A 53,614-nucleotide genomic window follows, 5' to 3' on the forward strand; every position below is an offset into this window, starting at 1 on the left:
GTCGGCCTCCATCTGGAAGCCGCGCCGGCCGCGCGCGGTGACGGCCTGGACCAGCGTGGTGGCCTGGGGGCCGTCGCCCAGGTGGCAGATCGCCACGTCGGCCCCGGCCTCGGCGAAGGCCAGCGCGATGGCGCGGCCGATGCCGCGGCTGCCCCCGGTGACGTAGGCGATCTTCCCGTGCAGCGGGCCTTCGGTCATGCCAGCAATCTCCGCATTGTGCCGGCGAAGGATTCGCCGATCTCCAGCCGCGCGACATGGCGCCCGCCCTCGACCACCCGCTTCGCCCCGGCGACGACGGTGCGGATGGGATTGGCCTGGCCGGAAAACACCCAGGCATCCAGCAGGCTATCTCCGGTGCGGCCGACCAGCGAGGGGTGGTCGGCGTCCAATTCCACCAGGTCGCAGCGCAACCCGGGCGCGATCCCGCCCAGCGGCCGGCCGCTGGCCTGGGCGCCGCCGGCCAGCGCCGCATCCAGCAGCCGCCTTCCGGGATGCGGCGCGGCCTCGGTCGTCGCCACGGCGCGCTCGTGCAGCGCCAGGCGCTGGCTGGTCTCCAGCTGCCGCAGCTCGTCGCGCGCCGAGACGCCAACATGGCTGTCGGTGCCGATGCCGAGGCGCCCGCCGGCGTCCAGGTAGTCCCGCAGCGGGAAGGTGCCGTCGCCGAGCGAGGCCTCGGTCGAGGGGCAGAGCCCGGCGACCGCGCCGCTGGCGGCCAGCCCGGCGATCTCCCCGGCATCCATGTGGGTCGCATGGATCAGGCACCAGCGCGCATCCACCGGCGCGTGGTCCAGCAGCCAGCGCACCGGCCGGGCGCCGGTGGCGGCGAGGCATTCCGTCACCTCCTTGCCCTGTTCCGCCGCGTGGATGTGGATCGGGCCGGGCAGGGCGGGCAGGGCGTCCAGCATCGCCGGGGTCACCGCGCGCAGGCTGTGCGGCGCCATGCCGACCGCGCATTGCGGGTCGCCCGCGGTTGCCGCGCGGCACTCGTCCACGATGCGCAGGAAAGGGTCGAGGTCGTTGAGGAAGCGCCTTTGCCCCGGCACCGGATCGCGGCCGAAGATGCCGCCATGGCGGTAGAGGCTGGGCAGCAAGGTGAGCCCGATACCGGTCCGCCGCGCCGCCGCCAGGTGCCGCAGCGCCATCTCGGCGATGCTGTCGTAGGGCGTGCCATCCGGCTGGTGGTGCAAATAGTGGAACTCGGCGAGGCCGGTGAACCCCCATTCCAGCAGCTCGACCTGGAGCTGCGCCGCCACCGCCTCGGCATCCTCTGGCGTCAGCCGGCCGACGAAGCGGTACATGGTGTCGCGCCAGGACCAGAAGCTGTCCTGCCCGGCCGGGCTGCGGCGTTCCGCCCCGCCGGCCATGGCGCGCTGGAAGGCGTGGGAATGGAGGTTGGGCACGCCGGGGACGACCGCGCCGCGCAGGCGGTCGGCGGCGCCCGGCGCGGCGCCCGGGGTGACGGCGGCGATGGTCCCGGCGGCATCGGCCTCGATCAGGACGTCGGCGGCCCAGCCAGTGGGGAGGAGCGCGGCGCGGGCGTGAAACTGCGGCATGGCGAGAGGATGCCCGCGGCGTGGCGGGCAGGAAAGCTTGGGGAGGGAAAAGTATTCCCTCCCCAAACCCCACCGTTCCTTTTTCTGGGCTTGGCACCTGCCGCGCGGCGAGCGCTAGACTCCCAGAAATGGAGGAGGGTTGGACGCATGCGTCCAACGGGAGGATACTTCCTCCCCGGTTTTGCCTTACTCTTCCCCCTCCGCTGGCGCGAAGACCCGCAGCGCCGCCGGGCGCAGCCGGAACGCCGCCGGCGTATGCGTGGTCAGCTCGCCATCGGTGTTCACCGGCCGCGGCTTGCGGGTGCGCAACTCCAGCTCGGTGGTGCGGAAGGCGCGGACGTCCCGCCAGCTGCCATGGGTGCCGCGGCGCAGCCAAGGCAGCAGCGCCACCAGCCGCCACCAATGGGTGACCTCCAGGCTGTAGACATCCAGCAGGCCGTCATCGGGCCGGGCGTCCTCCGACACCGTCATCCCGCCGCCGTAGTGGCGGCCGTTGCCGACCGAGACCTGGATGGTCCTGACCCGCTCCACCCGGCCGTCATGCACCAGCGTCACGGTGAAGGGCCGCGCCCGCCGCAGCAGGCCAAGCGCGGCCACGCCGTAGCCCAGCTTGCCCCAGCGCTTCTTGGCTTCCGCCTTCAGCTCGGATGCGAGTTCGGCGCTGAAGCCGATGCTGGCGACGTTGAAGTAGCAATGCCCGTTGACCTCGCCGAGATCGACCGGCCGCGGCGCCGCGGTGGCGATGACCTGGGCCGCCGCGTCCAGCTCGAACGGGATGCCGAGGCTGCGGGCCAGGTCGTTGGCGGTGCCGAGCGGCAGGATGCCGAAGGGCAGCCCGGCCTTCAGCAGGCCGGGGATGGCGGCGTTCAGCGTCCCGTCGCCGCCGCCGATCACCACCCGGTCGAAGCCGCCGGCGGCCAGCCCGGTGGTGACGGAGTCGGCGCAGGACATGCCGTCCGGCGGATCGAAGGGATGCGCGTCGAGGCCTGCGCCGCGCAGCGCCGCGGCGGCGGCCTCGGCCTGCTCGGCGCCGCTGCGGGCCTTCCGGTTGACGATCAGCAGGGCGCGCCCGGCGGGCGGGGTGTCTGGTGCGATGGTCCCGGCTCCGGCCTGTTGCGGCGTTGCAACCGCCGAGCCTGCCGCGGGTTGCAACGAGATGGACGAGGTCGCGGCGCCGCTATCGAGGTTGTTGCAGCGGATCGGCCGCTTTGCCCTCGGGCAGGGCGCGGCGCTGGCCGCGCTCGCGGTGGTCGCCGCCGGGCTGCTCGGCTTCGCCGCGGTGATGCAGCTGGTGCAGGGCGGCAGCCACCGCTTCGACGAGGCGGTGTTGCTCGCGCTGCGCCGGCCCGACGCGCCGGACCAGCCGATCGGGCCGGCCTGGCTGTCGCTTTCGGCGCGGGAGATCACGGCGCTGGGCAGCATCCCCGTCCTGGCGCTGCTCGGGCTGCTGGCGCTGGGCTACCTGCTGCTGGACCGGCGCTGGCGGGCGGCGCTGCTGCTGCTGGTGTCGTTGCCGGGTGGGCTGCTGCTGAACAGCGCCCTCAAGCAGGGGTTCGATAGGCCACGCCCGGCGCTGGTGGCGCGGTTGATGGAGGTGCAGACCGCCTCCTTCCCCTCCGGCCATGCCATGCTCTCGGCGATCGGCTTCCTGACGCTGGGCGCGCTGCTGGCCAGCGGCGTGCGGCTGCGGCGGCACCGGGCCTATGTCCTCGGCGCGGCGGTGGCCTTGACCCTGCTGGTGGGGGCCAGCCGGGTCTGGCTCGGCGTGCACTGGCCGACCGACGTGCTGGCCGGCTGGTGCCTCGGCGCCGCCTGGGCGATGGGCTGCTGGCTGGTCCTGCGCGACTGGCGCCGTGGAAGCTGACTGACTCCGGGGCCGCGCCGTGGCTATCCTGCCGGCATGACCGACCGTTTCCGCAACGCGCCCGCCATCCGCGCCCCCCGGGGCCTGGAGAAGTCCGCCCGGCATTGGACGACGGAGGCGCCGCTCCGGATGCTGATGAACAACCTCGACGACGAGGTGGCGGAGAAGCCAGGCGAATTGGTGGTCTATGGCGGCATCGGCCGCGCCGCCCGCGACTGGGCCAGCTACGAGACCATCGTCGCGACGCTGCGGCGGCTGGAGGAGACCCAGACCCTGCTGGTGCAGTCCGGCAAGCCGGTCGGCGTCTTCGAGACCCACCCGGACGCGCCGCGGGTGCTGATCGCCAATTCCAACCTGGTGCCGCGCTGGGCGAGCTGGGAGCATTTCTCCGAGCTCGATCGGAAGGGGTTGATGATGTACGGCCAGATGACCGCGGGGTCCTGGATCTACATCGGCTCCCAGGGGATCGTGCAGGGCACCTACGAGACCTTCGCCGAGTGCGGGCGGCAGCATTTCGGCGGCGACCTGGCGGGGCGCTGGATCCTGACCGGCGGGCTGGGCGGCATGGGCGGGGCGCAGCCGCTGGCCGGGGTCTTCGCCGGCGCCTGCGTGCTGGCGGTGGAATGCCAGCCGTCCAGCATCGAGAAGCGGCTGGAGACGCGCTACCTCGACCACAAGACCGACGACCTCGACACCGCCCTTGGCATGATCCGCGCAGCCTGTGCCGAGAGGCGCGCCATCAGCGTCGGCCTGCTGGGCAATGCGGCGGAGGTCTTCCCCGAGCTCATCCGCCGCGGCGTCGTCCCCGACATCGTCACCGACCAGACCAGCGCGCATGACCCGGCCAACGGCTACCTGCCCGCCGGCTGGACGCTGTCCGAATGGGCGGCGAAGCGGGAGAGCGACCCGGCCGCGGTCGCCGCCGCGGCGAAGCGCAGCATGGTGGCGCAGGTCCAGGCGATGCTGGATTTCCAGGACCGCGGCGCGAAGGTGCTCGATTACGGCAACAACATCCGGCAGATGGCCAAGGAGGCAGGGCTGGCCGATGCCTTCGGCTTCCCCGGCTTCGTCCCGGCCTATATCCGCCCGCTGTTTTGCCGCGGCGTCGGCCCCTTCCGCTGGGCGGCGCTGTCCGGCGACCCGGAGGACATCTACCGCACCGATGCCCGCGTGCGGGAGCTGATCCCCGATGACGCCCACCTGCACCGCTGGCTCGACATGGCCCGGGCGCGGATCGCCTTCCAGGGATTGCCGGCGCGGATCTGCTGGGTCGGGCTCGGGGTGCGCGACAGGCTCGGCCTCGCCTTCAACGAGATGGTGGCGCAGGGCGAGATCGGCCCCATCGTCATCGGCCGCGACCACCTGGATTCCGGCAGCGTCGCCTCGCCGAACCGGGAGACGGAAGCGATGCGCGACGGCTCGGATGCCGTCTCCGACTGGCCGCTGCTGAATGCGCTGCTGAACACGGCCTCGGGCGCCACCTGGGTCTCGCTGCACCATGGCGGCGGGGTCGGTATGGGGTTCAGCCAGCATGCCGGCATGGTCATCGTCGCCGATGGGACCGAGGACGCGGCACGCCGCCTCAAGCGGGTATTGTGGAACGATCCGGCGACCGGCGTCATGCGCCACGCCGATGCGGGGTATGGGACGGCGATCGACTGCGCGCGGGAGCATGGGCTCGACTTGCCCATGTTGAAGGCATGATCACCCCCGGCAGCGCCGGCCTCTCCGCGCTGCGCGCCGTCATGGAAGGCGCGCCGCTGGCCTTGCCCGGGGACTGGCGTGCGCCGGTCGAGGCCTCGGCCGCGGCGCTCGCCGCGCGGATGGCGGGCGGCGAGGCGCTCTATGGCGTCAACACCGGCTTCGGCAAGCTGGCCAGCACCCGCATCCCGGATGCCCGGCTGGCGCAGCTCCAGCTCAACCTGGTCCGCAGCCATGCCGCCGGCACCGGGCCGCTGCTGCCGGGCCCCGTGGTCCGGCTGGTGCTGGCCCTGAAGGCGCTGTCGCTGGCGCGCGGCGCTTCCGGCGTGCGGCCCGTGGTGATCGAGGCGCTGCTGGCGCTGCTCGAGGCCGGGGCGACACCTGCCATCCCGGCGCGCGGCTCGGTCGGCGCCTCGGGCGACCTGGCGCCGCTGGCGCATCTCTCGCTGGTGCTGATCGGGGAGGGCGAGGCCTTCATCGGGGAGGACGTGATGCCCGGCGCCGGGGCGCTGGAGCGCGCCGGCATCGTGCCGCTGGTGCTCGGCCCGAAGGAGGGGCTGGCGCTGCTGAACGGCACCCAGGTCAGCACCGCGCTCGCCCTGGCCGCGCTGTTCGGCGCGGAGGACCTGCTGCGCACCGCCCTCCTCGCCGGGGCGATGAGCGTCGATGCCGCCCGCGGCAGCGACACCCCCTTCGATGCCCGCATCCACGCGCTGCGCGGCCAGCCCGGCCAGATCCGCGCCGCCGCGGCCCTGCGCGGCCTGCTCGCCGGCAGCGACATCCGCGACAGCCACCGGTTCGGCGACCCGCGGGTGCAGGATCCCTATTCCCTGCGCTGCCAGCCGCAGGTCGCCGGCGCCTGCCTCGACCTGATGGCGCATGCCGCCCAGGTGCTGGAACGCGAGGCCAATGCCGTCACCGACAATCCGCTGGTGATCGACGGCGATATCCTCTCGGGCGGCAATTTCCACGCCGAGCCGGTCGCCTTCGCCGCCGACGCGCTGGCCCTGGCACTGGCCGAACTCGGCGCCATCAGCGAACGCCGCATCGCCCTGCTGGTCGACCCGGCGCTGTCCGGCCTGCCGGCCTTCCTGGTGCGCGACGGCGGGCTGAATTCCGGCTTCATGCTGGCCCAGGTCACCGCCGCCGCCCTGGTGGCCGAGAACCGCGCCCTGGCGACGCCGCGCAGCGTGGACAGCCTGCCGACCAGCGCCAACCAGGAGGACCATGTCAGCATGGCCACCGGCGCCGCGCTGCGGCTGCACGACATGGCGGACAACCTGGCGGCGATCCTGGCGATCGAATTGCTGGCCGCCGCCCAGGGCCTCGAATTCCACCGACCCCTGCAATCCTCCACGGCCATCGAGCAGGCGCACGGGCTGGTGCGCGGCGTCGCCGGTCCCTGGGACACCGACCGCGTCATGGCGCCCGACATCGCCGCGGTGAAGGCGCTGGTCGAGCACGGCCGCTTCGCCGGCCTGGTGGATGTCGCCTGATGTTCGACCGCGTCTGGCTCAACGCCAACCTCGCCACCATGCAGGGCGAGGGGCTCGGCATCGTCGAGGATGGCGCCGTCGCCGCGACCGCCGGCCGCATCGCCTGGGTCGGCCCCCGCGCCGCGCTGCCCGGCCCGGCGCGGGAGACGGTGGATTGCGCCGGTGCCTGGATTCTTCCCGGGCTGATCGACTGCCACACCCACCTGGTCTTCGGCGGCGATCGCGCCGACGAGTTCGAGCGGCGCCTGGCCGGCGAGGACTATGCCGCGATCCTCAAGGCGGGCGGCGGCATCCTGTCCACCGTCCGGGCCACCCGCGCCGCGAGCGAGGACGCCCTGCTCGCCGCCGCCCTGCCGCGCGCCCGCACCCTGATGGCGGAAGGCGTCACCACGCTGGAGGTGAAGTCGGGCTACGGGCTCGACACCGCGGCCGAGCTGCGCCAGCTCCGCGTCGCCCGCCGGCTCGGCGCCGAGCTGCCGCTCTCGGTCGTCACCACCTTGCTCGCCGCGCATGCGGTGCCGCCGGAATTCGCCGGCCGCCGCGCCGACTACGCCCGGCTGGTGGCGGCGGAGACGGTGCCCGCCGCCATCGGCCTGGCGGATGCGGTGGACGTCTTCCACGACACCCTGGCATTCAACGACGAGGAAGCCGGCTGGGTGCTCGACGCCGCCCGCCGCCATGGCTTGCCCGCGAAGCTGCATGGCGACCAGCATGCCGATGCCGGCAGCGCCATGCTCGGCGCCCGGCACGGCGTGCTCTCGGTCGACCACCTGGAGCGCGCCAATGCCGCCGGCTTGGCCGCCATGGGCGCGGCCGGCACCGTCGCCGTGCTGCTGCCCGGCGCCTGCTACTTCCTGCGGGAGACCGCGCGGCCCGACATCGCCGCCATGCGCGCCGCCGGCGTCCGGATGGCGGTCGGCACCGACTTCAACCCCGGTTCCTCTCCCGCGCTTTCCCTGCTGCTGATGCTGAACATGGCCTGCACCCTGTTCCGCCTGACCGTCGCCGAATCGCTCCGCGGCGTGACGGTGAACGCCGCGGCGGCGCTGGGCCTGGCGGATCGTGGCCGGCTGGCGCCCGGCCGGCGCTGCGACCTGGCGCTGTACCGGATCGCCCGCCCGGCCGAGCTCTGCTACTGGGTCGGCGGCAATCCCTGCATCGGCCGCGTGGTCGAAGGACACTGATGACGACACCGACCACGGCCGAGATCCAGGCCATCATGCGGCGCGGCGTGCCGCTCGCCGCCGCGTGGGAGATCGAGGTGCTGGCGGCCGAATCCGGCACCGCATTGGTCCGCCTGCCGGCCAGGCCGGTGCTGCTGCGGCCCGGCAACACCGTCTCGGGCCCCGCCCTGATGGGGTTGGCCGACGTGGCGATGTGGGCGGCGCTGCTGTCCACCACCGAGGGGCGCGACGACAGCGTCACCAGCACCATGACGGTCAATTTCCTCCGCCCCGCCGGCAGCGGCGCCGTGCTGGCCGAGGCCCGGCTGGTGAAGCGGGGCCGCCGCCAGGTCTTCGGCGAGATCATTCTTCGCGCCGAGGGCTCGGACGAGATCGCCACCCATATCACGACCACCTGGACCGTGATCGCGCCGGCGCGCGGCTGACCGCGGCGATGCCCGGCTGCAACGCGACCGCCGGGCAATCCCCGGCGCCCCGCCGCCGAACCGTACCGGCGGCGCTGCGTTGCGGCCCGGCAACGCCGGGACCCTCCGCATGCGCCTCGCCGCCACCGCCCTCGTCCTAGCCCTGCTGACCGGCAGCGTCCGCGCCGCCGTCTTCGACGAGTTCCAGATTTTCGACGGCCGCATCGCCGAGCCGGGTGGCGTCGACCTCAACCTCCACCTCAATGCTGGCCGGCACGGCATCCGCGACGGGCAGGGGGCCCCGCGCAACGGTCTGCTGCTGACCACCGAGATCGGCTACGCCACCACCCCCTGGCACGAGGTCGCGGTCTATTTCCCAGTCGCCCGGGAATTCTCCGGCGACCTGTTCGGCGGCGGCTTCAAGCTGCGCAACAGCTTCGTCACCCCGGGGGCGGGCGACCGGCCGCTCGCGGCCGGGCTGGACATCGAGTTGCGGCGGCAATCCTTTCGCTTCTCCTCGGCCGATTGGGCGCTGACCCTGCGGCCGATCCTCGACCTGCGGACCGGGCCCTGGCAACTCATCCTCAACCCCGGGGTGGAGTTCCCGCTGGGCCGGGCCGGGCCGGTCTTCGCCCCGGCCATCCGCGGGGTGCGCCGGGTGGCCGAGACGGTCTGGCTAGGGCTCGAGCACTACATGGATTTCGGCCGGATCGACCGGCCCGAGGCGCCGCGCGGCCAGGCGCACCAGCTTTTCCTCACCACCGATATCCGGCTGGCCGAGAAACTGGCGGTGCAGTTCGGCGTCGGCCACGGGCTGACCCACGCGAGCGATCGCTGGGCCGGGAAATTCATGCTTCTGGTCGATTTCTGAACAGACCATGACCGGAGTCGCGCATCAAAATTCAGAACCGCGAAGGCTTCGAGAACGCGCTCGCGGGTCTGGCATATGTTTCATCACGAAATATTGTGGTCGAGCCGCTCCCGCTAAGGTGTTGCGAACTCCCGGTTAGCTCATCAAAGCGACTGTCGGCGCTCGCGACCCGCTTGCAGCGCCGCATCATCTCTGGACTTCTGCCTGGCATGGCCCAGGCAAAACGCATCCCCGACCTGGCCGCGCGTCGCGGCTACCACCACGGCAACCTGCGGGAGGCGTTGCTCGAAGGCGCCCGACAACTCGTTGCGGAACGTGGGCCGCAGGGCTTCACCCTGAGCGAGGCGGCACGGCGGGCCGGGGTCTCGCCCAGCGCTCCCTACCGCCACTTCAAGGACCGTGAGGAGGTGCTGGCGGAGCTCGGCCGGCGCGGCTTCGCGCTGTTCGCCCAGCGGCTGCAGGCCGCCGCCGGCGGGGCGCGGGACGCGGCCGAGGCGCTGCGCCGCATGGGCCCTGCCTACCTGGCCTTCGCCCGCGAGGAGCCTGGCTACTATGCCGCGATGTTCAGCTTCCAGCCGGAGGAGATGGCCGGCGAGCCGGAGAAGGGCAGCCCCTTCGAGGCGCTGACCGGCACGATCGGTGCGCTGCTGCCGGGCGGGGCGGGGCTTGCCGGGCGCAACCCGCGGCTGGTGGCCATGCAGGTCTGGGCGCTGTCGCACGGCGTGGCGATGCTGGAGCGGGTCGGGATGCCGGCGCCCGAGAGCGGCGCACCGCCGGCCGAGGCAGTGCTGGAGAAGGGCGTCACCGCGCTGCTCGGCCGCATGTGACGGAGGGCAGTCGGCTGCGGCCCATGCTGACGGCCATATTCGATGACCGCCGACATGACTCCCTGAGCTCCCAGGCGGCGGGCGGCCGCATCGTGGCCTTGGCTCGCCGCGCGCGGCGGGCGCCATCCGGCGCCCCGGCGGGCTTCGCCCACCCCAGGTCAGGCAATGCGGGCGTCGGTATCAGTCGAGGCTGGCGCCGGAGCGCCGGACGATCGCCGCCCAGCGGGCGATGTCGGCCTCGTGCACCCGGCGGAAGGCCTCGGGCGAGGGGTCGGCCGGCGGGGTGATGCCCTGGGTCTGCACCAGCCAGGCCTGGAAGTCCGGCGTGGCGAGAATCTTCGCCACCTCGGCCTGCATCCGCTGCTGGATGGCGGGCGGCAGGCCGGGCGGACCGAACAGGCCGTACCAGGTGCTGCTCTCGAAGCCTGGCAGGGCGCAGGCCTCGGCCACCGTCGCCACCCCCGGCAGGGCGGCGACCGGCCGCGGCACCGTCACGCCGAGCGCCAGCGCCTGGCCTTGCGTGACCGGCCCGATGGAGGGGCCGACCTGGTTGAAGAACAGGTCCACGTCGCCGCTGAGCAGCGCCTGGATCGCCCCCGGCTGGCCGCGATAGGGCACATGGGTCAGCGACAGCCCGGCGGCGGCGGCGAATTGCGCCGCGGCCAGGTGGGTGGAGGCGCCGTTGCCGGTCGAGGCATAGTTCAGCGCCCCCGGCCGGGCGCGGGCGGCCGCCAGCAGGTCGGCGCAGGTCCGGTATTGCGGGCGCTTGTCCGGGTTGACCAGCAGCACGTTCGGCACGTCGCCCAGCAGGGCGATGTGGCTGACATCCTTCAGCGGATCGAAGGGCAGGGACTTGTAGAGCGTCGCGTTGATCGCATGCGTCCCGGCGGTGCCGATCAGGAAGAGATATCCGTCGGGCCTGGCCTTGGCCACCGCCTCGGAGGCGATGTTGCCGCCGGCGCCGGTGCGGTTGTCCACCACCACCGGCTGACCGAGGGCGCGGCCCAGCGGTTCGGCCAACTTGCGGGCATAGATGTCGGTGCCGGCGCCGTTCGGAAAGCCGCCGAGGATGGTGACGGGGCGGTTGGGCCAGGCCTCCTGCGCCGCGGCCGGCAGGGCCAGCAGCAAGGCGAGCATCGTGGTCGCGCGGCGGAGCATCCCGGATCCCTTCCCGTTTCGCTGGCCAACCTAGCGGGTTAGGTTCGGCGGATGAACCGGCAAGACACCCCCGCGCCGCGCATCGCCCGCGGCGGCAAGGCGATCTATGGCGCCCCCTTGGGCATCCTGATGCTGGAAGCCCGCTTCCCGCGCATCCCCGGCGACATGGGCAATGCCGGCACCTGGCCCTTCCCGGTGCTGTACCGCGTGGTGCGCGGCGCCAGCCCGGACCGCGTGGTCCTGCAGGGGGCGCGCGGCCTGCTGCCGGATTTCATCGCCGCGGCGCAGGACCTGGTCGCGCAAGGCGCCGAGGCCATCACCACCAACTGCGGCTTCCTGGCGCTGTTCCAGCGGGAGCTCGCCGCGGCGGTCGGGGTGCCGGTCGCCACCTCCTCGCTGCTGCAGGTGCCCTGGGTCCAGGCGACCCTGCCGGCGGGTCGGCGGGTCGGCGTGCTCACGGTCAGCAAGGGCTCGCTGACCCCCGCGCACCTCGCCGCCGCCGGCGTGCCGGCGGATACGCCGATCATGGGCACCGAGGGCGGGCGGGAGTTCTTCCGCGTGCTGATCAAGGCCGAGGCGATCGACATGGACGTGGCGCTGGCCGAACAGGACATCCTGGAGGCCGGCCGTGCGCTGGTCGCGGCGCATCCCGGGATCGGCGCCATCGTGCTGGAATGCACCAACATGCCGCCCTATGCGGCGGCGCTGCAGGCGGCGCTCGGCCTGCCGGTCTTCGACGTCTATTCCATGATCACCTGGTTTCATGCGGGCCTGCGGCCCCGGCGCTTCGCGGAATAGCGAAGCGGGAGGGCAGCAGCGGCATGACCGAAACCTGCGGCGGCTCGGCCGCCGGCGGGCCGGCCGGGGCGACGCCGCAGGACGGGCGCAGCGCGCCGCAATCCCAGCGATGACCCGGCGGCCGGCCGGTCAGCATCCCGCCCGGCTCCCAGCGGCATTCGCAGAGCTTCTCGCCGAAGCAGGCGACGATACCCTCCCGCGCCGGGGCGCATTTCGGCGGCTCCTCCGCCCGGGCGGGGAGGACGAGGAGCAGGAGGAGTGGCAGCAGGCGCATGGGCGAAGCCTGCGCCGGCCGGGCTGAACGAAGCCTTCACGCCGCGTCCCGCGCGGCCCTATTTCTCCAGCAGCACCTCCACCCGCCGGTTCTGCAGTCGCCCGTCCGGGTTGTCGCGGCCGTTCAGGCTGTTCGGCGCCAAGGGCTCGCGCTCACCCCGGCCCTCGGCCTCGAGCCGCGGCAGGGCGGCGCCGCCCTGGCTGGCGAGCCAGGCCTGCACTGCCTCCGCCCGGCGCTGGGAGAGCGCATCATTCTGCGAATCGGCCCCGACCGAATCGGTATGCCCGACCACCAGCGCCGCGCTTGGCCGGCGCTGGCGGAGGATCTCCGCCACCCGGCCGAGCGCCTCGGCTGCCGTGGGCTTGAGGTCGGCCCGGTCGAACTCAAAGAGCAGGTCGCTCGACACGGTCAGGATCATGCCGCGCGGCGTCTGCCGCTCCGCCACCGGCAGGATGGCCTCGGCCCGGGCGGGGACCGGGGCGATGAGCGGCAAGGCGAGGCTCAGGGCAAGCACCCGGCGGATAGCGAGGCAGGGCATCGGGGGAACCTCCTTGGTCGGACTCCCCGCCGTAACGCACCGCCTCCCGGATCGGTGCGGCGCGTCGCCCGGGCGTGAGCCAGATCAAATCGGGGCTTCCTCGCTTCGACTAAATGCCGCAATGCAGCATCACAGTGCCAGGACCAGACAGCCGATGAATTCCTCCCCCCTGCAGGCCCCGCGGACCAAGGTGAAGGTCACTGCCATCCCCGGCGACGGCATCGGGCCCGAGGTGATGCGGGCCACCCAGACGGTGCTGGCCGCCGCCGGCGCCCAGGTGGAGTGGGAGGACGCCCTGGCCGGCGCCGAGGCCTTCAGGCGCGGCATCGCCGCCGGCGCGACGCGGGAAACGCTGGACAGCATCGCCCGCAACGGCGTGGCTTTGAAGGGGCCACTGGAGACCCCGGTCGGCTTCGGCGACAAGTCGGCCAACGTGACCTTGCGCAAGACCTTCGAGATGTACGGCAACATCCGCCCGGTACGCGAATTGCCGGGGATCCGCACGCCCTTCTCCGGCCGGGGGATCGACTTCGTCGTGGTCCGCGAGAATGTCGAGGACGTCTATGCCGGCATCGAGCACATGCAGACGCCCGGCGTCGCGCAGTGCCTGAAGATCATCACCGAGGTCGGCTGCGAGCGCATCGTCCGGCTGGCCGCGGCGGTGGCCGAGGCCGAGGGGCGGAAGAAGGTCACGGTCGCCACCAAGGCCAACATCATGAAGCTGACGGAGGGCATGCTGAAGCGTGCCGCCGAGCAGGTGATGCCGGAATTCCCGCACCTCCAGCACGAGCACATGATCGTCGACAACTGCGCCCACCAGATGGTCATCCGGCCGGAGCAGTTCGACGTCGCGGTGATGACCAACATGAACGGCGACATCCTGTCGGACCTCGCGGCCGGGCTGGTCGGTGGCCTCGGCGTCGCGCCCTCGGCCAATCTTGGCGACGAGGCGGCGATGTTCGAGGCGGTGCACGGCTCCGCCCCGCAGATCGCCGGCAAGGGCGTGGCCAATCCGACCGCGCTGCTGCTGTCGTCCCTGATGATGCTGCGGCATATCGGCGACTTCGCCACCGCGCGGCGGATCGAGCATGCGCTGTACGTGACGCTGGAGGAGGGCAAGGATCTCACCGGCGACATCGCCCGGGACGGGGAGGGGGCGCCGACCGCGGCCTATGTCGACCGCATCATCGCCAACCTGGACCGCGAGAGCACGCTGGTGCCGGAGCGCGAATACCGCCCGATCGGCATGAAGCGCTGGCCGCAGATCACCTGGTACCGCGCGGCGTCCACGCGCGAGCTGGTCGGGGTCGACGTCTTCGTCGAGAGCGAGCGTGACCCGCGGGCGATTTCCATCACCCTGCAGGCGGCGGCCGAGCACAGCGCCTTCGACCTGACGATGATCTCCTCCCGCGGGGCGCAGGTCTGGCCGGACATCGGCGGCCATACCTTCCTGGTCGACCATTTCCGCGCCCGCTTCATGTTCAAGAAGGCGCCGAACGGCAACGGCGTGGCGGAGATCACCGACCTGCTGCAGCGCATCGGCCGGCAGCACAACTGGATGCACCTGGAGAAGCTGCAGCGCTTCGACGGAGCGGACGCCTACAGCAAGGCATGACCAAGCGGGCGGCGCGCCGGGCGCACTGCCCGGCGCCGCCGCTCAATCGGGTTCGCGCTCGACCACCGCTAGGGTGTCCGGGTTCAGCTTCAGGTCGTATTCGCGGCCATCCGCGGCGCGGGCGTCGTCGATCTCCCAGACGCCGTGCTCGAACTCGATGTCGTCCCACCGCACGTAGCCGAGGCCGCGCAAGGCCGTCTCGATGCGCGCCCGCTCCTCGGCGGTGGGCGGCCGTCCGGCCCAGGCCGGCGGGGCGGCGAGAAGCGGCACGGCCGCCGCTGTGGCGAAGATCAGGCCCGTGAGGAAACTGAACGACCTTGGCATGGCGAGGAGACCTGTCCAGGAGTTTCGGGCGGGCACGGGTGCCCGTCCCGGAAACGCCCGGCCCGCCCGCCGGATGCAGCGGCCGTGGCGATCAGGCCTTGACCAGCGCGCAGCCGCCCTCGCTCAGCGGCCGGAAGGCCTGCTCCGCCGCCACCGTCCCCGCCAGCGTATAGACGTCGCCTGGGTACTTGTTCTCGCCCGGCTTCTTCACCTGCAGCAGGTAGCTCGGGTGGATCTTCCGCCCGTCCTCGCGGATCAGCCCCTTTCCGAAGGCGTCGTCGTCGGTCGGCATGCGCTTCATCTGCGCCACGACCTCCCGGCCCGACGCCTTGGCGCGTGCCACGCCGAGCGCCTTCACCGCCTTCAGGTAATGGGTGATGCCGGCGTAATTCCCGGCATGCACGTAGTTCGGGAAGACGCCGGCCGGCAGCTTCTGCTGCACCCGCTTGGTGAAGCCCCGCGTGCGGTCGTCGAGGTCCCACCAGAAGGTCTCGGCGATGTACATCCCTTGCATCGTCTCGAGCCCCGCGGCGATCACCCCGGTGATCGAGCCGATGATGGCGGCGTATTTCATCCCCGATCGGCCGAGGCCGAATTCCTGCGCCTGCTTGACGCAATTCACCAGGTCGTCGCCGGCCATCGCCAGGCCGAGCACCTTGGCCTTCGAGGCCTGCGCCTGCAGCAGGAAGGCGGAGAAATCCGTGGTCTGCGGGAAGGGGTAGCGCGCGGCGCCGACCACCTTGCCGCCGGCGGCCTCGACGAAGCGGGTGGTGTCGCGCTCGATCGCATGGCCGAAGGCGTAGTCGGCGGTGATGAAGTACCAGGTGCCGTTGCCCGCCCTGGTCAGCGCCGTGCCGGTGGTGTTGGACAGGCACCAGGTGTCGTAGGTCCAGTGGATGGTGTTGGGCGTGCAGGATTTCGCCGTCAGCTCCGAGGTGCCGGCCGAGGCGTTCATGTGCACCCGGTCCTTCTCGACGCAGACCGGGTTGATGCCGAGCGCGATGGCGCTGTTGCCGACATCGGTGACCACGTCGACGCCGCGCTGGTCGAACCACTGGCGCACGGTGTTGATGCCGACGTCCGGCTTGTTCTGGTGATCGGCGGCGATGATCTCGACCTTGATGTCGCGGTTCTGCGCGGTGAATTCCTCCACCGCCTGGCGGACGCAGGCGACCGAGGTTGGACCGGTCACGTCGCGATAGGGGCCGGAGAGGTCGGTCAGCACGCCGATGCGGATGGTATCGGCCGGCTGGGCCGAAGCGTTGCCGAAGGCGAAGGTGGCGGCGGTCGCACCAAGGGCGGCGCGGCGGGTCAGCAGCATGAACGGACTCCCCTGCGGCGGCGCTGATCGGCCGCTCTGCCGGCGGAGCCTAGCAGGCAAGCCGCGCTTGGCGAACCATCTCGGCACTGTCGTCATCGCCTGGAAATTAGTCGATGTGGCGTATATAAGGGCTGTTGCGTTGTAGTAAGTTCAGTATTGCCTGCGATCGAACCAGATCATAGCCTCTCCATGCTGCCTTCCGGAGAGCCCGCCGATGCCCGCATCCCTGTCCCGCCGTGCCGTGCTCGGCGGCCTCGCCGCCACGGCGGCGCTGCCCTTCGACCTTGCCCTGGCCCAGGGGACGCCCACCACCACCCTCCGCGTCGGCATGACGGCCGCCGCCGTGCCGCTGTCGAACGGCGTGCCGGACCAGGGGGCGGAGGGCCACCGCTTCATGGGCATCACGCTCTACGACCAGCTCGCCGGCTGGGACCTGACGACCTTCGACAAGCCGGTCGGCATCCGCCCCGGCCTGGCCACATCCTGGAAGGTCGACCCGGCCAATCCGAAGCGCTGGATCATCGCCATCCGCGAGGGGGTGAAGTTCCACGACGGCAAGCTGCTGACCGCCGAGGACGTCGCCTCCTCCTACGACCGGACGCTGAAGAACGACGCGCCGCACTACGACCCGCGCGCCGCGGCGCAGGCCCGCATCCGTATGCCAACCGTGGTCGCCTGGCGCGCCGAAGGGCCAGGCACCTTCATCCTCGAGACCAACCGGGTGGACAGCCTGGTGCCCTATGGCCTGACCTGGATCGGCATCACCCACCAGGGCGCCTGGGAGGCGGCGGGGAAGAGCTGGGACAATTACATGCTGAAGCCGGTCGGCACCGGGCCTTGGAAATGCGAGGCCTTCAGTGTCCGCGAGCGCGCCATCCTGGCCCGCAACCCCGACCACTGGGACGCGACCCGCATCCCCAAGGTCGGCAAGGTCATCCTGCTGCCGCTGCCGGAAGCCAATACCCGCGTCGCCGCGCTGCGCTCCGGCCAGGTCGACTTCATCGAGGCGCCGCCGCCGGATGCCATCCCCTCGCTCAAGGCAGCCGGCTTCCAGGTGGTGACCAACACCTATCCGCACAATTGGACCTGGCACCTGTCCATGATCGAGGGCTCGCCCTGGCGTGACCTGCGCATCCGCCAGGCGGCCAACCTGGCGGTGGACCGCGGCGGCATGGAGACCATGCTGGGCGGCATCATGGCGCCGGGCGCCGGCCTCGTGCCGCCGAAACACCCTTGGTACGGCATGCCGAAGGACCCGATCCGCTTCGACCCAGAGGCGGCGCGGAAGCTGATGGCGGCGGCCGGCTTCACCCCGCGCAACCCGCTGAAGACCAAGGTGGCGATCTCGCCCAGCGGGTCAGGCCAGATGCAGCCGCTGCCGATGAACGAGGCGGTGCAGCAGAACCTGAAGGAGGTCGGCATCGACGTGTCCTTCGAGGTCATCGAATGGAACGCCTTGCTCGGCATCTGGCGGGAGGGGGCGAAGTCGCCGTCCAACCGCGGCGTGACCGCGCTCAATATCTCCTATGCCGCGCTCGAGCCCTTCACCGCGATGATCCGCTTCCTGAAGTCGGACCTGACCCCGCCGCTGGCCAATAATTGGGGCTATTTCTCGGACGCCGACTACGACGCGCTGATGGGCCGCATCTACGAGACCTTCGAGCCTGGCCCGCAGGACAGGCTGATGCAGGAACTGCATGCGAAGATCGTCGACGACCGGCTTTTCTTGTTCATCGCGCACGACCTCAATCCCCGAGCGATGAGCCGGCAGGTGAAGGGATTCGTGCAGGCCCAGAGCTGGTTCCAGGAACTGACCCCGATCAGCCTGGGCTGAGCGGCCTCAAGGATCCGTGTTCCCGCGGGCCGCTGCAACGGCCCGCGATTTGCTGTTCCTCCTGCCAGAGGCGGCGGAGGAATGAGGATCGTGGTGCATACCGGCTTCGGACGGCGCGGCCTGCTGGGCGGCGTGGGCGGCATCCTGGCGGCGGCGGCGCTGCCCTGGGACTTGGCTCTTGCGCAAGGGGCGGGCACCTTGCGCGTCGGCATGACGGCGGCGGCGGTGCCGTTGACCAACGGCGTCCCCGACCAGGGTGCCGAGGGCCACCGCTTCATGGGCGTCACCCTCTATGACCAGCTGATCCACTGGGACCTGTCCAAGGCCGATGCGCCGGCGGTGCTGAAGCCCGGCCTGGCGACCGCATGGAAGGTCGACCCGGCCAATCCGAAGCGCTGGATCTTCACCCTGCGCGACGGGGTGAAGTTCCACGATGGCAAGCCGCTCACCGCGCAGGACGTCGTCTTCTCCTTCGACCGGGTGCTGAAGGCCGACGCGCCGCATTTCGACCAGCGCGCCGCCGCCTTCGGCCGGGTCCGCATCCCCACCATCTCCGCCTGGGAGGCGGTGGACGAGCGGACCTTCGCGCTTGAGACCCGCACCGTCGACAGCACGGTGCCCTACGGCGTCAGCTGGATCGGCATCGTCCAGCAGGGCGCCTGGGAAGCGGCGGGGAAGAACTGGGACAACTACCTGCCGAAGGCGGTCGGCACCGGCCCGTGGAAGCTGGAGGCTTTCTCGATCCGCGAGCGCGCCGTCCTCGCCCGCAACCCGGACTACTGGGACGCCGCCCGCATCCCGAAATGCGAGAAGCTGGTGCTGATCCCGTTGCCGGAGCCGAACACGCGGGTCGCCGCGATCCGCTCCAACCAGGTCGACTGGATCGAGGCGCCGCCGGCGGATGCGGTGCCCAGCCTGAAGCAGGCCGGCTTCAATATTGTGACCAACCAGTACCCGCACAATTGGACCTGGCAGCTGGCGACCGCCGAGGGCTCGCCCTGGCGCGACAGTCGCATCCGCCGCGGCGCCAACCTGGCGATCGACCGCGCGGCGATGAAGGGGATGCTGGGCGGGCTGATGGAGGAAGGGGCAGGGATGCTGCCGCTCGGCAGCACCTGGAACGATGTGCCGAAGTTCAAATGGACCTACGACCCGGCTACGGCGAAGAAGCTCCTGGCCGATGCCGGCGTCACGCCCCGCACACCGCTCCGCACGAAGATCGGCATCAGTGTCTCAGGATCCGGCCAGATGCAGCCGATGGCGATGAACGAGGCCATCCAGCAGATGCTGAAGGAGGTCGGCATCGAGATCGAGTTCGAGGTCTTCGAGTGGAACACCCTGCTGACCATCTGGCGCGACGGCTGGAAGGCGCCGTCGAACCGCGGCATCACGGGCATCAACATCAGTTTCACCGCGATCGACCCCTTCACCGCGATGATCCGCTTTCTCCGGACGGACCTGACGCCGCCGGCGGGGAACAATTGGGGTGGCTTTTCCAGCCCCGACTACGACGCGCTGATTGCGAAGATCCTGTCGGAATTCGACCAGGCGGCGCAGGACAAGCTGGTCTCCGACCTGCATGCCAAGATCGTCGACGATGCGCTGTTCCTCTTCGTCGCGCATGACCTCAACCCCCGCGCGATGCACCGGAAGGTGCAGGGCTTCGTCCAGGCGCGGTCCTGGTTCCAGGACCTCACGCCGGTGCGCGTCACCGGCTAGGCCTTCGCCTCAGCGGTCCGGCACCCAGACCTCCAGGGTGCCGGGTCCGGGGGACGGTTCGTAGCCGCGGAAATCCTGGATTGCCCAGCCGCGGCCGAGCCGCCCGGCCAGCCGCGCGGCAGCGGCGGCGTCCTCGGCATAGAAATAGCGGACCACCCGCTGCGACGGCACGGCGGCCACCGGACGGATGTCCGGCACTTCGAACCCGCCGTCCCGCAGGCTGGCCACCAGCGCCGCAGCGGCCTCTGCCCCGACGGGCGAGCCGGCGCGGTGGTGCACGAAGACGCGGGGCTGGCCGCCAGGGGCCGGACCCGGCCGGGAAATGGCGGGCGGCGGGGCGGCGACCGGCGGCAGAGGCGCCACCTCCCGTCGCAGCGCCGGACTGGCCTCGCGCAGGGTCGCCTCACGTTCGCGCTGGGCCGTTGCCAGGTCGCGCTGCAAGGCCGCCAGTTGGGCCTCGGCCGCCGCACGGGCGCGGGCCAAGCCGTCGAGCCGCGCCTGCTGCTCCGCCTCGGCAGCGATCCGCGCCCGGGTCAGGCCGTCCAGCCGCGCCTGTTCCTGCTCTGCCGCGCGACGCAGCGCGGCGAGTTGGGCTTCAAGGCTCCGGGCATCGGGGGCAGCCGCGTCAGGGGCAGGGAGCAGGACCGGCGGTGGGGCAGGCGCCACCGCGACCTGCGGCTCAGGATCCGGGGTCGGCGGCGGCCGCAGCCCCAGCCCAACCACGATCCCGCCCAGCACCGCAGCCAGGCACAGCACCAGCGCAAGCGAGACTGTCCGCACCGACCAGCGCCGCTGCGGCCGCAGCAAGGGGGGGGAGGGACCGCGCTTCGCCGATACCTCGGCCCATCGGCTGGGCCGGGCCACGCCCGGCCCCCGCCTTAATGGGTCTCGGCCGTGACCTCGTCCTCCGTGACCGGGATGCCGACCACCGCCGCCTGGCTCTGCGCCGCCAGGGCCCGGGCCATCTGGCTCAGCGCTTCCTGGTGCTTCTCATTGTCGATCATCGCAAAGTTCCGCGCGAGTTCCAGGCACATGCGCTGCCGCGGGGAGATCTCGTTCTGCTCGGAATCCGCCGTCAGCCCTTCGAAGAACCAGGAGACGCCAACGCCCAGCACCTGGGCGATCTCGAACAGCCGGCCGGCCGAGATGCGGTTCAGGCCGCGCTCGTACTTGTGTGCCTGCTGGTAGGTGACGCCGATCATCCGCGCGAGTTGTTGCTGCGACAGGCCCATCATCACCCGGCGTTCGCGGATGCGGGAACCGACATGGCGATCAGCGGCATTTGCCCGCTGCCCCGGCTTCGCCCCGTCCTTGGCTGTGTCGGGCCGCTTTGCTTCGGCCGTCGTCGTCGTCTGCACCATCGCCGTGCCCTTTGCCGTGGAAAATCTCATCCAACGGAATGCCGCGGCTTGGTTCGCGTTCCACCACGGCGCGTGACGAACGCGTGATGGAAGCGAAAGGATGGAAACTCACGCCTAGCGCGAGGAACCCTTGTCGGTTCGGGTTGCTTCGGCCAGCTGATGGCGCAGCGATTCGACCTCCGCCTTCAGCGATTCCATGGTCGGCGGCGTCTCCGGCGGGCGGAACGGCGCGAACAGGCTCATGGCGCGTTCCAGCATGACCATGTTCTGCTTGCCGACCTCCTCAAGTCCCGGGATGCCGCCGAAGGGCATGAAGCCGCCCATCGCCTGCTCGACCGACCGGCGCATCTGTTCCTGCTGGCGGGCGAAACCGGCCATTGCAAATTCCAGGTAGCGCGGGAGCACGCTCTGCAGGCTGTCGCCGTAGAAGCCGATCAACTGGCGCAGGAAGCTCTCCGGCAGCAGGCTGCGCCCCTTCGATTCTTCCTCGACGATGATCTGGGTAAGCACCGAGCGGGTGATGTCCTCTCCCGACTTGGCATCGAAGACGATGAAGTCGCGGCCCGCCCGGACCATGTTGGCGAGGTCCTCCAGGGTGACGTAGCTGGAGGATTCCGTATTATATAGGCGACGATTGGCGTATTTCTTGACCACTACGGGTTGCAGGGGAGCTTCGCTCGTGGTTTCGGCACGGGCGGCGTTCTCGGCCATGGCGTCTCCAGTCCTTCGTATATCGGGGCGCAGGGCGCCGGCAGGCGGGGGTGTTGCGGCCAGACTAGCACGCGCATCCCACCCCTGCGTTAGAGGGAATTCCGCACCGCACCAAGACCCGGACCGGGACCGTTGCGCGGCTGTTGAACGGGGATCGCCGATGCGGCAGGCAGGAGAGGCAGGTGACCGGGTCCAGGGACGAGGCAGGCGAAACGGATCGGAACAGCGCCAACCTGGACGACCTGGCGGATGCCTGGATCGCGCTGTGGCAGGTCGAGCTGACCGCGCTCGCCGCCGACCCGGCGGTGGTCGCGGCCTGGCAGCAGGCCATCGGCCTCGGCACGAACTTGTGGCGCCCGGTGCGGGCCGGGGCGCCGGATGAGCAGCCAGCCGCCGCCGCGCCGCGGTCCGCAGCCGCTGGCCCTGCATCTCACCCTGGCCCTGGCGACCCGCTGGGCAGCGCGGCTGCCGCCTGGCTGCGTGCCCGGGTCGACGAACTGGAACGCCGCCTCGCCGCCCTCGAGCGCGGGGCGGCAGGAAGCCGCACGGATCGCCGCAAGCCTCGCCGCCGCCGGCCACCCGGCTGAGGCCTTCGCCGCCGCGGTCGAGCGGCGGCTGGTGGCGCGCGAGGCGGCGCTGCTGCGCGGCATCCTGGCCTATCGCCGCCACCCGTTCCGCCGCGCCATGCCCGAGCCGCCGGTGGTCTGGGCCGAGGGCGCCAGCCGGCTGCTCGACCATGGCGGGCCGGCAGCGGCACCCGCGGTGCTGGTGGTGCCGTCGCTGATAAACCGCGCCGCGGTGCTGGACCTGCTGCCCGGCAGCTCGATGCTGCGTCATCTGGCGGCAGCGGGGGTGCGGCCGCTGCTGCTTGACTGGGGCACGCCCGGGGCGCTGGAGCGCAACTTCAGCCTGACCGACTATGTCGCCGGGCGGCTGGACCGCGCTTTGGCGGCGGCGGTTGGCCTTGCCGGCGGGCCGGTGGTGCTGGCCGGTTACTGCATGGGCGGGCTGCTCGGCCTTGCCATGGCGCTGCGCCGGCCGGACCGGCTGCGCGGCCTCGCTTTGCTGGCGACGCCCTGGGATTTCTGGGCGGCCGGGGCCGCCCGTGCGCGCAGCCTCGGCGCCGCGCTGGCGGTGCTGGAGCCGCTGCTGGCGGCGACCGGGACGCTGCCGGCGCAGGCGCTGCAGGCGCTGTTCGCCGCGCAGGACCCGGCCGGGATCGCCGAGAAGTACCGCGCCTTCGGCCGGCTCGACCCGGATGGCGCCCCGGCCCGCCGCTTCGTGGCGCTCGAGGACTGGCTGGACGACGGCGTCGCGCTGGCCGCGCCGGTGGCGCGGGAGGCGCTGGGCGGCTGGTACGGCGCCAACAGCGCGGCGCGCGGCGCCTGGCGCATCGCCGGCGAGGTGGTGGCGCCGCGCCGCCTGGCGCTGCCGGCCTTCCTCGCCATCCCGGCGCGCGACCGCATCGTCCCGCCCGGCTCGGCCCTGGCGCTGGCCGCCCACCTGCCGCACGCCCTTGTCCACCATCCGGCGGCCGGCCATGTCGGCATGGTCGCCGGCGGCGGGGCGGAGACGCAGCTTTGGCGCCCCCTGCTGACCTGGATCAAGGCGCTGCCCGGCGCCGCGGGCTTGTAGGAGGCCACGGCGCCGGTCCACAGTGCGGCGCAACACGAGGGTGGGAGACCCAGTCATGACCGATATCGTCATCGCCTCAGCAGCCCGGACGCCGGTGGGCAGCTTCAACGGCGCCTTTGCCACCATGACCGCCCATGCGCTCGGCACGGTTGCCATCCAGGCCGCGCTGTCGCGCGCCGGGGTGAAGCCGGAAGAGGTGGACGAGGTCATCATGGGCCAGATCCTGACCGCCGGCGCCGGACAGAACCCCGCCCGCCAGGCGGCGATCGCCGCCGGCATCCCGGCCAGCGCCACGGCCTTCGGCATCAACCAGCTCTGCGGGTCCGGCCTGCGCGCCGTGGCGCTCGCCGCCCAGCAGATCAGCAGCGGCGACGCCGCGATCGTCGTCGCCGGCGGCCAGGAGAGCATGACCCAGGCGCCGCACGCCGCCCAGCTCCGCGCCGGGCAGAAGATGGGCGACCTGGCCATGGTCGACACCATGCTGCGCGACGGGCTGATGGACGCCTTCCATGGCTACCACATGGGCACCACGGCCGAGAACGTCGCCGAGAAGTACCAGATCACCCGCGAGCAGCAGGACGAGTTCGCCGCCGCCAGCCAGCGCAAGGCCGGCGAGGCGATGAAGGCCGGCCGCTTCAAGGACGAGATCGCCCCGGTGACCGTCAAGGGCCGCAAGGGCGACGTGCTGATCTCGGAGGACGAGTATCCGAAGCCGTCCACCGACTACGACGTGCTGGCCAAGCTGCGGCCGGCCTTCAGCAAGACCGGCACGGTGACCGCCGGCAATGCCTCCGGCATCAACGACGGCGCCGCGGTGGCGGTGGTGATGTCGGCCGAGGAAGCGCGCAAGCGCGGCGTCGCGCCGATGGCGCGGATCGTCAGCTGGGCGACCGCGGGCGTCGATCCCTCGATCATGGGCACCGGGCCGATCCCGGCCTCCCGCCGCGCGCTGCAGAAGGCCGGCTGGTCGATCGACACGCTGGACCTGATCGAGGCGAACGAGGCCTTCGCGGCGCAGGCCTGCGCGGTGAACAAGGACCTCGGCTGGGATCCGTCCAAGGTGAACGTCAACGGCGGGGCGATCGCGCTCGGCCATCCGATCGGCGCCTCGGGCGCGCGGGTGCTGAACACCCTGCTGTTCGAGATGCAGAAGCGGAATGCCAAGCGCGGCCTGGCGACGCTGTGCATCGGCGGCGGCATGGGTGTTGCGCTCTGCGTCGAGCGGGATTGACCACAGACCCAGGGAGGGCGCTGCCCTCCCTGGACCCACCCGCCAAAGGCCGAAAGGCCTCTGGACGCCTTGAGTTTGGTGACCAGGCTCAGCAGAAATGCGCGCCGCGCGTCTCCACCGGCAGGAGGTAGACGCTCTGGCTGGCCGTCATCAGCAACTGGTTCCGCCGCGCTCCGCCGAAGCAGAGGTTGGCGCAGATCTCCGGCAGCTTGATCAGGCCGATCCGTGCCCCGTCCGGGGCGAAGACATGCACCCCGTCATAGCCGGCGCCCACCCATCCCGCGCCGACCCAGATGTTGCCCGCCTCGTCGCAGCGGACGCCGTCGCCGAAGCCTGATTTGCCTTCCAGCGTCATGTCGCAGAGCGCCTTGCCCGCGCCGAGCTTCTGGCCGTCCACGGGGAAGGACCAGACGACATTCTTCGCCTCCGGATAGTGGCTGCTGCCGCTGTCGGCGACATAGAGCGTCTTGTAGTCGGGCGAGAAGCAGAGCCCGTTCGGCTTGAAGGGCTGGTCGGTCACCTTGGTCACTTGGCCCGACTGCCCGTCGATCCGGTAGACCGCCTCCTTGATGTAGGGGCGGGGGCTGTTCGCCGACTCCGGCACCCGGTTGCCCTCATAGTTCATCAGCGCGCCGTAGCCGGGGTCGGTGAACCAGATGCTGCCATCGGCCGGGTGCACCACGCCGTCGTTCGGCGCATTGAAATTCCCGTCCGGCCCCTTGGCCGCCAGCACGGTCTGGGTGCCGTTCGGTTCGTAGCGCACCACGTCGCGGTTGAAGTGGCGGAAGGCGATCTGCCGGCCCTCGCGGTCGAAGGTATTGCCGTTGGAGAAGCCCGAGGGGCTGCGGAAGCGGCGATGGACCGAATGGTCCTCCTCGTTCATCCGCAGGCATTCGTCGTTCGGGATGTCCGACCAGACCCAGAACCGGCCGGTGGCGTGCCAGGCCGGGCCCTCCGCCCAGCCGTAGCCGGTGGCGACTCGGCGGATGGCGCTGTTGCCGAGCGGCGCGGTGAAGCGCTTCTTGTCGAGCGCCACGATATCCGCATCCGGGTAGCGGACCGGCGGCGCGCCGCGGCCGTAGTCGCGCTGCTGCGCATGTGCCGGGATGGCGGCGCCGGCGGCGAGCGCCCCGGCCAGGCCGCCCAGGATGGCACGGCGCGACGAAGCCACGCCCCCCGGCGCGGCGGTGGATGCATCGGACATATGGTGGTCTCCTCCCCAGGATGGGCTTCGCCCGCGGGAAGGGTGGCACGGTTAGGTCCGGGTAAGGCAAGCTAATCGGCGGGCGGATCGCAGCCCCGTGCACCGGCCCGCGCGGCGCCGGGTTCCATGCTGGGCCGCGCCGGACTTCGCTAGCCCGCCTGTCGAACCTCAAAGGGAGAGATGTCCATGATCGTCGTCAGCGTGTCCTACCCCAACGACCCCGCCACCAAATTCGACCATGCCTATTACCTGGAAAAGCACATCCCGCTGGTGAAGCAGCGCTGGTCGTCGATGGGCCTGCAATCCGTGCAGGTGCTGCGCGGCGTCGGCACCGCCGATGGCGGCCCGCCGCCGATTCGCCTCACCGCCTTGCTGGGTTGGGAAAGCGGCGATGCGCTGGGCAAGGCGATCGCCGCCCATGGCGACGAGATCTTCGCCGACATCGCGAATTTCACCGACAGCAAGCCGGCGCTGCAGATCAACGAACCGGCTGGCTGACATCCGCCGGACCTGACGACCCTCAGGCGAGGGTCGTCAGGTCCTGGAACCAGTGCTGCGCCTGGGTGTAGCCGCGCACGGCCTTGCCCAGCGCCCGCGGGTTGGTGTCGTGCACCACGAAGACCAGCAGCGCCTGGTCGACCACCCGCTCATGCACCTTGGCCATCAGCCGATCGACCTCGGCCGCATCGAAGGTATGCATCGCGGTGTCGATCAGCGCATCGGTCTCGGGGTCGCCGTAGTGGCTCCAGTTCACCCCCGTGGGCGCGACCTGCTTCGCGTGGAAGAAGCGGATCAGCGCATAGAGCGGATCGGAGGTCACATAGGCCACGTTGTTGGCGGTGATGCCGCCTGACCTGGCGATCTCCCCGGCCGCGCCCTGGCGCCAGCAGGTGTACAGCACCTCCAGCTCCACCGCCTGGAACGCGACCTCGATCCCCACCTCGCGCCAGGCCGACTGGATGTACTCGTTCATCGGCATCGAGAGCATCTGGCCGCTGCCGCCGGTGGCGACCAGGAACCTGGTCTTCAGCGGGTTGGCCTTCGAATAACCGGCCTCGGCCAGCAGCTTGCGCGCCGCGTCCGGGTCGTACGTCACCTGGAAGCCCGGCTTGCCGAACCAGGGGGAGGAGGGGTCGACCACGCCGCTCGCCGGCTTGGCCAGCCCGTTCATCAGCCCGACCACGTCGTCCCGGTTGATCGCCAGGTTGGCCGCCTTCCGCAGCCGCAGGTCGCGCCAGGGCGAGCCCTCCAGCAGGCTGAGATGGTAGTTCCAGACATGCGGCGTGACGTTCTCCATGATCCGCATGCCGGACTGCTTCAGCCGCGGCACCAGGTCGGGCGCCGGGGTCTCGATCAGGTCGACCTGGCCGGTCAGCAGGGCATTGGTCCGCGTCACCGTGTCGGGCGCCACCACCAGCACGATGCGGTCCACCTTGGCCATCCGCTTCGGGTCCCAATAGGCCGGGTTCCGCAGCAGCTCGAGGCTGGCGCGCGGCACCAGCTTGCCGGCACGGAACGGCCCGGTGCCGGAGGGCTCCTGCGCGAAGCGCTCCCACGACCTGCCCAACTTCTCGTACTGCGCCGGGGAGGAGACCAGGAACCACAGCATCTGGTAGGGGAAGATGCTGTCCACCGCCTTGGTGGTGACCTCCACCGTCATCGCATCCAGCTTGCGCCAGGACGCGACGGAGGGCAGCCGCGGCCGCACCTGGGCGGCCTGGCGGTTGTCGAAATGCGGCGCCTGCGGGTTCAGCACCTTGTCGAAGTTCCACACCACGGCTTCGGCATCGAAGGCCGAGCCGTCGTGGAAGGTCACGCCCGGGCGGAGCCTGAAGACCCATTTCTTCCGGTCGGCCGGATCGGCTTCCCAACTCGTCGCCAGGCCGGGGACCAGCTTGCCCGGCCGGTCGGCGACGTCCATCTCCCAGGCAACCAGTGGGTCGTACAAAGTGTAGCCGGTGAACTGGTAGGCGCCGGCGCCGCGGTCCGGCTGGCCGGTGGTCTGCGGGATGTCGGCCATGGAGATGCCGTAGCGCAGCACCCGTTCGGTCTGCGCGGCAGCGGGACCGATTGCCCAAGGCGCGGGCAGTCCGGGCAGGGTGGCGAGGCCGGAGGCGCCAATCAGGGCGCGACGCGAGAGGGTCATGCAGGGGTCCCGGGCTGGAGGTTTGTTCCTCACACGCAAGCGGTGTGCCGCCCCCGCTCACTCCGCCGCCACCATCCCCACCGTCGGCGCCGGCCGCCGCGCCGCATCCGCCGGCAGGATGGAATAAGGACGCTCCACCAGCAGGAACAGCACCGCCGACCCGGCGAGGGTGGCGAGAAAGGCCGGTACCAGCAGCAGCCACCAGACGGCGTCGCCCAGCCCTGCCAGCCCCGGCGTCAGCAGCCGCAGCGCGCGGAAGGCCAGGTCCAGCACCAACCCATGCGCCAGGTAGTAGGAGTAGCTCATGTTGCCGAGCCAGCGCAGCGGCCGCCAGGACAGGCCGCGTGCCACCGGCCCGGCCGCGGCGAAGGCCGCCGCCGGCAGCAGGAAGCCGGCGGCGAAGAGCACCAGGAAGGACGCCTGGCCGCCGGGCCCGGCCAGCAGCACCACGCCGCAGCCGCCCACCGCCGCGAATGCCGCCATGTCCAGCGCGGCGCCGCGGCGGCCGAGCGCGCGCAGCGCCGGCATTGCCTCGACCAGCAGCATGCCGCAGGCGAACATGCCCATGCGGCCATGCTCCCAGTCGGTCGCCAGCATCACGGCGACGGCGCCGAGCATCGCCGTCACCCGCGCCGCCGGCGGCCAGCCGCGCAGCCGCAGCGCCGCGACCAGCGGCGGCATGACCAGGTAGAAGGCCATCTCGTAGCTCAGCGACCAGGCGACGATGACGATCGGCTGGATGGCGAACAGCCCGGGCAGCAGCAGCAGGTTGGCCAGCACCAGCTCGGCCAAGGGCCAGCCCCCCGGCGGCAGCCCGCCGCCCGAGGCGGAAGCCAGCGCCAGGCCGAGGTGGAGGGCCAGCACCACCAGGAAGGTCGGGTAGAGCCGCTGCACCCGCCGCGCCAGGAAGCCGGCATAGGGCCGCGCCCGGCCAAGCAGCATGCGGTAGATCAGATAACCGCTGAGCACGAAGAAGAGGTCCACCCCGGCATGGCCGAGCTGCTGCAGCGCGATCCCGAGCGGCGGCTGCGGATGCCCCAGGGCGTGGCCGAGCTGCGAGCCGTAATGAACGAAGAAGACCAGCAGCACGGCCAGGCCGCGCAGGCCCTCCATCGGCAGCATGCGGTCTGCCTCGGCGGCGCCGAGTTCGAACCAGCGGGCCAGCCGGCCCGGCGGCGACCGCCGCACATCCCCCTGCATGCCGTCTCCGCCCCGGTCCATTCGATGCCCTGCGTGACTATAGGGATATCGATCTGAACGGGCTCATGACATTGCAACGAGCGGTCGGATGGCCGCAGCGATGTCATGCTAGCGGCCGCGAATACTCGTTCTGCATTGGGGCCGGCGCCGTGGCTCCGCGCTTCCAATGGTCTTGTCGCATCTCGCGGGGCAACCGGCGGCGCGGCCGGGTGCGGCTACTCCCGTGTTGTTGTACTGGCCTGTCCGGCTGAATCGGGTGAGTTTCCGCCGCATCTTCGCCGGCCGGCCAAAGACCATCCACCGCAGCGGCAAGACATGCAGGAGAACTTCTCGTACATGATTGTCACTCAAAAGCCGTCATCACTGTTACGCTTGTTGCCGATGATGGTGCTTGGCGGGCTGGTCCTGGGTTGGCCGGCCTATTGGAATGGCTATCCCCTGGTTTTCGGCGATACCGGCAACTATATCGGCCAGATCAAGTTGCGTTTCATCGGCTGGACCGCGCCGCCCTTCTACAGCGCCTTCCTCTCGGCGACCGATTTCGGGCTGAGCCTCTGGGGACCGATGCTGGCCCAGGCGCTGCTTGCCGCCGCGGTCGTCGTCGTCGCGCTCGACCAGGCCGGCCTGCGCCGCTGGTGGGGCATGCTGGGGACCTTCCTCGCACTCGCGGCCTGCACCAGCCTGCCCTGGCTGGCCAGCCAGATGACCGCGGACTTCTTCACCGGCATCGCCGTGCTGGCGCTGGCGCTGCTGGCCTTCGGCACGCTGGCGCCCTGGCACCGCTGGGTGCTGCTGCCGGTGGCGCTGCTGGCGATCCTGGCGCACCAGTCGCATGTGCCGCTGGCGCTCGGCATGGTCGTCGCCGCGGGCGCCATCGGCTGGGCCCAGTCCGGCCGGCGCGCCGCGCTGGCGATCCTGCGCCGCGCCGCGCCGGTGCCGCTGCTGGCGCTGCTGCTCGCCTTCGCGGTCAACGCAGTCGGGCTCGGCATCCCGGCCATCTCGCCCTATGGCAACATCATCCTGGCCGCCCGGATGCTGGCCGACGGCACCGCGATGGACTACCTGGACAAGGCTTGCCCGGCCGAGCACTACCGCGTCTGCGACCACCTGGCGGAGCTTCCCCCGGGCGGCACCATCCTGCTCTGGGACCGCCCGGCGCTGTGGGACGCGATCGGCGGCCACCGCGCCTGGAATGCCGAGGCCGGGCACATCGTCCACGGCACCATCGCCCATGATCCGCTGGGCGTGCTCGGCGCCCTGGCCACCAACGGGGTGGAGCAGTTCGCCGCGCTGCGCACCGGCGAGTCGATCAAGCCCTGGGCCAAGGAGGACGGCCCTCGGCCCTTGATCGCCCGGTTCTTCCCGGGGGAACTCGATGCCTTCGACCGGTCGCGTCAGCAGCACGGCCTGCTGCTGGCCGATGTCGGACCCTTCGAACGGTGGCACGTGCCGATCGCCTGGGCCGGGATCGCCGGGCTGCTGGCCTGCCTGTTGGCTTGGCGGCGCGATCCGGTGGTGGCCGGCCTCTGCGCCCTGGTTCTGCTGGCGGCGGTGGGCAACGCGGTGCTCACCGGTGGCCTGTCCGAGGTGCAGAACCGCTACGCCGCGCGGCTGGCCTGGGTGCTCGTGTTCACGCCGTGCCTCGTGGTGGCGTGGCGGCTGCCGCTGCGGGATGGCTTGGGGCTGGCGGCGGCCCGGTAGGGTGATCGGGGACGAAAAAGCATTTCCACCCCCGACCCTAGCTTTGCTTTCCCCAGGTTGGCCCCTGCCGCACGGCAGGTGCCAACCCACCCAAAATGGGGGGCCAGGGGCGATATGCCCTGCCTGGCCTTATCCAATGCCATTTGAAAACAATGACTTGCCGCGCGCGGGCCGTCAGACCCCCTCCGCCACCACCACCCGCCGTCCCGGCGCCGGCACCGCGCCGGCGGGGACCAGGGCACCGAAATCCTTCACCGCCTCCAGCAGCATGACCCCGGCAAAGCGCGGGAACAGCCGGCCGCCGAGCCGTTCCCAGGCGCCCGCGCCGCGCAGCAACAGCCGCGTCTGGAAAGGCGGCACGAACAGCGCCGCCGCGCGCCGTTCCACCTGGAACATCTGCCGCCGCAGCAAACCCTCGATCTGGCTGCCGGAATAGGGCTGTCCGTGGCCGAAGGGCGTCCTTTCGGTGTGCGCCCAAAGCCCGAGCCGGTTCGGCACCACCACGATCATCCTGCCATCGTCCTTCAGGACCCTCCAGGCCTCGCGCAGCATGCGCCGGGCGTTGTCGGCGGTTTCCAGGCCATGTACCAGCAGGATGCGGTCGAACATCAGGTCGGGGAAAGGCAGGCAGTCCTCCTCCGCCACTGCGGTGCAGGATGCCGCGCTGCGCGGCCAGCGCCAGCGCGGAAGATGGGTCGGCACCATGGCGACGCAGCGTCCCGCCTCCGCCCGCCAGACTCGCAGGAATGGGCTGGCATAGCCCAGGCCAAGCACCGCCTGGCCCGCCAGGCTGGGCCAGAGCCCATGCAGCCGGTCGCGCAGCAGTCGCGCCGTCACCAGCCCCGCCGGGGTGGCATAGAAATTCCCCAGGCCGTGGACCTCGTGGCTCATGCTTCTGATATAGACCGCCAAGGGTCCCAGTTGCAGCGGGGCCGGAGGAGATGCCCGCCATGCCGCTCTCGGTCGCCGCCATCCCGTGTCTTTCCGACAACTACATCTGGCTGCTGCAGGACCAGGCCACTGGGGCAGTCGCCGTCTGCGACCCGGGCGAGGCCGGCCCGGCGATCGCCGCGGTGGAGAAACTGGGCGGGCGGCTCGACCTGATCCTGCTGACCCATCACCATGGCGACCACATCGCCGGAGTGGGCGACCTCCAGGCGCGGTTCGGCGGCCGGATCGTCGGTGCCGCGGCGGATGCGCACCGGTTGCCGAAGCTTGACCAGGCGGTGCGGGAGGGCGACACGGTGGCGCTGGGTGAAAGCCGTGCCGCGGTGATCGACACGCCGGGCCACACCGTCGGGCATATCGCCTTCCATTTCGTGGACGGCAATGCGGTGCTCTGCGGCGACACGCTGTTCTCGCTCGGCTGCGGCCGGCTGCTGGAAGGCACTGCGGCGCAGATGTTCGACAGCCTGGCCAAGCTGGCGGCATTGCCGGCGGAGACCCTGGTCTGCTGCGGACATGAGTACACCCTCAGCAACGCGCGCTTCGCCCTGACCGTCGAGCCCGGCAACGCCGCGCTGCAAGCCAGGGCCGAACAGGCCAAGGCACAGGTTGCGGCCGGCCGCTTCACCGTGCCGACGACGATGGCGGAGGAGCAGGCGGCCAACCCCTTCCTCCGCGCCGGCGACGTCGCCCGGCTGGCGGCGATCCGCAGCGCCAAGGACGGCTTCCGCTGACCCCGCTGCCGGACCTGCGCGCGCCGGGCCTGGCGGCATCGGCGGTGATCGCCGCGCTCGACCTGGCACCGCACCCAGAGGGCGGCCATTACCGAGAGATCTGGCGCGACCGCCCGGCTGGCGGCGGGCGCGGCGCCGGCACGGCGATCTACTATCTGCTCGCGGCTGGGGAGCGCAGCCACTGGCACCGCGTGGACGCCGCCGAGGCCTGGCACTGGTATGCCGGCGGGCCGCTGGCGCTGTCGCTTTCGGCCGATGGCGCGACCGAGGAGTCGTTGCTGCTCGGCCCCGACCTCGGCGCCGGGGAGCGGCCCTTCGCCGTGGCGCCGGCCGGGTGCTGGCAGGCGGCGGCGCCGCTCGGGGCCTGGGCGCTGGTGGGCTGCACGGTCAGCCCGGCCTTCGACTTCGCCGGCTTCGAGATGGCGCCATCGGGCTGGGCACCGGGCTAGCGGAGAACCCCGCCCTGCCTTTTCCGGGGCGGCGCCTGCCGCGCGGCGCGTGCCGGACGCAGAAGAACAGAGGAGGAGCCAGGGAGGATACGTCCTCCCCGGCCTTGCCTAAGGCCCGCCGAGAAAATCCAGCGCCGCCTGCGGCACCACGCCGCCCGCGGCACGGGCGATCGCCTCGACCGGGTCGGGGGTGACGCTGTGCTCCACATGCGGGGCCAGCAGGTCGAGGTAGCGGGCAATGAAGACCATCCCCGCGTCACGGGTCAGCATCACCTCCCGCGCCGGGGTCGGAACTGGCCAGGCCGATTGGCGCTGGGCGGTGCCGGCCTTGATGCCTTCCACTCCCAGGTTGCCGGTATGGGCGCGCAGGTCGTTCACCAGGTGGTAGCTGGCGCTCTCGGGGTCCTTGTCGTGGACGGCACGGATCGCGGCGAGGAAGACCGGCAGGGTCACGTCGCCCACCAGCCGCATCAGGGCCAGACGGTGTTCAGCGAGGACCAGGATCTCGACCTGGCCGGTGGCGGGAGGCAGGGTCTGCGGCAAGGTCCGGCCTGCTGGGGAAATGGATGAACAACCATGCGGCATCCCGCGTCTTGCGGGGAGTCGATAGTAGCAAATTCCGCCCTGGTTGAGCATTCAATCGCCAGCGGCCGGCGGGTCCGCCCTGGCGGTCGCCGCCAGCGCTCCGCCGCCGACCACCAGCGCCGCTGCCGCCAGCACCGGGCCGCCCAGCTCGCCCGCGCCGAAGACGACCAGCAGCAGGGTCGAGCCGACCGGCGTCGCATAGGCCAGCGTGCCGAGCAGCCGCGGGTCGCCCCGCTTCATGCCGACGTCCCAGAGAAAGAAGGCGGCACCGACCGGGCCGAGGCCGAGCAGCAGGATCGCCGGCCATTGCGCGGCACCCGGCCAGACCGCGGGCTCGAAGGCCAAGTGGCCCAGCAGGGTGACGGCAGCGGCGGCCAGGCAGAAGCCGGCGACCGCCTCGGTCGGCGTGCCGGCCAGGCGCGGCGTGCCGGACGGCACGGAATAGAGCGCCCAGGTCAGCCCGGCGGCGAGCGCCAGGGCATAGCCCAGCGGCGCGCCGCCGCCGAAGCCGCCCTCGGCCCCCCCGGCCAGCAGCAGCACGGCGCCGGCGGCGCCGAGCCCGACCCCGGCCAGCCGCCGCGGCCCGAGCCGCAACCCGCGCAGCGGCGCCGCCAGCAGCACGATCAGCAGCGGCCAGGTGTAGTTCAGCAGGTTGGCCTCGACCGGCGGCGCCAGGGCAAGGGCGGCGAAGTAGAGCGCGTGGTAGCCTGCCAGCCCGCCGACCCCGTGCAGCCAGACCAGTGGAGGCTGCCGCAGCGCGCCCAGCCGGCCGCGCGCCGCGACCACGAGCAGGCCCAGCGTGCCGCCGACCGCGAAGGCCAGGCCGGTGAGCAGCAGGGGCGGCACCGGCTGGGCAAGCCGCGCCAGCAGCGCCAGGAAGGCCCAGAGCAGCAGCGCGGCGCAGCCCGCCAGGGTCGCACCCATCGGGCCAGAGGTCACGGCGGGTCCATTCGGCAGGGGCAGGGGCCGCACCATATGCTGCGGATCTGGATTCGCGGAGATGGCAGCATGGGTTTCTGGGCACGCACCTTCATCACCGCCTTCGCGCTGTGGGCGGCGACGCAACTCGTGCCGGGGATCGAGGTGCGGGGCGTCTTCTGGCTGCTGCTGACCGCGCTGGTCTTCGGCCTGGTGAATTCCTTCGTCCGGCCGGCGCTGGTGCTGCTGTCCCTGCCGCTGACGCTGGTCACGCTCGGCCTGTTCCTGCTGGTGGTGAACGCGGCGATGCTGGGACTGACCGGCTGGCTGGTGCCGGGCTTCGAGGTGGCAGGGTTCTGGCCGGCACTATGGGGCGCGGTCGTCGTCTCGGTGACGAGCTGGGCGGCGGCGCGGCTGTTCGTCGGCACGACGGCGAAGCACCCTTAAGGCGGAGAACGTGGCCAAACATCGCGCACAGTTGAGCCAGCTATAGTGTCGGAAAGCATGAACGAAGGTCGCCAAACCTGCGACACCCGAAGGTCTCAACTGAGGATGCGGCATGGAACGAGCCCCACGTCGGCTTGTCGCTGTCCTAGCTGCCGACGTTGTCGGATACAGCCGCCTGGTTGAAGCGGACGAGGAACGTACACATAACGGTATGATGCGCCTGCGCACCGCGGTGGTCGAGCCGGGAGTTGCCGCCTGGGGCGGCATGATCGTCAAGCATACCGGGGACGGCTTCCTGGCGATCTTCGACAGTGCGCATTCGGCGACCGAATCGGCGTTGGCGATGCAGCGTTCCGCCGTCGCCGCCGCCGCCGATGAACTGCCAGCCCGCCGCATCCAATGCCGCATGGCCGTGCATCTGGCGGACGTCATCCTGGAGGGCCAGGACATCTACGGCGACGGCGTCAACGTCGCCGCCCGGCTGCAGGGCTATGCGGAACCGGGCGGCGTGGTGGTCTCGGCCGCAGTCGCCGAGCAGCTGGGCGGCAACCTGGCTGCCGGCGCGGTCGACATGGGCGAACTGCCGCTACGCAACCTCTCCCGGCCAGTCCGGGCCTTCGCCCTGCCCTCCGCCGCACCGTCGGCCACGCTGATCGGCGAGGTGGCCAACCGCGAACCTCGACCATCGATCGCCGTGCTTCCGTTCCGCAAGCAGCCCGCCGATGCCGATGAGGGCTATTTCGCCGACGGTATCGTCGAGGACATCATCCATGGTCTCGCCGCGCTGAAGGAATTGTTCGTCATCTCGCGCAGCTCGACGCTCGGTTACGGCAATGGGCCGATCGACGTTCGCAAGGTCGGCCATGAGCTCGGCGTCCGCTACGTCCTTTACGGCAGCGTCCGCCGTTCAGGCGGCCAGTTGCGCATCCTGACCGAGCTGAGCGACGCGACGACCGGGCTGATCCTGAATTCGGAGCGGTATGACGGTATCCTCGATGATCTCTTTGAAGTGCAGGACCGTATTTCCATAAGCGTCGTCAAGACGATCGCGCCACACGTGCGCGGGCATGAATTGCAGCGGGCGATCCGCAAGCGACCGGAGAATATGACCGCCTACGACCTGCTTCTGCAGGCGCTCGATCAGTTGTACCGCATGGACGAGGCCTCCTTCGGCCGGGCGCGCGGCCTGCTGCAACAGGCGATGGGCCATGATCCCGGCTACGCGCCACCCTATTCCTATACTGCTTTCTGGTACGTCCTCCGGGTCGGCGAATTCGGCTCACCGGACCCGGATGCCGACGCAGCAGCCGGAGCGCGCTACGCCGCTGCCGCCATTGAACGGGATGCCAATGATGCCCTGGCGTTGGCGCTTTATGGATACGTGAATGCCTACATGCTGCATGACTATGACAAGGCGACGCTCTATCTCGACCGGGCCATGGCGGCGGGCCCAAATTCGGCGATGGCCTGGACCCTGAGCAGCGCAAATTGTGGCTTCATCGGCGACGCGGAGAACGCGGTGAAGCGCGCCGAACGAGGCGTGCGGCTGGCGCCGAACGACACCTTCACCTCTTGGCACGAGGGCCTCCTGGCGCAGGCGCATTACATCGCCGGCGATTACGAAAAGGCGGTCGCCGGCGCGCGGCGTGCGGTCGCGCACAACCGATTCATCCGATTCACGCTACGGCTGCTGATCGCCAGCCTCGCAGCGCTTGGCCACTCGGAGGAGGCGGCGCAGGCGGCGGCAAATTTGATGCGGGTGCAGCCGACATTTCGGCTGTCGCCCTATGAGAAGCGATGCCCGTTCCAGCGCCCGATCCTCGACCACTGGATCGCGCGGCTGCGTTCGGCGGGGCTGCCGGATTGAAGCCAGCGGGTCGGCTTGCGACCCTGGGAGATTACCCGATGACAGGCAACACAGGCAACACAGGCAACACAGGCAATACCGGCAACACAGGCAATACCGGCAACACCGGCATCAGCGGCGATGGCGGTGGCTGGCTCCTGGCGGACCGCGTCGACCTGCCCTTCGTGGCATCGCGCAACGCAGCCAATAAGCCGATCAGCGACATCCGCCGCCCGGTCGACGCGACTACGCGCTTTCCACGGCGGAACTGGACGGCACGCTGGAACGCCTGGCTGCTGCTCGACGAGTTCGTCCAGCCGGGCTGGGATACCGCGGCGACGCCGGTACTAAAGGGCATCATCGATGCAGCCGAAGCGGCCAATGCCGCGGCACCGGCCGCCAAGGCCGCGGCCACGGCCGACCTGCAGAAGGCGGCGGCTGACAAGGCCGCCGCGGAAGCGGCGAACAACGACCCCGGCGTGCTGGCGGCCGACGCCGCGATGGCGGCGGCGTTCCTTGCTCTCGAAGCCGCGGCGGACGAGATCGACCAACTGGTCATCGCCGCCAAGGACGAACGGCCCGATGCGATGGGCGAGATCCTGTCGCAGGATGTCGAGTTCATCACCGACTTCATGGCGGTCCTCGACATGAAGCCGGGCTCGCATCCCAAGACCTTCCGCGTGCTGCATATCGCCAGCCTGATCGGTTCCTTCGCTGCGCTGCATTTCAAGGCTATCCATGAAAGGGTTCGGCCGGCCTGGGTTTGCCCGGCGCTGATGCCGCCGGTGCCTGACCCTGGACATTCCGCCTTTCCCAGCGGCCATGCGACCCAGGCGCATCTGATGGTGGCCTGCCTGAAGGAGGTCTTCGACGCGTCGGCACTCGGCGCGAGCGACAAGGACGCGCTGCTGGCGGCACTTGATGCATTGGCAGCGCGGGTTGCTCGCAACCGCGAAATCGCCGGGCTGCATTACCCAAGCGATTCCGCAGGCGGCATCGCATTGGCAGCGGCGGTCCACGCCGTGCTGGCGGCCATACCAAAGACCAAGGATGCGGCCGGCAACTTCAAGCGCTACCCCGTCGCCATCGCCGAGGCCGCCGGAGAATGGCCGTGATGGACCGCCAGCCGGATTGCGCGGAGCCTACGCCGTCCGAGGTGCTGCTCCGCCGCGTGCGCTCCAGAGTCCGGCAATTCCCGGTCCCGGACGACACTCTCGTGCCGCTTGAGGCGGACGACCGGGAACTCCGCCGATTCGGCTTACCGGCAAGGCCCGACGCGAGGATACGGCCGCGCGAATTCGACGTCTGGCGCCGCCTGCTGTCGCCGCCCTTCGGCAGGAAGCTGACCTACGCGACACAGGCGTTCCGCGTCTTCTTCGCGCAGAACTACCGCATCGACCCGCGCGGCCGGCGGCTTACCGGCGGCAGCCGGCACGAGCGCAGCGAGAATTGGTCCGGCGGCTACATCAAGCCGCATGCGGGCCGGAGTTTCACCGCGGTCTGGGGCTCCTGGACCATTCCGAAGCCGGTTTACCCGGCGCCCGGCGGCGCGCAGCCAGGCGCGCTGTACAAATGCTCCACCTGGGTCGGGCTGGACGGCCAGCGCCGGTACTTCGACAGTTCCCTGCCGCAGATCGGCACTTCCCAGGGCATCGATCCGATCACCGGCGCACCGGTCTACGAGGCGTGGTGGCAATGGTGGGCGCGCGGCGAGATGTCGCCGGTCGTGCCCATCCTGTTCCTCCAGCATGGGCTACATGCCATGGACGAGATGATTGCACGGGTCGAGGTCACCAGTCCGACCTCCGCTCTTCTGACCCTGAAGAACCAGACAACCGGGGAGTTTGGCATGCGGGCCGAGGTTCATGCACCGATGATCAAGCTGCCGAAACTGCCGCTGCCCATGCAGCCCCGGATTTCGGGCGCCACTGCCGAATGGGTGACCGAGCGGCCAACGATTTGGGCGAGCGACACGCTCTACGAGATGCCGGATTATGGCTCAGTGACATTCCGCGATTGCCTCGGCATCACCGCGATCGGCGAGCATCCGCCGATCGGTGCCAAGTTGATCAATGGCTATGCGGTGCGGCAGGCGCCAGCCCGCATCCGAATCGTCTCTACCGCTCAATTCAAACACCAGCATAGCGAGATCGAAACCCGCTTCCGCTGAGCCGCTGAGCCGCTGACGGCCGGGCGCTAACCGTCGATCAGCGCCCGCCACGGCGCCCAGCCATCGACCACCGCCGCCAGCGCGGCATAGCCGCCGCCGTCGGGATGCACCCCGTCGCCGCGCGACACGCCGTTGCGCCAGGCATTGCCGGCCGAAAGCGGCACGTGCACCTCGAGGAAGGAGAGGTCCATGTCGTCGCAGAGCGCGGCGAGCCGCAGCGACAGCGCCGCCGCCCGCGCATCGTGCGCCGCGTCGTGCAGCAGCGGCGGCGGGCCGACCATCAGCACCGGCCAGCGCGCCGCGGCCCAGCCGAGCAGGGCGGCGGCATTCTCCTCCGTCACCTCGGGCGGCACGCGGGGCATCTCGTCCTCCAGCGTGCAGTCGTTCCCGCCGAAGCTGAAGACCACCGCCTGTGCCGTGCCGGCGCCGAGCAGCCTGGCGAGGATCTCGGGCTCGGCGCGGCGCCGCAGATCGGCACTGGTGTCGCGGCGGACGCCGAGGTTGTAGGGGGTGAAGCCGGTGCCGCGATGCCAGGCGGCGGCGGTGACGCGGCCGACCCAGCCGAGCCCGGTCTCGTCCCCGGTGCCGGCGACGAAGCTGTCGCCGACGAAGCAGATGCGCAGGTCGCGGATCATGTATCGAAGGCCGGGTCTATCGGTACCCGCAGCGCCTCGGCCAGCCGGTTGGTTTCGGCGGCCATGCCGACCACGCCCAGCAACTCCCCGAACATCGCATCGTCCATGCCGGCGCGGCGGGCGGCGGCACCGTGGCTGGCGGTGCAATAGGCGCAGCCGGCCGCCATCGAGACCGCGAGGTAGAGCATCTCCTTGGTGCGCGCATCCAGCGTGCCGGGCGCCATGACCTGGGACAGGCTTTCCCAGGTCCGCTTCAACGTCGCCGGGTCGACCGCCAGCGCCTTCCAGAAATTGTTCACGTCGGGCACGCCGCGCGCCGCCTTGATGGCGTCGAAGACGGCGCGGACCTCGGGCCCGGCCTCGGCGTATTCGACCAGCCGCGGCATCAGGCGGGGGCTCCCGGCAGCGGGCGCCAGGGGAGCGGCGCGAAGCGGGTGCCGAACAGCGTCACATCCTGCCACACGCCACCGGTGGTGTAGGGGTCCTCGGCCAGCCATTCGCGCGCCGCAGCATCGGTGTCGCGGGCGATGACCACGGCGGAGCCGACCATGCGGCCATCCGGGGCATCCAGGATGGCGCCGCCCAAGGCCAGGGTGCCCGCGGCCGCCTGCGGCCGAACCCGGGCGAGATGTGCCTCCCGCGTCGCCTGGCGCCGCGCCGGCGCCGCGGCATCGGCGCCATCCCGGGCGATGACCACGGTATGGGTGCGGCTCGGTGCCAGCGGCGTGCCGGGTTGCGGCAGTGGCCGATAGGGCAGGGGCGCGATGCGGAAGGGGAAGCTGGTCACTTTGGTCCAGACGCCGAAATGGTTGAACGGCTCGGCCGCCAGGTAATCGCGCAGTCCGGCCTCGTCCGGCACCGCGAGCACCATGAAGGAGCCGAGCGCGCGGCCGTCCGCCGCCAGCAGCGGCGTGCCGAAGGCGAGCCGGCCATCGCCGGCCCATTCGGTCAGCACCGCCAGATGGCGGTCGCGTGCCGCCTGGCGCCGCGCCGGCGCCCCGTCATCCTCGCCATCATAGGCAAGCACCGCATAACCCATCGCATGGTCCTCCGGCGTCGGAGAATGCCGCGAAGCGCGGTGCGAGGCCACCGCCCAGCGCCGGCCTCTCGGCTCAAATCGCTGGCGAAGCCCAAGAAGACGGGTTCGCCATCGCCGACGCGGCCACCTCGCGGGATCGCCGCAGCCGACCCGCGAGGCCGCCAGGGATCAGCAAGCGATCAGTACATGTGCTGGCCGCCGTTGATCGACAGCGTCGAGCCGGTGATGAAGTCGGCCTCGTCGGCGGTCAGGAAGACGACGCCGCGGGCGATGTCCTCGGCATGGCCGAGCCGGCCGCGCGGGATGCGGGCGATGATCTTCTCCAGCACGTCGGCCGGCACCGCGCGGACCATCTCGGTGTCCACGTAGCCGGGGGCGATGGCGTTCACCGTGATCTGGTTGCGCGCGCCCTCCTGGGCGAGTGCCTTGGTGAAGCCGTGGATGCCCGACTTGGCGGCGGCGTAGTTGACCTGACCGAGCTGGCCGGCCTGGCCGTTGACGCTGCCGATATTGACGATGCGGCCGAACTTCCGCGCCGACATGCCGTCCCATACCGCCTTGCAGGTGTTGTAGCAGGAGCCGAGGTTGGTATCGATCACGTCGTCCCACATCTGCCGGGTGAGCTTGCGCATCATCGCGTCGCGGGTGATGCCGGCGTTGTTGACCAGGATCTCGATCGGGCCCTGCTCGGCCTCAATCTTCGCCACCGCGGCGACGCTGGCCTCGAAGTCGCCGACGTCGAATTTGTAGCAGGGGATGCCGGTACGCTCGGTGAAGGCCTGCGCCGCCGCGTCGTTGCCCGCGTAATTCGCCACCACCTTGCGGCCGGCCGCCTGCAGCGCCTCGCTGATCGCTGCGCCGATGCCACGCTGCCCGCCCGTGACCAATGCAACTCGTGCCATGTCCCCCAATCTCCCTGTCTGGTTGCGCCCGCGACTCCAGGGCGATGCCGCGCCGGGCGAAGCGTCGCGCGGCACCACGGCTCTAGGTCAACCCGGAAGCCGGCCAGGATCAAGCGGGAAAGCCCAGGCGTGTCATTGCGCCTGATCAAGGACGCGGCGCAGCCGCCACGGCAGATTTCGCCTGCCGCCATGTAGAGCCATGCCGGCATTTCGACTGACGATCCTCCCTCGACTCGAGCCCGGCGGCATTCCCGCCGGGCTTCTTTTCGGTCGCGCGTCAGCCGCGTCGGAGGGCGAGGATCCAGGTGACCACCCCGTCCAGTTCCTGCTGCGTCAGCCGGTAGTCCGGCATCCGCGCATGCGGCGTCTGCAGGAAGGCGCGCAGCGACATCTCGGTGGTGGAGGGCATGCGGGCCACGGCATCGAAGGGCGGCGCCGCATCGCCGGCCGGGCCGCGCGCGCCGGGGCCGATGACATGGCAGTTGGCGCACCAAGTCTCCGCCACCCTGCGCCCCTGGGCCAGGCGTTCCTGCCGCAGGGCGTCGCCCTGGGCCGCGGCCATCGGCGCGGCGGCGATCCCCGCCAGCAGGGCGGCGAAAGCGAGGACGGGTCGCATCGGCAGGTCTCCTTCGCGGTCGGGCCGATCCTGTCCTAGACTCCGGCGGACCGGAACGGCGGGAGGACAGCATGGCAAGATTCAGCGGCAAGGTGGTGCTCATCTCGGGCGGCGCCCGCGGGCAGGGCGCGGCCGAGGCGCGGCTGCTGGTGGCCGAGGGCGCCAGGGTGGTGCTCGGCGATCTGCTCGAGGACCAGGGCCGGGCGCTGGCGGAGGAGCTCGGCCCGGCCGCCCGCTTCCTCCGCCAGGACGTGACCGAGGAAGCAGACTGGGCCGCCGCCGTCGCCGCCGCCGAGGCGATGGGCGGGCTGCACGGCATGGTCAACAACGCCGGCATCTACGTGCCGAAGCGGCTGATGGAAACAGACGCCGCGCTGTTCGAGCGCCACATGCGGGTCAACCAGCTCGGTTGCTTCCTCGGCATGCAGGCGGTGGTCGGGGCGATGGAGCGCTCGGGCGGCGGCTCGATCGTCAACATCTCGTCCACCGCCGGGCTGCGCGGCTCGCCCGGCGCCATCGCCTACAGCGGCACCAAGTGGGCGCTGCGCGGCATGACCAAGGCGGCTGCGGTGGACCTGGCGCCGCGCGGCATCCGGGTGAACAGCGTCCATCCCGGGCCGATCGACACTGAGATGGTGAAGGTCTGGAGCAATGAGCAACGGGTCACCCGGCTGTCGCAGATCCCGATCGGCCGGATCGGCCAGGCGGAGGACGTCGCGCGGGTGGTGCTGTTCCTGCTGTCGGAAGAGAGCAGCTACATGACCGGTGCCGAACTCGCAGTCGACGGCGGGGCGTCACTTTAGCGGGCAAGGCCGGGGGAGAAAGCATTCTTCCGCGGCTTTGCCTCCTCTATTTGTGTGGGTTGGCGATCATTGGAAATGACCGCTGACACGAGCTCCGTGCTCTCAGGCGACGGCCGCCATTCGGCGTCTCGGTGGGCTTCGCCCCCCCCCCCGAGGACACGCAATGCGGGCGTCGGTATCGCGCAAGAAAGAAGGTCGACGGGACCCGCATGTTTGGGGAGGGGTGCTTTTCCTTCGCCAATCTAACGCGGCGTTCCCTTCGCCGCCTCCGGCACCGCCGGCGGCGTCGCCGGCAGGTCCACGCCGATCGGCGGCCGGTGCACCCAGACCTTGCCGGCGATCGCACGCTGGTAGCCATAGTCGAACAGGTCGCGCATGTAGGCCTGCTCGAAAGGGGTTGCGAGCTCGCGCGAGAATTCGCTGCCGATGAAGGCGAGGTTGAAGTCGAATCCGTCGGCCTGCGCGGCGCTGTACATGCGAGTGATGTCGTTGAAGCCGCTGGTGTAGATCATGGTGGAAATGGCGCGGCCGCTGATGCCGAAGACATGCCGCCGCACCGAGGCCCAGCCGGGATCGAGCCGGGCGTTGCGGATCACCGAGATCACCCCTTCACGGACCTTGACGCCCTCGCGGCGCCGCGCCGCGCGTATCTCACCGATGCCGCGCGGGTAGAGGAACGCCTGGGCGAAGGCGCCGCCGTCGACATGCATCTCCTGGTACTCGACGCCGTCGAGGGTGACGTCGATCATCACCGGCGGGAAGGCGCCGGGGATCGCCGCGGAGGCGAGCATGATCCGGCGGATCAGGTCGAGCGCGCGCGGGTGGCCGCTGGCGGCGATGGCACCGATGTTCCAGACCACCGGCACCTGGGCGTCGAGGTTGGTGGTACCGAGCAGCAGCAGCCGGCCCGCGGCATAGGCGCGGGCGATATCGGCCATCATCGACTCGTTCACATGGCGCGAGATGGTGCGGAACAGCGGCGTCGTGTCGCTGAGCGCATCGGAGAAGACGGCGGCGACCCAGGTGCGGGACGCGGCGATGTCGGCGATCGTGCTGTTGGTGTACACCTCCCGCAGCGCGCCGTCGTAGGCGGAGCCGAGGAATGCGAAGGGCGCCGTCAGCGCGCCCGTGCTGACGCCGGTCACCAGGTTGTAGACGGGGCGGGTGCCGGCTGCGGACATGCCGCAGAGCAGGCCGGCGCCGAAGGCCCCGTCTTCCCCGCCACCCGATATCGACAGCATCTGCAGCGGCGCCGTCGCGGCGCTGGGGGCGAGCCCGCTGGAACGGTCCCAGCGGTCTATCGCCGCAAGGAACTCCCTGGCTATCGGTGCCGCATTCAGCGAGTAGTAGAAACGCTCGTTGGGCAGGCCAAGCACCGAAGCCTGGTAGAAGCGTCCACGAGGGACGGCGTCGAGCCGCGTGATGGAGACGCAGCCCGGCAAGAGGACAGCGATGGCGGCCGCACCGAGAGTGCGCCGCCTGCCAAGCTCTGGCCACATGCTCAATGGTTCCCGGCAAGCTTCCGCAATGTTCTACGCGATTTCCGGCGCGACCGGGAGTCCCGCTGCCGCGCTTGCGGGTGGTGCCCGGGTTGGCCTAGGCCGTTGCCGTCCTGCTGGGAAGCCTGCCGTGTCCAAGCCCTGTCCCCTGTCCCGTCGCTTCGCCCTGACCTGCCTCGGCGCCGCCGCGTTGGCCGGCCGTGCGGCCGCCCAGCCGGCGCGGCCGACGACCCTTGTCGTGCCCTATGCCGCCGGCGGCGGCACCGACATCATCGGCCGCGAATTCGCCATCGGCTTCGCCGAGGCGCTGGCGCAGACCGTGGTGGTGGACAACCGCGGCGGCGCCGCCGGGCATGTCGGGGCGACCGGCGTGGCGCGCGCCCGCCCGGATGCGACGACGCTGCTGTTCGCGGTGTCCACCAACATCGTCGTCAACCCGCATCTGCAGAAAGGCGACCGGCTGGACCTGGCCACCGCGCTGCAGCCGGTGGCGCAGGTCTCCACCTATCAGTATGTGCTGGTGGTGCATCCCGACGTGCCGGCGCGGACCCTGGCCGAGCTGATCGCCCATATCAGGACGCGGCCGAAGGGTGACCTGACATACTCCTCGGGCGGGGTCGGCAATGCCAACCACTTGGCGGGCGTGCTGTTCTCGGAGGCCGCCGGCGTGACGATGGAACACGTCCCCTATCGTGGCACCGCGCCGGCGCTGCTGGACGTGGTGGCGGGACGGGTGACCATGAACTTCTCCTCACCGCCGCCCGCCCTGGCCCTGGTGCGGGAGGGCAAGCTGCGCGCCATCGCGGTGACCGGGGCGGCGCGCATCCCCGCGATCCCCGATGTCCCGACCCTGGGCGAGGCTGGGTTGCCGGGCGCGGTCATCACCGGCTGGCATGGCGTCTTCGCCCCGGCCGGCGTGCCGGCCGCGCAGATGGATGCGCTGGAGGCGGCGGCGCGCCGGGCCGCGAGCACGCCGCGCTACCGCGACCGCCTGGCGCATGACGGGCTGGAGCCGCCGCCCGACCGCCCGCGCGCGGCCTTCGCCGCGGCGGTGGTGCAGGAGAGCGGCTATTGGGCGCGGAAGGTACGGGAGCTTGACATCAAGCTCGAATAGCCGGCGCGCCTACCAGCGCCGGCCGCCCCAGCCGCGGTAATAGCCGAAGGATACCCCGGGCGCGTAGTACGGGTAGGGGTAGGCATACGGGTAGGGGTAGGCATAGGCCGGGGCCTGATAGGCGTAGGCCGGCGCGGAATAGCCAATGATGGCCGGGGCCGGCGCCGCCTGCACGCTGTTCCCGGCGCTGGCCATGCATTGGGTATAGGCCATGTCGTAGCGTTGCTGCAGGCTGGCGCCCGAGGCCTGGGCATTGCCGGCGCCGACCGCCGAGCCGCCCAGCAGGCCCGCGCCGGCGCCGATCGCCGCCCCGGCACCCATCGACCCGCTGACCGAGCCGATCAGCGCGCCGGCTGCGGCGCCGAGCCCGGTGCCGATGGCGGCGCTGCCGACCGCCGACTGGGTCGAGGCATTGGCCGGGGTATTCCCGCCGAGCTGCGCCTGGGCATAGTTGCGGCAGTTGTAGTCCTCGGCTTGGAAAGCGGCGAGGTCCTTGCCCTTGGCGGGCAGGGCGAGGACGCTCGGCCCGGCCGGCGGCGCCACGGCGCAGGCGGCGAGCGAGAGCGGGACGAGCAAGGCGAGAGCGGCGCGTGCGGTCTGCATGGTCCTGTCTTCCTGCCCATCGGCGTGCCGGGCATGATGCTGATATGGGTCTGGCCAAGCCGGTCCGCCGGTCTTGTTACGCGGAGAGACGTGGCGGCCGGCTTGCCGTCAGGTGGATCCTGCGACGAGGATTCTGGCGAAAAGCGGGACCGCGGCGGCCAGATCCGCCAAGGCCACGCATTCGTGCGGGGTATGCGCCGTCTCGATGGTCCCGGGGCCGAGGATGACGCAGGGGGCGATGTCCTGCAGCTCGGACGCATCGGTGCCGTAGGGCGCGGTGCGCGGGGCATGGCCGGTCAGGTCGGCGGCCAGGCGGATCAGCGGATGCTCCGGCGGCAGCTCGGGCGGCGCGCCCTCCTGCGTGATGTCGAGCGCGACCCCGGCGCGGTCCGCGGCGGCGCGCACCGCGGCCAGGATCGGCGCGGTGTCGAGGCTGCGGCTGGCGCGGAATTTGATGCGGGCGGTGGCGCGGCCGACGGTGACGTTCACCGCGGTGCCGTGGTTGTCCAGCACCAGGTTGAAGTCGCAGAAGGGCGGGTCGTAGGCGGGGTCCTGCAGCGCCGGGTCCTGCCGCAGCCGCTGCTGGATCTCCCGCATCTCGGCCAGGAAGGGGATCAGCGCCCAGTTGGCGTTGGTGCCCTGGCCGGTCGAGGAATGCGCCTGCACCCCGCTGGCGGTGGCGACGATGTTGCTGGACGAGCGGTGGCCGCGCACCGGGACGAGCCCAGTCGGTTCCGCCACCACGATTCCCTGCAGCCCGAGCGAGCGGGCGAAGGCACTGGCCGCGATGGCCCGGGCGCCGGCCTTGGTGGTCTCCTCGTCGGTGGTGATGAGCAGGGTCGCCGGGACATGCGCCGGGGCCGACTTCGCCGCCAGGATGCAGGCGGCCACCGCTCCCTTCATGTCGACGCTGCCCAGGCCGTGCAGGATTCCGGCATGGTCGATGCGCGGTGCCCAGGGGTCCTGCTGCCAGCCGGTCTCGGGCACGGTGTCCATGTGGCCGGACAGCGCATAGCCGCCCTTCGGCCCGCGATGCGCCACCAGCGCCCGCTTCTCCACCCCGTTGGCATCGCGGTAGTCGAGCCGCTCCACCTCGAAGCCGCGCAATTCGTGTTCGATATGGCCGGCAACGGCGAGGTTGGAGACGGCGGAGCGGCTGTCGAGGGCGACGAGCTCGGAGGCCAGGCGGGCGAGGGCATCTTGCATGGGCCGGATGCTTGCCGCGACGCGGCGAAAGGGCAAGTCTCCGCGGCATGGACACCCTGGCATATCTCGACCCCCGCAGCGGCCGGACCTGGCCGCTGGAGACCCCCCGCTGGTGCGGCGACCAGCAGGAGCCGCTGCTGCTGACCGACCTGCCGGGGCTTGCCCCAGCCGATATCGACCGCGGCACCCGCAGCCTCTGGCGCTACCGCGCCGCGCTGCCGCCCCTCGACGGCGCGCCGATCAGCATGGGGGAGGGCTGCACGCCGCTGGTGGAGCGCCGCTTCGGCGGCGCGACGGCCTTGCTGAAATGCGAATGGTTCATGCCGACCGGCAGCTTCAAGGACCGTGGTGCGTCGGTCATGCTGTCGCTGCTGCGGGCGCAGGGCATCCAGGCGGTGCTGGAGGACAGCTCGGGCAACGGCGGCGCGGCGGTCGCCGCCTATGCTGCGGCCGGCGGGATGCGGGCGAAGATCATGGTGCCGGCGAGCACCTCGCCCGCCAAGACGGTGCAGAGCCGGGCCACCGGGGCGGAGATCGTGCTCGTCCCCGGCAGCCGGCAGGACTGCGCCGACGCGGCGATGCAGGAGGCGGCGAACACCTTCTATGCCAGCCACAACTGGCATCCCTTCTTCCTGCAGGGCACCAAGACCCTGGCCTACGAGCTGTGGGAGGACCTTGGCTTCCGCGCGCCCGACAACGTCATCGTCCCCTGCGGCGCCGGGTCCAACGTGCTCGGCTGCGGCATCGGTTTCGCCGAGCTGCTGCGGGCCGGGCAGATCGACCACATGCCGCGCATCTTCGCAGCCCAGCCGGCCAATTGCGCGCCGATCGCCCGCGAATTCCTCGACCTCGATGCGGTCGCGGCGCAGCCGACCATCGCCGAGGGGACGGCCATCGCCCAGCCGATCCGCTCGCGCGAATGCATCGGCGTGCTGCGCCTGAGCCAGGGCGGCGCGGTGATGCTGTCCGAGGCCGAGATCGGCCAGGCCTGCCTCGACCTGGCGCGGTGCGGCGTCTATGTCGAGCCGACCTGCGCCCAGGCGGCCGCAGCCTTCGCCAGGCTGCTGGCCGCGGGTACGATCACCGCCGGGGAGACCACGGTGGTGGTGCTGACCGGCACCGGGCTGAAATCGACGCAGCGGGTGGCCGAGCTCCTGGGCGTCGCGCTGTAGCCATGGCCTGGGAGGAGCCCGTCGCCCGGGCCTTCCGCCTCGACGCCGCAGGCTGGGCGCGCCATGCCAATCCCTGGAGTGGCTGGACCCGCATGGCGGTGCTGCCGCTGCTGGCGCTGGCGGGCTGGAGCCGCGTCTGGATCGGCGGGTGGGCCGCGCTGCCGCTGGCCCTGCTGGTGGTGTTCCTCTGGCTGAACCCGCGGCTCTTCCCGCCGCCACGGCATCTCGATGCCTGGATCAGCCGCGGCGTGCTGGGCGAGCAGCGCTGGCTCGACCGGGACCGCGTGCCGGTCCCGCCGCAGCACCGGCGCCTGCCGCATCTGCTGGCCGCGCTCGCCGGGGCAGGCGCGATCGGGCTGGTCTATGGGGTGGTCATGCTGGAGCCGTGGCCCACCCTGCTGGGCCTGGTGGTGGCGTATCTGGGCAAGCTGTGGTTCATCGACCGGATGGTTTGGCTGCAGCAGGACATGGGTGGGGAACGGCGATGACTGGCAACGGACCGCGCATCGCGCTGCTCGGCTTCTCGATCGAGTGCAACCGCTTCGCCCCGGCGGCGACGCAGCGCGACTTCGACACCCGCTGCTGGCTGGAGGGTGAGGCCATCGTCGCCGACGCCCGCGGCCCGGCGCCCAAGGCCCTGGCCGAGATGCCGGGCTTCGTCGCCGACATGGATGCCACCGGCCCCTGGCAACCGCGGCCCACCCTGCTGGCCATGGCCGAGCCGAACGGGCCGGTCGAGCAGCCCGCCTTCGACCGGATGATGGCGATCTGGCGCGCGGGCCTTGAGCCGCTGCGCGGCCGGGTGGAGGGCGCCTATGCCGTGCTGCACGGCGCCGGGTTGACCACCGGATGCGATGACCCCGAGGGTGCGGTCCAGGCGCTGGTGCGCGAGGTGCTGGGCGACATCCCCTTCGTCTGCAGTTACGACCTCCACGCCAATGTCTCGGACGCCATGGTGCGGGATTGCGACGCCTTCGTCGGCTACCGCACCAACCCGCATCTCGACATGCGGGAGCGCGGGGCGGAGAGCGCGCAGCTGCTGCGCCGGCTGCTGGCGGGGGAGAAGGCCTATCGTGCCCTGGTCCGCCTGCCGATCGTGGCGCCGACCGTTTCCATGCTGACCGCCGCCGGCCCCTATGCCGAGGTGATCGACCTCGGCCAGGAATTGGCCGCGTTGGACCCGGCGATCTGGAATGTCTCGGTCATGGGCGGCTTCGCCTATGGCGACACGCCGTTCAACGGCATGGCGGTGGTGGTCACCGCGGCCGACCAGGCTTCGGCCGACACCATGGCCGAGCGCCTGGCCCGCGCCGCCTGGGCGCGGCGCGACCGCTTCGTGGCCGAGCTGACCCCGCTGCGGGTGGCGACGCGCCGGGCCAAGGAGAGCCCGGTGCCGCTGGCCTTCGCCGATGTCGCCGACAATCCCGGCGGCGGCGGGCGCGGCAACACCATGCATATCCTGGCCTCCTTCCTGGCCGCGGGCGTGGAGGGCTGCCTGATGGGCGTCATCCACGACCCGCTGCTGGCCGAGGAAGCGCATGGCCTGGGCGTCGGTGCCCGCTTCACCGCCCGCTTCAACCGGCCGCAGGGCACGCTGACGGCCGACGACGCCTTCAGCCGCCCCCTGGAAGCCGAGGCCGAGGTGGTGGCGCTGTCCGACGGCCGCGTCACCGGACGGCGCGGTATCTTCGCGGGGACCGCGATGACCTTGGGCGCGACGGCGGCGCTGCGGCTGGGCGGCATCACCGTCGTCGTCATCTCGATCCGCACGCAATGCGCCGACCCCGCTTTCCTCGAGCATCTCGGCCTCGACATCGGCGCCGCGCGCTGCGTCGTGGTGAAGTCGCGCGGGCATTTCCGCGGCGGCTTCGACGAGTTCTTCACCCCCGACCGGATCGTCGAGGTCGATGCGCCGGGCCTGACCTCCCCGGTCCTCACCCGCTTCGCCTGGACGAAGCTGCCGCGCCCGGTCCTGCCGATCGACCAGGATGCGCATTGGAGCCCCGCGCGATGACCCTCGACGACCTGCCGACGCCTTGCCTGGTGCTCGACCTGGATGTGCTGAAGCGGAACCTCTCGCTGATGCAGGCCGCGGTGGCACGCTTCCCCGGCCTCACCCTGCGGCCGCACATGAAGACGGCGAAGAGCATCGAGGTGGCGCGCCTCGCTGCGCCAGGGTTCGGCCCGATCACCGTCAGCACCTTGGCCGAGGCGCGGTACTTCGCCGCTTCCGGCTGGCACGACCAGATCTATGCCGTCGGCATCACCCCGGCGAAGCTGGACGCCGTCGCCGCGCTGAACGCCGCCGGCGCCGCGGTGAAGGTCATCACCGACGACGTCGAGGCCGCCCGCGCCATCGCCGCCCATCCCGGCGCGCTCCAGGCCCTGGTCGAGGTCGATGTCGGCGAGGCGCGCGGCGGCATCGCCCCGGATGGCGATGCGCTGGGCGCGATCGCCGCGGCGCTGGGCCCGCGCCTAACCGGCGTGCTGTCCCATTCCGGCCACAGCTATGCCGGCCGCAGCCCGGCCGACATGGCGGCCATCGCCGAGGCCGAGCGCCTGGCCATCACCACCGCCGCGGCGCGGCTGCGCGCAGGCGGCCTCGCGCTGCCGATCGTCTCGCTCGGCTCCTCGCCCACCGCGATGCATGCCGCGCGGATGGACGGCGTCACCGAGGTGCGGGCCGGGGTTTACATGTTCGGTGACCTGTTCCAGGGGCAGATCGCCACCCATCCGCTGGACGACATCGCCGTCACCGTGCTCGCATCCGTCATCGGCCGCCGTCCCGACCGCAACACGCTGCTCCTGGATGCAGGCGCCTTGGCGCTGTCGAAGGACCGCAGCACCCAGGCCGCGCCGCGCGACTGGGGCTTCGGGCGGGTGTTGGACCTGGCCGGGCAGCCGCTGCCGGGCGAGCCGATGGTCGCCCGCGCCTACCAGGAGCACGGCGAGGTGCATGCCGCGGCCCCGCTGCCCTTCGGCGATCTGCCGATCGGCGCCCGGCTGCGGGTGGTGCCGAACCATTCCTGCCTGACTGCCGCGGCGCATGACCGCTACCACGTGGTGGACGGCGGCCGGGAGGTCATCGCCACCTGGGACCGGGTGAACGGCTGGTAGCAGGCCTGCCTGCGACGAGGACGGCGCTGGAGCCGCCTGGGGAAGCCTCCCCTGCGCCGACCGCGGGGATCATCGTGCCGGAACCGCGCGGCGCCCTCGGCACGGGACCATGCGATCCCCGCGGGGCCACCGACCGGGTAGCCCTTGCATCGGAGGGCGGGGCCGGGAGAGGCTGCGGCCAGGAGAAGCATCCATGAGCCAAGCCCCGCTGTTCCCGCCCGCCCGCGTCGTCCCGCTCGGCGGCGGGGCGAAGCTGATCTTCTGCTCCGGCGTCACCGCCCGCGGCAGCGCCGCCGCCGGCGGCAGCACGCAGGACCAGGCGCGCGAATGCCTGGCCCGGCTGGAACGGGCCCTGGCCGGGGAAGGCGCGACGCTGGCGCACCTGCTGAAGATCACCACCTGGCTGTCCGACATGCGGCACTACGACGGCTTCAACGAGGTCCGCCGCGCCGCCTTCGCCGCCTTGGCGACGCCGCCCGCCAGCACCTGCGTCGGCGGCGCGCAGTTCACCACCACCGATGTCTGCATCGAGATCGAGGGCATCGCCGTGGTCCCGGCGCCCGCATGAGCCTCGCCGGGCACATCCGCGCGGAATCCGCCCGCCTCGCCGCGCTCTGCACCGCCTGCGGCGGCTGCGTCCAGGCCTGCCCGATGACGCCCTATGCCGCCGGCGTCGAGGCCGCCGAGCCCGCCGCGGTCGCCTTCGGCATGCGCGACATCCTCCGCGACGGGCCGGGCACGCCGGCGGCGCTGGCCTGGATCGGCGCCTGCACCCGCAGCGGCATCTGCACCCCGGCCTGCCCCGAGCACATCGACGCCGCCTTCATGCTGCGCCTGGCGCAGTGGCGGGCCAAGGGCGCGCTGGGCGAGCCGCCGCGCATCCCGGTGAAGGAGGACACCCAATTCTCCCCCAAGGTGAAGGCTTTTGCGAGGTTGACGCTGACCGAGGAGGAGCGGCGGGAATGGCTGTAGATACTCCGAAGCCGGCCGATTCAGCCCTGCGGGCTGCGCCCTCCGGCGATCGGACGGCCGACAAGGCGGTCTTCTGGTACGGCTGCAACATGACGCGGCATGGCGAGGTGATCCGCGCCACCACCCGCATCCTGGACCTGGTCGGCATGGATGCGGCGCCGGCCGGCGGCCCGGCCAGCTGCTGCGGCAGCCCGAAGGATGCCAGCGCCCGCATTGCCGAAGGCATGGCCCGCCGCACGATCACTCAGTTCAACGAGTCGGGCCGCGGCCAGGTCGTCACCTGGTGCCCCTCCTGCCACATGAACATGCAGGACAGCATGGCGCCGGTGACGCCCACCAATTTCGAGACGGTGCACGTGACCGAGGCGCTCTGGGCCCGGCGCGACCGCCTGGCACCGCTGCTGACGCGGCGGGTCGAGGCGCGCGTGCTGGTTCATGCGCATCATGGCTTCAACGGCCGCGTCGCGGTCAATGACCTGGTCCCCGCGCTGCTGCGGCTGATCCCCGGCGTCGTGGTGGCCGAGCACCCCTACCGCGCCCCCGGCCACATGTGTTCCGCCATCGCCGCCGTCCCCGGCGCGCTGGCCGATGCGCAGCGGGCGACGCTGGCCGCCATGGCGGCGACCGGCGCCGGCACGCTCTGCACCATCTTCCATTCCTGCCACCGCGAGGCCGTGGCGCTCGAACGCCACGGCATCCAGGTGCGCAACTGGATCCACCTGCTGGCCGAAAGCCTCGGCATCCCGGCCGAGGACGAGTACAAGGCCTGGCGCAACGCCGCCGACCCGCGCGCGGCGATCGGCGAGGATCGCATCGCCACCGCGGGGGACGTCGCCTTCACCCGGCTGCTGGAACCCGAATTGCGCAAGCCTCCCGTCGTCTGATCAGCTGTCGATCGTCAGGTTCAGCTTCTCGGTGATCTCGGTCCATTCGCGCAGGTTGCGGGCGATCTGCGCCTTGAAGGTCGCCGGGTCCTGGTAGCTCGGCACGGTATCGACCGCGAGCAGGCGCCGGTGCGTCTCCGGCTTCGCCGCGGCGATGCGGAACGCCTCCGTCAGCCGGTCCAGGACCGGCTGCGGCGTCCGCGCCGGGGCCAGCAGGCCGGAGAAGCCGCCGAAGGAGAAGCGCGCGGAAAAGCCCAGCTCCTTCAGCAGCGGCACCTCGCCGAGCGC

The 53,614-nt window shown here is 71.3% G+C and carries 57 protein-coding genes (2 of these 57 cut by a window edge); 31 read left to right on the top strand and 26 right to left on the bottom strand.

Annotated features, from left to right (window positions below; genetic code table 11):
• The 3 genes from ACFQS7_RS09595 to ACFQS7_RS09605 form a co-directional block, all read right to left on the bottom strand.
• Window positions 1–198, bottom strand: partial view of an SDR family oxidoreductase gene (locus ACFQS7_RS09595; RefSeq protein ID WP_380066819.1) — the 5' portion only. It extends 558 nt beyond the left edge of the window; 198 of the gene's 756 nt are visible here — the first part of the coding sequence; its start codon is at window positions 196–198; the stop codon falls past the left edge of the window.
• Window positions 195–1,553 (bottom strand): formimidoylglutamate deiminase, encoded by a 1,359-nt coding sequence (locus ACFQS7_RS09600; protein ID WP_380066820.1) that lies wholly within the window; start codon window positions 1,551–1,553, stop codon window positions 195–197. The genes ACFQS7_RS09595 and ACFQS7_RS09600 overlap by 4 nt, the downstream gene beginning before the upstream one ends.
• A gap of 186 nt (window positions 1,554–1,739) precedes the next feature.
• A complete protein-coding gene (locus ACFQS7_RS09605) occupies window positions 1,740–2,705 on the bottom strand; it encodes a lipid kinase (protein ID WP_380066821.1) in 966 nt (321 codons plus the stop codon).
• A 4-nt stretch (window positions 2,706–2,709) separates the two neighbouring features.
• On the opposite strand from ACFQS7_RS09605, the gene ACFQS7_RS09610 reads away from it, so the two are divergent.
• The 7 genes from ACFQS7_RS09610 (at window position 2,710) to ACFQS7_RS09640 (ending at window position 9,900) form a co-directional block, all read left to right on the top strand.
• The gene (locus ACFQS7_RS09610; protein ID WP_380066822.1) at window positions 2,710–3,417 is read left to right on the top strand and encodes a phosphatase PAP2 family protein; all 708 of its coding nucleotides are present in this window, start codon (window positions 2,710–2,712) and stop codon (window positions 3,415–3,417) included.
• A 36-nt stretch (window positions 3,418–3,453) separates the two neighbouring features.
• On the top strand, window positions 3,454–5,121 hold the full coding sequence (gene hutU, locus ACFQS7_RS09615) for a urocanate hydratase (RefSeq protein ID WP_380066823.1): 1,668 nt from the start codon (window positions 3,454–3,456) through the stop codon (window positions 5,119–5,121).
• Complete coding sequence (hutH, locus tag ACFQS7_RS09620) at window positions 5,118–6,614, top strand: histidine ammonia-lyase (protein WP_380066824.1); 1,497 nt, start codon at window positions 5,118–5,120, stop codon at window positions 6,612–6,614. Before hutU ends, hutH begins: the two co-directional genes overlap by 4 nt.
• Window positions 6,614–7,798, top strand: coding sequence for an imidazolonepropionase (hutI, locus tag ACFQS7_RS09625; protein WP_380066825.1), 1,185 nt, complete (start codon window positions 6,614–6,616; stop codon window positions 7,796–7,798). The genes hutH and hutI overlap by 1 nt, the downstream gene beginning before the upstream one ends.
• Entirely contained in the window at window positions 7,798–8,223 is a 426-nt protein-coding gene (locus tag ACFQS7_RS09630) for a PaaI family thioesterase (RefSeq protein ID WP_380066826.1), read from the top strand. Before hutI ends, ACFQS7_RS09630 begins: the two co-directional genes overlap by 1 nt.
• Window positions 8,224–8,332: 109 nt before the next feature.
• Complete coding sequence (locus ACFQS7_RS09635) at window positions 8,333–9,073, top strand: hypothetical protein (RefSeq protein WP_380066827.1); 741 nt, start codon at window positions 8,333–8,335, stop codon at window positions 9,071–9,073.
• Between the two features lie 209 nt (window positions 9,074–9,282).
• Window positions 9,283–9,900 carry a TetR/AcrR family transcriptional regulator gene (locus tag ACFQS7_RS09640; RefSeq protein WP_380066828.1) on the top strand — a complete coding sequence of 206 codons (618 nt, stop codon included), beginning with the start codon at window positions 9,283–9,285 and terminating at the stop codon, window positions 9,898–9,900.
• A gap of 180 nt (window positions 9,901–10,080) precedes the next feature.
• On the opposite strand, the gene ACFQS7_RS09645 is transcribed toward ACFQS7_RS09640, so the two are convergent.
• Window positions 10,081–11,058, bottom strand: a complete 978-nt coding sequence (locus tag ACFQS7_RS09645) for a Bug family tripartite tricarboxylate transporter substrate binding protein (protein WP_380066829.1) — start codon at window positions 11,056–11,058, stop codon at window positions 10,081–10,083.
• Window positions 11,059–11,109: 51 nt separating this feature from the next.
• On the opposite strand from ACFQS7_RS09645, the gene ACFQS7_RS09650 reads away from it, so the two are divergent.
• On the top strand, window positions 11,110–11,856 hold the full coding sequence (locus ACFQS7_RS09650) for an aspartate/glutamate racemase family protein (RefSeq protein WP_380066830.1): 747 nt from the start codon (window positions 11,110–11,112) through the stop codon (window positions 11,854–11,856).
• Here the strand turns inward: ACFQS7_RS09650 and ACFQS7_RS09655 are convergent.
• Together ACFQS7_RS09655 and ACFQS7_RS09660 are read right to left on the bottom strand one after the other, a co-directional pair.
• Complete coding sequence (locus ACFQS7_RS09655) at window positions 11,810–12,130, bottom strand: hypothetical protein (RefSeq protein WP_380066831.1); 321 nt, start codon at window positions 12,128–12,130, stop codon at window positions 11,810–11,812. The two genes, ACFQS7_RS09650 and ACFQS7_RS09655, sit on opposite strands and share 47 nt — an antisense overlap.
• Before the next feature lie 58 nt (window positions 12,131–12,188).
• Window positions 12,189–12,668 (bottom strand): OmpA family protein, encoded by a 480-nt coding sequence (locus ACFQS7_RS09660; protein WP_380066832.1) that lies wholly within the window; start codon window positions 12,666–12,668, stop codon window positions 12,189–12,191.
• Between the two features lie 154 nt (window positions 12,669–12,822).
• On the opposite strand from ACFQS7_RS09660, the gene ACFQS7_RS09665 reads away from it, so the two are divergent.
• Window positions 12,823–14,283: an NADP-dependent isocitrate dehydrogenase gene (locus ACFQS7_RS09665; RefSeq protein WP_380066833.1), complete on the top strand. Its 1,461-nt coding sequence runs from the start codon at window positions 12,823–12,825 to the stop codon at window positions 14,281–14,283.
• A 42-nt stretch (window positions 14,284–14,325) separates the two neighbouring features.
• Here the strand turns inward: ACFQS7_RS09665 and ACFQS7_RS09670 are convergent, their stop codons facing one another.
• Window positions 14,326–14,607: a PepSY domain-containing protein gene (locus ACFQS7_RS09670; protein WP_380066834.1), complete on the bottom strand. Its 282-nt coding sequence runs from the start codon at window positions 14,605–14,607 to the stop codon at window positions 14,326–14,328.
• Window positions 14,608–14,698: 91 nt separating this feature from the next.
• Entirely contained in the window at window positions 14,699–15,928 is a 1,230-nt protein-coding gene (locus tag ACFQS7_RS09675; RefSeq protein WP_380066835.1) for an ABC transporter substrate-binding protein, read from the bottom strand.
• Window positions 15,929–16,142: 214 nt separating this feature from the next.
• Between ACFQS7_RS09675 and ACFQS7_RS09680 the strand changes: the two genes are divergently transcribed.
• Both ACFQS7_RS09680 and ACFQS7_RS09685 read left to right on the top strand, forming a co-directional pair.
• The gene (locus ACFQS7_RS09680) at window positions 16,143–17,762 is read left to right on the top strand and encodes an ABC transporter substrate-binding protein (RefSeq protein WP_380066836.1); all 1,620 of its coding nucleotides are present in this window, start codon (window positions 16,143–16,145) and stop codon (window positions 17,760–17,762) included.
• Window positions 17,763–17,843: 81 nt separating this feature from the next.
• Window positions 17,844–19,481: an ABC transporter substrate-binding protein gene (locus tag ACFQS7_RS09685; protein ID WP_380066837.1), complete on the top strand. Its 1,638-nt coding sequence runs from the start codon at window positions 17,844–17,846 to the stop codon at window positions 19,479–19,481.
• Between the two features lie 9 nt (window positions 19,482–19,490).
• Here the strand turns inward: ACFQS7_RS09685 and ACFQS7_RS09690 are convergent, their stop codons facing one another.
• From ACFQS7_RS09690 to phaR, 3 genes are all read right to left on the bottom strand, one after another.
• Window positions 19,491–20,345, bottom strand: a complete 855-nt coding sequence (locus ACFQS7_RS09690; protein WP_380066838.1) for a hypothetical protein — start codon at window positions 20,343–20,345, stop codon at window positions 19,491–19,493.
• Between the two features lie 14 nt (window positions 20,346–20,359).
• Window positions 20,360–20,842, bottom strand: a complete 483-nt coding sequence (locus ACFQS7_RS09695) for a helix-turn-helix domain-containing protein (protein ID WP_380067239.1) — start codon at window positions 20,840–20,842, stop codon at window positions 20,360–20,362.
• 114 nt (window positions 20,843–20,956) lie between these two features.
• A complete protein-coding gene (phaR, locus tag ACFQS7_RS09700) occupies window positions 20,957–21,553 on the bottom strand; it encodes a polyhydroxyalkanoate synthesis repressor PhaR (protein ID WP_380066839.1) in 597 nt (198 codons plus the stop codon).
• Window positions 21,554–21,735: 182 nt separating this feature from the next.
• Here phaR and ACFQS7_RS09705 point away from each other — a divergent pair, with 182 nt between their 5' ends.
• From ACFQS7_RS09705 to ACFQS7_RS09715, 3 genes are read left to right on the top strand one after another with little or no spacing between them, the layout of a single operon-like run.
• Window positions 21,736–22,140: a hypothetical protein gene (locus tag ACFQS7_RS09705; protein WP_380066840.1), complete on the top strand. Its 405-nt coding sequence runs from the start codon at window positions 21,736–21,738 to the stop codon at window positions 22,138–22,140.
• A complete protein-coding gene (locus tag ACFQS7_RS09710; protein WP_380066841.1) occupies window positions 22,034–23,188 on the top strand; it encodes an alpha/beta fold hydrolase in 1,155 nt (384 codons plus the stop codon). The genes ACFQS7_RS09705 and ACFQS7_RS09710 overlap by 107 nt, the downstream gene beginning before the upstream one ends.
• Window positions 23,189–23,243: 55 nt before the next feature.
• A complete protein-coding gene (locus tag ACFQS7_RS09715; RefSeq protein WP_380066842.1) occupies window positions 23,244–24,419 on the top strand; it encodes an acetyl-CoA C-acetyltransferase in 1,176 nt (391 codons plus the stop codon).
• Between the two features lie 88 nt (window positions 24,420–24,507).
• Here ACFQS7_RS09715 and ACFQS7_RS09720 read toward each other — a convergent pair whose 3' ends face one another.
• Window positions 24,508–25,623, bottom strand: coding sequence for an SMP-30/gluconolactonase/LRE family protein (locus ACFQS7_RS09720; protein WP_380066843.1), 1,116 nt, complete (start codon window positions 25,621–25,623; stop codon window positions 24,508–24,510).
• Window positions 25,624–25,809: 186 nt separating this feature from the next.
• Between ACFQS7_RS09720 and ACFQS7_RS09725 the strand changes: the two genes are divergently transcribed.
• The gene (locus ACFQS7_RS09725) at window positions 25,810–26,121 is read left to right on the top strand and encodes an EthD family reductase (protein ID WP_380066844.1); all 312 of its coding nucleotides are present in this window, start codon (window positions 25,810–25,812) and stop codon (window positions 26,119–26,121) included.
• Window positions 26,122–26,143: 22 nt separating this feature from the next.
• Here ACFQS7_RS09725 and ACFQS7_RS09730 read toward each other — a convergent pair whose 3' ends face one another.
• Together ACFQS7_RS09730 and ACFQS7_RS09735 are read right to left on the bottom strand one after the other, a co-directional pair.
• Window positions 26,144–27,769, bottom strand: a complete 1,626-nt coding sequence (locus tag ACFQS7_RS09730; RefSeq protein WP_380066845.1) for an ABC transporter substrate-binding protein — start codon at window positions 27,767–27,769, stop codon at window positions 26,144–26,146.
• Between the two features lie 57 nt (window positions 27,770–27,826).
• The gene (locus ACFQS7_RS09735) at window positions 27,827–28,969 is read right to left on the bottom strand and encodes an acyltransferase family protein (protein ID WP_380066846.1); all 1,143 of its coding nucleotides are present in this window, start codon (window positions 28,967–28,969) and stop codon (window positions 27,827–27,829) included.
• 372 nt (window positions 28,970–29,341) lie between these two features.
• Between ACFQS7_RS09735 and ACFQS7_RS09740 the strand changes: the two genes are divergently transcribed.
• Window positions 29,342–30,670 (top strand): hypothetical protein, encoded by a 1,329-nt coding sequence (locus ACFQS7_RS09740; RefSeq protein WP_380066847.1) that lies wholly within the window; start codon window positions 29,342–29,344, stop codon window positions 30,668–30,670.
• 174 nt (window positions 30,671–30,844) lie between these two features.
• Here the strand turns inward: ACFQS7_RS09740 and ACFQS7_RS09745 are convergent, their stop codons facing one another.
• A complete protein-coding gene (locus ACFQS7_RS09745) occupies window positions 30,845–31,561 on the bottom strand; it encodes a class I SAM-dependent methyltransferase (RefSeq protein ID WP_380066848.1) in 717 nt (238 codons plus the stop codon).
• A 59-nt stretch (window positions 31,562–31,620) separates the two neighbouring features.
• On the opposite strand from ACFQS7_RS09745, the gene gloB reads away from it, so the two are divergent.
• Window positions 31,621–32,349: a hydroxyacylglutathione hydrolase gene (gene gloB, locus ACFQS7_RS09750; RefSeq protein WP_380066849.1), complete on the top strand. Its 729-nt coding sequence runs from the start codon at window positions 31,621–31,623 to the stop codon at window positions 32,347–32,349.
• 44 nt (window positions 32,350–32,393) lie between these two features.
• Entirely contained in the window at window positions 32,394–32,798 is a 405-nt protein-coding gene (locus tag ACFQS7_RS09755; RefSeq protein WP_380066850.1) for a cupin domain-containing protein, read from the top strand.
• Window positions 32,799–32,906: 108 nt separating this feature from the next.
• Here the strand turns inward: ACFQS7_RS09755 and ACFQS7_RS09760 are convergent, their stop codons facing one another.
• Window positions 32,907–33,341, bottom strand: coding sequence for a hypothetical protein (locus ACFQS7_RS09760; RefSeq protein ID WP_380066851.1), 435 nt, complete (start codon window positions 33,339–33,341; stop codon window positions 32,907–32,909).
• Between the two features lie 93 nt (window positions 33,342–33,434).
• Entirely contained in the window at window positions 33,435–34,322 is an 888-nt protein-coding gene (locus ACFQS7_RS09765) for a DMT family transporter (RefSeq protein ID WP_380066852.1), read from the bottom strand.
• A gap of 69 nt (window positions 34,323–34,391) precedes the next feature.
• Here ACFQS7_RS09765 and ACFQS7_RS09770 point away from each other — a divergent pair, with 69 nt between their 5' ends.
• From ACFQS7_RS09770 to ACFQS7_RS09785, 4 genes are all read left to right on the top strand, one after another.
• Complete coding sequence (locus ACFQS7_RS09770; protein WP_380066853.1) at window positions 34,392–34,748, top strand: phage holin family protein; 357 nt, start codon at window positions 34,392–34,394, stop codon at window positions 34,746–34,748.
• 112 nt (window positions 34,749–34,860) lie between these two features.
• Entirely contained in the window at window positions 34,861–36,615 is a 1,755-nt protein-coding gene (locus tag ACFQS7_RS09775) for an adenylate/guanylate cyclase domain-containing protein (RefSeq protein WP_380066854.1), read from the top strand.
• Window positions 36,546–37,709, top strand: a complete 1,164-nt coding sequence (locus ACFQS7_RS09780) for a phosphatase PAP2 family protein (protein WP_380066855.1) — start codon at window positions 36,546–36,548, stop codon at window positions 37,707–37,709. The genes ACFQS7_RS09775 and ACFQS7_RS09780 overlap by 70 nt, the downstream gene beginning before the upstream one ends.
• Window positions 37,709–38,764, top strand: coding sequence for a G1 family glutamic endopeptidase (locus tag ACFQS7_RS09785; RefSeq protein WP_380066856.1), 1,056 nt, complete (start codon window positions 37,709–37,711; stop codon window positions 38,762–38,764). The genes ACFQS7_RS09780 and ACFQS7_RS09785 overlap by 1 nt, the downstream gene beginning before the upstream one ends.
• Window positions 38,765–38,790: 26 nt before the next feature.
• On the opposite strand, the gene ACFQS7_RS09790 is transcribed toward ACFQS7_RS09785, so the two are convergent.
• From ACFQS7_RS09790 to ACFQS7_RS09810, 5 genes are all read right to left on the bottom strand, one after another.
• Window positions 38,791–39,399, bottom strand: coding sequence for a GDSL-type esterase/lipase family protein (locus ACFQS7_RS09790; RefSeq protein ID WP_380066857.1), 609 nt, complete (start codon window positions 39,397–39,399; stop codon window positions 38,791–38,793).
• On the bottom strand, window positions 39,396–39,785 hold the full coding sequence (locus ACFQS7_RS09795) for a carboxymuconolactone decarboxylase family protein (protein WP_380066858.1): 390 nt from the start codon (window positions 39,783–39,785) through the stop codon (window positions 39,396–39,398). The genes ACFQS7_RS09790 and ACFQS7_RS09795 overlap by 4 nt, the downstream gene beginning before the upstream one ends.
• Window positions 39,785–40,438 carry a YciI family protein gene (locus tag ACFQS7_RS09800; protein ID WP_380066859.1) on the bottom strand — a complete coding sequence of 218 codons (654 nt, stop codon included), beginning with the start codon at window positions 40,436–40,438 and terminating at the stop codon, window positions 39,785–39,787. Before ACFQS7_RS09800 ends, ACFQS7_RS09795 begins: the two co-directional genes overlap by 1 nt.
• A gap of 179 nt (window positions 40,439–40,617) precedes the next feature.
• Window positions 40,618–41,340 (bottom strand): acetoacetyl-CoA reductase, encoded by a 723-nt coding sequence (gene phbB, locus ACFQS7_RS09805; protein WP_380066860.1) that lies wholly within the window; start codon window positions 41,338–41,340, stop codon window positions 40,618–40,620.
• Between the two features lie 277 nt (window positions 41,341–41,617).
• Window positions 41,618–41,956: a c-type cytochrome gene (locus ACFQS7_RS09810; RefSeq protein WP_380066861.1), complete on the bottom strand. Its 339-nt coding sequence runs from the start codon at window positions 41,954–41,956 to the stop codon at window positions 41,618–41,620.
• 71 nt (window positions 41,957–42,027) lie between these two features.
• On the opposite strand from ACFQS7_RS09810, the gene ACFQS7_RS09815 reads away from it, so the two are divergent.
• Window positions 42,028–42,759 carry an SDR family NAD(P)-dependent oxidoreductase gene (locus ACFQS7_RS09815; protein WP_380066862.1) on the top strand — a complete coding sequence of 244 codons (732 nt, stop codon included), beginning with the start codon at window positions 42,028–42,030 and terminating at the stop codon, window positions 42,757–42,759.
• A gap of 242 nt (window positions 42,760–43,001) precedes the next feature.
• On the opposite strand, the gene ACFQS7_RS09820 is transcribed toward ACFQS7_RS09815, so the two are convergent.
• A complete protein-coding gene (locus ACFQS7_RS09820) occupies window positions 43,002–44,258 on the bottom strand; it encodes a patatin-like phospholipase family protein (RefSeq protein WP_380066863.1) in 1,257 nt (418 codons plus the stop codon).
• 130 nt (window positions 44,259–44,388) lie between these two features.
• Here ACFQS7_RS09820 and ACFQS7_RS09825 point away from each other — a divergent pair, with 130 nt between their 5' ends.
• Window positions 44,389–45,372, top strand: a complete 984-nt coding sequence (locus ACFQS7_RS09825) for a Bug family tripartite tricarboxylate transporter substrate binding protein (RefSeq protein ID WP_380066864.1) — start codon at window positions 44,389–44,391, stop codon at window positions 45,370–45,372.
• 9 nt (window positions 45,373–45,381) lie between these two features.
• On the opposite strand, the gene ACFQS7_RS09830 is transcribed toward ACFQS7_RS09825, so the two are convergent.
• Together ACFQS7_RS09830 and ACFQS7_RS09835 are read right to left on the bottom strand one after the other, a co-directional pair.
• Window positions 45,382–45,975: a glycine zipper family protein gene (locus tag ACFQS7_RS09830; protein WP_380066865.1), complete on the bottom strand. Its 594-nt coding sequence runs from the start codon at window positions 45,973–45,975 to the stop codon at window positions 45,382–45,384.
• Window positions 45,976–46,083: 108 nt separating this feature from the next.
• Window positions 46,084–47,181: a M20/M25/M40 family metallo-hydrolase gene (locus ACFQS7_RS09835; RefSeq protein WP_380066866.1), complete on the bottom strand. Its 1,098-nt coding sequence runs from the start codon at window positions 47,179–47,181 to the stop codon at window positions 46,084–46,086.
• Between the two features lie 47 nt (window positions 47,182–47,228).
• Here ACFQS7_RS09835 and ACFQS7_RS09840 point away from each other — a divergent pair, with 47 nt between their 5' ends.
• From ACFQS7_RS09840 to ACFQS7_RS09870, 7 genes are all read left to right on the top strand, one after another.
• Entirely contained in the window at window positions 47,229–48,353 is a 1,125-nt protein-coding gene (locus ACFQS7_RS09840) for a pyridoxal-phosphate dependent enzyme (RefSeq protein WP_380066867.1), read from the top strand.
• Window positions 48,354–48,355: 2 nt separating this feature from the next.
• Window positions 48,356–48,841: a DUF6653 family protein gene (locus ACFQS7_RS09845; protein WP_380066868.1), complete on the top strand. Its 486-nt coding sequence runs from the start codon at window positions 48,356–48,358 to the stop codon at window positions 48,839–48,841.
• Window positions 48,838–50,367 (top strand): M81 family metallopeptidase, encoded by a 1,530-nt coding sequence (locus tag ACFQS7_RS09850; RefSeq protein WP_380066869.1) that lies wholly within the window; start codon window positions 48,838–48,840, stop codon window positions 50,365–50,367. Before ACFQS7_RS09845 ends, ACFQS7_RS09850 begins: the two co-directional genes overlap by 4 nt.
• Entirely contained in the window at window positions 50,364–51,470 is a 1,107-nt protein-coding gene (locus tag ACFQS7_RS09855; protein ID WP_380066870.1) for an alanine racemase, read from the top strand. Before ACFQS7_RS09850 ends, ACFQS7_RS09855 begins: the two co-directional genes overlap by 4 nt.
• Window positions 51,471–51,663: 193 nt before the next feature.
• The gene (locus ACFQS7_RS09860; protein ID WP_380066871.1) at window positions 51,664–52,038 is read left to right on the top strand and encodes a RidA family protein; all 375 of its coding nucleotides are present in this window, start codon (window positions 51,664–51,666) and stop codon (window positions 52,036–52,038) included.
• Complete coding sequence (locus tag ACFQS7_RS09865; RefSeq protein WP_380066872.1) at window positions 52,035–52,442, top strand: 4Fe-4S dicluster domain-containing protein; 408 nt, start codon at window positions 52,035–52,037, stop codon at window positions 52,440–52,442. The genes ACFQS7_RS09860 and ACFQS7_RS09865 overlap by 4 nt, the downstream gene beginning before the upstream one ends.
• Complete coding sequence (locus tag ACFQS7_RS09870; RefSeq protein WP_380066873.1) at window positions 52,433–53,326, top strand: heterodisulfide reductase-related iron-sulfur binding cluster; 894 nt, start codon at window positions 52,433–52,435, stop codon at window positions 53,324–53,326. The genes ACFQS7_RS09865 and ACFQS7_RS09870 overlap by 10 nt, the downstream gene beginning before the upstream one ends.
• Here ACFQS7_RS09870 and ACFQS7_RS09875 read toward each other — a convergent pair whose 3' ends face one another.
• A protein-coding gene (locus ACFQS7_RS09875) for a Bug family tripartite tricarboxylate transporter substrate binding protein (protein ID WP_380066874.1) crosses the window boundary here: on the bottom strand, window positions 53,327–53,614 show its 3' portion. The gene runs 681 nt beyond the window's last position; the window shows 288 of its 969 coding nt (coding positions 682–969); the start codon falls outside the window, past its right edge; its stop codon occupies window positions 53,327–53,329.

It is taken from the genome of Dankookia sp. GCM10030260 (genome assembly GCF_042666655.1).
In the GTDB taxonomy this organism is placed as follows: domain Bacteria; phylum Pseudomonadota; class Alphaproteobacteria; order Acetobacterales; family Acetobacteraceae; genus Paracraurococcus.

What these genes read in the sequence shown, in the direction of transcription:
- ACFQS7_RS09600 (WP_380066820.1), bottom strand. Translation starts at nt 1,553, where the DNA reads ATGCCGCAGTTTCACGCCCGCGCCGCGCTCCTCCCCACTGGCTGGGCC.
- ACFQS7_RS09610 (WP_380066822.1), top strand. Translation starts at nt 2,710, where the DNA reads ATGGACGAGGTCGCGGCGCCGCTATCGAGGTTGTTGCAGCGGATCGGC.
- hutU (WP_380066823.1), top strand. Translation starts at nt 3,454, where the DNA reads ATGACCGACCGTTTCCGCAACGCGCCCGCCATCCGCGCCCCCCGGGGC.
- hutH (WP_380066824.1), top strand. Translation starts at nt 5,118, where the DNA reads ATGATCACCCCCGGCAGCGCCGGCCTCTCCGCGCTGCGCGCCGTCATG.
- hutI (WP_380066825.1), top strand. Translation starts at nt 6,614, where the DNA reads ATGTTCGACCGCGTCTGGCTCAACGCCAACCTCGCCACCATGCAGGGC.
- ACFQS7_RS09630 (WP_380066826.1), top strand. Translation starts at nt 7,798, where the DNA reads ATGACGACACCGACCACGGCCGAGATCCAGGCCATCATGCGGCGCGGC.
- ACFQS7_RS09635 (WP_380066827.1), top strand. Translation starts at nt 8,333, where the DNA reads ATGCGCCTCGCCGCCACCGCCCTCGTCCTAGCCCTGCTGACCGGCAGC.
- ACFQS7_RS09640 (WP_380066828.1), top strand. Translation starts at nt 9,283, where the DNA reads ATGGCCCAGGCAAAACGCATCCCCGACCTGGCCGCGCGTCGCGGCTAC.
- ACFQS7_RS09645 (WP_380066829.1), bottom strand. Translation starts at nt 11,058, where the DNA reads ATGCTCCGCCGCGCGACCACGATGCTCGCCTTGCTGCTGGCCCTGCCG.
- ACFQS7_RS09650 (WP_380066830.1), top strand. Translation starts at nt 11,110, where the DNA reads ATGAACCGGCAAGACACCCCCGCGCCGCGCATCGCCCGCGGCGGCAAG.
- ACFQS7_RS09655 (WP_380066831.1), bottom strand. Translation starts at nt 12,130, where the DNA reads ATGCGCCTGCTGCCACTCCTCCTGCTCCTCGTCCTCCCCGCCCGGGCG.
- ACFQS7_RS09660 (WP_380066832.1), bottom strand. Translation starts at nt 12,668, where the DNA reads ATGCCCTGCCTCGCTATCCGCCGGGTGCTTGCCCTGAGCCTCGCCTTG.
- ACFQS7_RS09665 (WP_380066833.1), top strand. Translation starts at nt 12,823, where the DNA reads ATGAATTCCTCCCCCCTGCAGGCCCCGCGGACCAAGGTGAAGGTCACT.
- ACFQS7_RS09670 (WP_380066834.1), bottom strand. Translation starts at nt 14,607, where the DNA reads ATGCCAAGGTCGTTCAGTTTCCTCACGGGCCTGATCTTCGCCACAGCG.
- ACFQS7_RS09675 (WP_380066835.1), bottom strand. Translation starts at nt 15,928, where the DNA reads ATGCTGCTGACCCGCCGCGCCGCCCTTGGTGCGACCGCCGCCACCTTC.
- ACFQS7_RS09680 (WP_380066836.1), top strand. Translation starts at nt 16,143, where the DNA reads ATGCCCGCATCCCTGTCCCGCCGTGCCGTGCTCGGCGGCCTCGCCGCC.
- ACFQS7_RS09685 (WP_380066837.1), top strand. Translation starts at nt 17,844, where the DNA reads ATGAGGATCGTGGTGCATACCGGCTTCGGACGGCGCGGCCTGCTGGGC.
- ACFQS7_RS09695 (WP_380067239.1), bottom strand. Translation starts at nt 20,842, where the DNA reads ATGGTGCAGACGACGACGACGGCCGAAGCAAAGCGGCCCGACACAGCC.
- phaR (WP_380066839.1), bottom strand. Translation starts at nt 21,553, where the DNA reads ATGGCCGAGAACGCCGCCCGTGCCGAAACCACGAGCGAAGCTCCCCTG.
- ACFQS7_RS09715 (WP_380066842.1), top strand. Translation starts at nt 23,244, where the DNA reads ATGACCGATATCGTCATCGCCTCAGCAGCCCGGACGCCGGTGGGCAGC.
- ACFQS7_RS09720 (WP_380066843.1), bottom strand. Translation starts at nt 25,623, where the DNA reads ATGTCCGATGCATCCACCGCCGCGCCGGGGGGCGTGGCTTCGTCGCGC.
- ACFQS7_RS09725 (WP_380066844.1), top strand. Translation starts at nt 25,810, where the DNA reads ATGATCGTCGTCAGCGTGTCCTACCCCAACGACCCCGCCACCAAATTC.
- ACFQS7_RS09730 (WP_380066845.1), bottom strand. Translation starts at nt 27,769, where the DNA reads ATGACCCTCTCGCGTCGCGCCCTGATTGGCGCCTCCGGCCTCGCCACC.
- ACFQS7_RS09735 (WP_380066846.1), bottom strand. Translation starts at nt 28,969, where the DNA reads ATGCAGGGGGATGTGCGGCGGTCGCCGCCGGGCCGGCTGGCCCGCTGG.
- ACFQS7_RS09745 (WP_380066848.1), bottom strand. Translation starts at nt 31,561, where the DNA reads ATGAGCCACGAGGTCCACGGCCTGGGGAATTTCTATGCCACCCCGGCG.
- gloB (WP_380066849.1), top strand. Translation starts at nt 31,621, where the DNA reads ATGCCGCTCTCGGTCGCCGCCATCCCGTGTCTTTCCGACAACTACATC.
- ACFQS7_RS09770 (WP_380066853.1), top strand. Translation starts at nt 34,392, where the DNA reads ATGGGTTTCTGGGCACGCACCTTCATCACCGCCTTCGCGCTGTGGGCG.
- ACFQS7_RS09775 (WP_380066854.1), top strand. Translation starts at nt 34,861, where the DNA reads ATGGAACGAGCCCCACGTCGGCTTGTCGCTGTCCTAGCTGCCGACGTT.
- ACFQS7_RS09780 (WP_380066855.1), top strand. Translation starts at nt 36,546, where the DNA reads ATGCCCGTTCCAGCGCCCGATCCTCGACCACTGGATCGCGCGGCTGCG.
- ACFQS7_RS09785 (WP_380066856.1), top strand. Translation starts at nt 37,709, where the DNA reads ATGGACCGCCAGCCGGATTGCGCGGAGCCTACGCCGTCCGAGGTGCTG.
- ACFQS7_RS09790 (WP_380066857.1), bottom strand. Translation starts at nt 39,399, where the DNA reads ATGATCCGCGACCTGCGCATCTGCTTCGTCGGCGACAGCTTCGTCGCC.
- ACFQS7_RS09795 (WP_380066858.1), bottom strand. Translation starts at nt 39,785, where the DNA reads ATGCCGCGGCTGGTCGAATACGCCGAGGCCGGGCCCGAGGTCCGCGCC.
- ACFQS7_RS09800 (WP_380066859.1), bottom strand. Translation starts at nt 40,438, where the DNA reads ATGGGTTATGCGGTGCTTGCCTATGATGGCGAGGATGACGGGGCGCCG.
- phbB (WP_380066860.1), bottom strand. Translation starts at nt 41,340, where the DNA reads ATGGCACGAGTTGCATTGGTCACGGGCGGGCAGCGTGGCATCGGCGCA.
- ACFQS7_RS09810 (WP_380066861.1), bottom strand. Translation starts at nt 41,956, where the DNA reads ATGCGACCCGTCCTCGCTTTCGCCGCCCTGCTGGCGGGGATCGCCGCC.
- ACFQS7_RS09815 (WP_380066862.1), top strand. Translation starts at nt 42,028, where the DNA reads ATGGCAAGATTCAGCGGCAAGGTGGTGCTCATCTCGGGCGGCGCCCGC.
- ACFQS7_RS09820 (WP_380066863.1), bottom strand. Translation starts at nt 44,258, where the DNA reads ATGTGGCCAGAGCTTGGCAGGCGGCGCACTCTCGGTGCGGCCGCCATC.
- ACFQS7_RS09830 (WP_380066865.1), bottom strand. Translation starts at nt 45,975, where the DNA reads ATGCAGACCGCACGCGCCGCTCTCGCCTTGCTCGTCCCGCTCTCGCTC.
- ACFQS7_RS09835 (WP_380066866.1), bottom strand. Translation starts at nt 47,181, where the DNA reads ATGCAAGATGCCCTCGCCCGCCTGGCCTCCGAGCTCGTCGCCCTCGAC.
- ACFQS7_RS09840 (WP_380066867.1), top strand. Translation starts at nt 47,229, where the DNA reads ATGGACACCCTGGCATATCTCGACCCCCGCAGCGGCCGGACCTGGCCG.
- ACFQS7_RS09845 (WP_380066868.1), top strand. Translation starts at nt 48,356, where the DNA reads ATGGCCTGGGAGGAGCCCGTCGCCCGGGCCTTCCGCCTCGACGCCGCA.
- ACFQS7_RS09850 (WP_380066869.1), top strand. Translation starts at nt 48,838, where the DNA reads ATGACTGGCAACGGACCGCGCATCGCGCTGCTCGGCTTCTCGATCGAG.
- ACFQS7_RS09855 (WP_380066870.1), top strand. Translation starts at nt 50,364, where the DNA reads ATGACCCTCGACGACCTGCCGACGCCTTGCCTGGTGCTCGACCTGGAT.
- ACFQS7_RS09860 (WP_380066871.1), top strand. Translation starts at nt 51,664, where the DNA reads ATGAGCCAAGCCCCGCTGTTCCCGCCCGCCCGCGTCGTCCCGCTCGGC.
- ACFQS7_RS09865 (WP_380066872.1), top strand. Translation starts at nt 52,035, where the DNA reads ATGAGCCTCGCCGGGCACATCCGCGCGGAATCCGCCCGCCTCGCCGCG.
- ACFQS7_RS09870 (WP_380066873.1), top strand. Translation starts at nt 52,433, where the DNA reads ATGGCTGTAGATACTCCGAAGCCGGCCGATTCAGCCCTGCGGGCTGCG.